The 56,223-nt window shown below is 61.9% G+C and carries 52 protein-coding genes and 4 pseudogenes (2 of these 56 running past the window's edge); 31 read left to right on the top strand and 25 right to left on the bottom strand.

The window, feature by feature from the left end; all coding sequences use genetic code 11:
* Positions 1–771, top strand: the 3' portion of a protein-coding gene (locus tag F7R06_RS09940; RefSeq protein ID WP_090323798.1) for an aldo/keto reductase. Its footprint begins 51 nt before the window's first position; the window shows 771 of its 822 coding nt (coding positions 52–822); its start codon lies off the left edge, out of view; its stop codon occupies positions 769–771.
* A 29-nt stretch (positions 772–800) separates the two neighbouring features.
* The gene (locus tag F7R06_RS09935; RefSeq protein WP_090323800.1) at positions 801–1,271 is read left to right on the top strand and encodes a DUF1810 domain-containing protein; all 471 of its coding nucleotides are present in this window, start codon (positions 801–803) and stop codon (positions 1,269–1,271) included.
* Here the strand turns inward: F7R06_RS09935 and F7R06_RS09930 are convergent.
* Complete coding sequence (locus tag F7R06_RS09930) at positions 1,236–3,596, bottom strand: DNA polymerase II (RefSeq protein ID WP_090327458.1); 2,361 nt, start codon at positions 3,594–3,596, stop codon at positions 1,236–1,238. The genes F7R06_RS09935 and F7R06_RS09930 overlap by 36 nt on opposite strands.
* Positions 3,597–3,885: 289 nt before the next feature.
* Between F7R06_RS09930 and F7R06_RS09925 the strand changes: the two genes are divergently transcribed.
* Positions 3,886–4,326 (top strand): CBS domain-containing protein, encoded by a 441-nt coding sequence (locus F7R06_RS09925; RefSeq protein ID WP_047527469.1) that lies wholly within the window; start codon positions 3,886–3,888, stop codon positions 4,324–4,326.
* Positions 4,327–4,503: 177 nt separating this feature from the next.
* Here F7R06_RS09925 and F7R06_RS09920 read toward each other — a convergent pair whose 3' ends face one another.
* Positions 4,504–5,127 carry a glutathione S-transferase N-terminal domain-containing protein gene (locus F7R06_RS09920; protein WP_090323801.1) on the bottom strand — a complete coding sequence of 208 codons (624 nt, stop codon included), beginning with the start codon at positions 5,125–5,127 and terminating at the stop codon, positions 4,504–4,506.
* A 210-nt stretch (positions 5,128–5,337) separates the two neighbouring features.
* Between F7R06_RS09920 and F7R06_RS09915 the strand changes: the two genes are divergently transcribed.
* The gene (locus F7R06_RS09915) at positions 5,338–5,739 is read left to right on the top strand and encodes a hypothetical protein (RefSeq protein ID WP_151149665.1); all 402 of its coding nucleotides are present in this window, start codon (positions 5,338–5,340) and stop codon (positions 5,737–5,739) included.
* A 100-nt stretch (positions 5,740–5,839) separates the two neighbouring features.
* Here the strand turns inward: F7R06_RS09915 and F7R06_RS09910 are convergent, their stop codons facing one another.
* A complete protein-coding gene (locus F7R06_RS09910) occupies positions 5,840–6,931 on the bottom strand; it encodes a DUF1615 domain-containing protein (protein WP_090323805.1) in 1,092 nt (363 codons plus the stop codon).
* Positions 6,932–7,087: 156 nt separating this feature from the next.
* On the opposite strand from F7R06_RS09910, the gene F7R06_RS09905 reads away from it, so the two are divergent.
* Positions 7,088–8,617, top strand: a complete 1,530-nt coding sequence (locus F7R06_RS09905) for an FAD-dependent monooxygenase (protein WP_090323806.1) — start codon at positions 7,088–7,090, stop codon at positions 8,615–8,617.
* A 52-nt stretch (positions 8,618–8,669) separates the two neighbouring features.
* Here the strand turns inward: F7R06_RS09905 and hemB are convergent, their stop codons facing one another.
* The 3 genes from hemB to F7R06_RS09890 all read right to left on the bottom strand — a co-directional run bounded on the left by hemB (position 8,670) and on the right by F7R06_RS09890 (position 11,462).
* Positions 8,670–9,644 (bottom strand): porphobilinogen synthase, encoded by a 975-nt coding sequence (hemB, locus tag F7R06_RS09900; RefSeq protein WP_090323808.1) that lies wholly within the window; start codon positions 9,642–9,644, stop codon positions 8,670–8,672.
* 243 nt (positions 9,645–9,887) lie between these two features.
* Complete coding sequence (locus F7R06_RS09895) at positions 9,888–10,730, bottom strand: PhzF family phenazine biosynthesis protein (RefSeq protein WP_090323809.1); 843 nt, start codon at positions 10,728–10,730, stop codon at positions 9,888–9,890.
* 18 nt (positions 10,731–10,748) lie between these two features.
* On the bottom strand, positions 10,749–11,462 hold the full coding sequence (locus tag F7R06_RS09890) for a glutathione binding-like protein (RefSeq protein WP_090323811.1): 714 nt from the start codon (positions 11,460–11,462) through the stop codon (positions 10,749–10,751).
* A gap of 352 nt (positions 11,463–11,814) precedes the next feature.
* On the opposite strand from F7R06_RS09890, the gene F7R06_RS09885 reads away from it, so the two are divergent.
* A complete protein-coding gene (locus F7R06_RS09885; RefSeq protein WP_090323812.1) occupies positions 11,815–12,489 on the top strand; it encodes a histidine phosphatase family protein in 675 nt (224 codons plus the stop codon).
* 87 nt (positions 12,490–12,576) lie between these two features.
* Here F7R06_RS09885 and mnmH read toward each other — a convergent pair whose 3' ends face one another.
* The 5 genes from mnmH to F7R06_RS09860 all read right to left on the bottom strand — a co-directional run bounded on the left by mnmH (position 12,577) and on the right by F7R06_RS09860 (position 16,874).
* Positions 12,577–13,680 (bottom strand): tRNA 2-selenouridine(34) synthase MnmH, encoded by a 1,104-nt coding sequence (gene mnmH, locus F7R06_RS09880; protein WP_090323814.1) that lies wholly within the window; start codon positions 13,678–13,680, stop codon positions 12,577–12,579.
* Positions 13,680–14,714 (bottom strand): selenide, water dikinase SelD, encoded by a 1,035-nt coding sequence (gene selD, locus F7R06_RS09875; protein WP_090323816.1) that lies wholly within the window; start codon positions 14,712–14,714, stop codon positions 13,680–13,682. The genes mnmH and selD overlap by 1 nt, the downstream gene beginning before the upstream one ends.
* Before the next feature lie 112 nt (positions 14,715–14,826).
* Positions 14,827–15,783, bottom strand: coding sequence for a quinone oxidoreductase family protein (locus F7R06_RS09870; RefSeq protein WP_090323818.1), 957 nt, complete (start codon positions 15,781–15,783; stop codon positions 14,827–14,829).
* 30 nt (positions 15,784–15,813) lie between these two features.
* A complete protein-coding gene (locus F7R06_RS09865; RefSeq protein WP_081997842.1) occupies positions 15,814–15,987 on the bottom strand; it encodes a DUF1427 family protein in 174 nt (57 codons plus the stop codon).
* A 107-nt stretch (positions 15,988–16,094) separates the two neighbouring features.
* Positions 16,095–16,874 carry an AraC family transcriptional regulator gene (locus tag F7R06_RS09860; protein ID WP_090323821.1) on the bottom strand — a complete coding sequence of 260 codons (780 nt, stop codon included), beginning with the start codon at positions 16,872–16,874 and terminating at the stop codon, positions 16,095–16,097.
* A 146-nt stretch (positions 16,875–17,020) separates the two neighbouring features.
* Here F7R06_RS09860 and F7R06_RS09855 point away from each other — a divergent pair, with 146 nt between their 5' ends.
* Positions 17,021–17,248, top strand: coding sequence for a DUF6555 family protein (locus tag F7R06_RS09855; RefSeq protein ID WP_020799440.1), 228 nt, complete (start codon positions 17,021–17,023; stop codon positions 17,246–17,248).
* Positions 17,249–17,286: 38 nt separating this feature from the next.
* Entirely contained in the window at positions 17,287–17,559 is a 273-nt protein-coding gene (locus tag F7R06_RS09850) for a hypothetical protein (protein WP_090323822.1), read from the top strand.
* Between the two features lie 24 nt (positions 17,560–17,583).
* On the opposite strand, the gene F7R06_RS09845 is transcribed toward F7R06_RS09850, so the two are convergent.
* Entirely contained in the window at positions 17,584–17,751 is a 168-nt protein-coding gene (locus F7R06_RS09845; RefSeq protein ID WP_047527454.1) for a metallothionein, read from the bottom strand.
* Positions 17,752–17,915: 164 nt separating this feature from the next.
* On the opposite strand from F7R06_RS09845, the pseudogene F7R06_RS09840 reads away from it, so the two are divergent.
* Positions 17,916–17,996: pseudogene (locus F7R06_RS09840) on the top strand (NUDIX hydrolase); the annotation flags it as partial.
* Between the two features lie 733 nt (positions 17,997–18,729).
* On the opposite strand, the pseudogene F7R06_RS31400 reads toward F7R06_RS09840, so the two are convergent.
* From F7R06_RS31400 to F7R06_RS09825, 3 genes and pseudogenes are all read right to left on the bottom strand, one after another.
* Positions 18,730–19,320, bottom strand: a pseudogene (locus F7R06_RS31400) (methyl-accepting chemotaxis protein); the annotation flags it as partial.
* Between the two features lie 315 nt (positions 19,321–19,635).
* Positions 19,636–20,406: pseudogene (locus F7R06_RS31395) on the bottom strand (cache domain-containing protein); the annotation flags it as partial.
* Positions 20,407–20,545: 139 nt separating this feature from the next.
* The gene (locus tag F7R06_RS09825; protein ID WP_090323825.1) at positions 20,546–21,862 is read right to left on the bottom strand and encodes a Na+/H+ antiporter family protein; all 1,317 of its coding nucleotides are present in this window, start codon (positions 21,860–21,862) and stop codon (positions 20,546–20,548) included.
* Positions 21,863–22,212: 350 nt separating this feature from the next.
* On the opposite strand from F7R06_RS09825, the pseudogene F7R06_RS31390 reads away from it, so the two are divergent.
* The 3 genes and pseudogenes from F7R06_RS31390 to F7R06_RS09815 all read left to right on the top strand — a co-directional run.
* Positions 22,213–23,502, top strand: a pseudogene (locus F7R06_RS31390) (methyl-accepting chemotaxis protein); the annotation flags it as partial.
* Positions 23,503–23,604: 102 nt separating this feature from the next.
* Positions 23,605–24,360, top strand: coding sequence for a methyl-accepting chemotaxis protein (locus F7R06_RS31385; protein ID WP_404943293.1), 756 nt, complete (start codon positions 23,605–23,607; stop codon positions 24,358–24,360).
* Positions 24,361–24,655: 295 nt separating this feature from the next.
* Positions 24,656–26,332 carry an MFS transporter gene (locus F7R06_RS09815; protein WP_090323829.1) on the top strand — a complete coding sequence of 559 codons (1,677 nt, stop codon included), beginning with the start codon at positions 24,656–24,658 and terminating at the stop codon, positions 26,330–26,332.
* Positions 26,333–26,393: 61 nt separating this feature from the next.
* Here the strand turns inward: F7R06_RS09815 and F7R06_RS09810 are convergent, their stop codons facing one another.
* From F7R06_RS09810 to F7R06_RS09800, 3 genes are read right to left on the bottom strand one after another with little or no spacing between them, the layout of a single operon-like run.
* Positions 26,394–27,710, bottom strand: a complete 1,317-nt coding sequence (locus F7R06_RS09810) for an ATP-binding protein (RefSeq protein ID WP_090323831.1) — start codon at positions 27,708–27,710, stop codon at positions 26,394–26,396.
* Positions 27,707–28,375: a response regulator transcription factor gene (locus tag F7R06_RS09805; RefSeq protein ID WP_090323832.1), complete on the bottom strand. Its 669-nt coding sequence runs from the start codon at positions 28,373–28,375 to the stop codon at positions 27,707–27,709. Before F7R06_RS09805 ends, F7R06_RS09810 begins: the two co-directional genes overlap by 4 nt.
* A gap of 3 nt (positions 28,376–28,378) precedes the next feature.
* Entirely contained in the window at positions 28,379–28,699 is a 321-nt protein-coding gene (locus tag F7R06_RS09800; RefSeq protein WP_090323834.1) for a PepSY domain-containing protein, read from the bottom strand.
* Positions 28,700–29,042: 343 nt separating this feature from the next.
* Here F7R06_RS09800 and F7R06_RS09795 point away from each other — a divergent pair, with 343 nt between their 5' ends.
* The 3 genes from F7R06_RS09795 to codA all read left to right on the top strand — a co-directional run bounded on the left by F7R06_RS09795 (position 29,043) and on the right by codA (position 32,095).
* Positions 29,043–30,122, top strand: coding sequence for a hypothetical protein (locus F7R06_RS09795; protein ID WP_090323836.1), 1,080 nt, complete (start codon positions 29,043–29,045; stop codon positions 30,120–30,122).
* Between the two features lie 75 nt (positions 30,123–30,197).
* Complete coding sequence (gene queD, locus F7R06_RS09790; RefSeq protein ID WP_047527439.1) at positions 30,198–30,554, top strand: 6-carboxytetrahydropterin synthase QueD; 357 nt, start codon at positions 30,198–30,200, stop codon at positions 30,552–30,554.
* Between the two features lie 293 nt (positions 30,555–30,847).
* Positions 30,848–32,095 (top strand): cytosine deaminase, encoded by a 1,248-nt coding sequence (codA, locus tag F7R06_RS09785; RefSeq protein WP_090323838.1) that lies wholly within the window; start codon positions 30,848–30,850, stop codon positions 32,093–32,095.
* Between the two features lie 92 nt (positions 32,096–32,187).
* Here codA and F7R06_RS09780 read toward each other — a convergent pair whose 3' ends face one another.
* Complete coding sequence (locus tag F7R06_RS09780; RefSeq protein WP_090323839.1) at positions 32,188–33,180, bottom strand: diaminopimelate epimerase; 993 nt, start codon at positions 33,178–33,180, stop codon at positions 32,188–32,190.
* 170 nt (positions 33,181–33,350) lie between these two features.
* On the opposite strand from F7R06_RS09780, the gene F7R06_RS09775 reads away from it, so the two are divergent.
* A complete protein-coding gene (locus tag F7R06_RS09775) occupies positions 33,351–34,502 on the top strand; it encodes an MFS transporter (protein WP_090323841.1) in 1,152 nt (383 codons plus the stop codon).
* 210 nt (positions 34,503–34,712) lie between these two features.
* Positions 34,713–37,001 (top strand): primary-amine oxidase, encoded by a 2,289-nt coding sequence (gene tynA / locus F7R06_RS09770; protein ID WP_090323842.1) that lies wholly within the window; start codon positions 34,713–34,715, stop codon positions 36,999–37,001.
* 180 nt (positions 37,002–37,181) lie between these two features.
* Here tynA and F7R06_RS09760 read toward each other — a convergent pair whose 3' ends face one another.
* The 3 genes from F7R06_RS09760 to F7R06_RS09745 form a co-directional block, all read right to left on the bottom strand.
* A complete protein-coding gene (locus tag F7R06_RS09760; protein ID WP_090323844.1) occupies positions 37,182–37,493 on the bottom strand; it encodes a DUF6124 family protein in 312 nt (103 codons plus the stop codon).
* A gap of 613 nt (positions 37,494–38,106) precedes the next feature.
* A complete protein-coding gene (locus F7R06_RS09750) occupies positions 38,107–38,415 on the bottom strand; it encodes a cupredoxin domain-containing protein (RefSeq protein ID WP_090323846.1) in 309 nt (102 codons plus the stop codon).
* A 14-nt stretch (positions 38,416–38,429) separates the two neighbouring features.
* Positions 38,430–39,398: a metallophosphoesterase family protein gene (locus F7R06_RS09745; RefSeq protein WP_090323848.1), complete on the bottom strand. Its 969-nt coding sequence runs from the start codon at positions 39,396–39,398 to the stop codon at positions 38,430–38,432.
* A gap of 153 nt (positions 39,399–39,551) precedes the next feature.
* Here F7R06_RS09745 and F7R06_RS09740 point away from each other — a divergent pair, with 153 nt between their 5' ends.
* Both F7R06_RS09740 and F7R06_RS09735 read left to right on the top strand, forming a co-directional pair.
* The gene (locus F7R06_RS09740) at positions 39,552–40,064 is read left to right on the top strand and encodes a sigma-70 family RNA polymerase sigma factor (RefSeq protein ID WP_090323849.1); all 513 of its coding nucleotides are present in this window, start codon (positions 39,552–39,554) and stop codon (positions 40,062–40,064) included.
* Positions 40,057–40,800: an anti-sigma factor family protein gene (locus F7R06_RS09735; protein WP_090323851.1), complete on the top strand. Its 744-nt coding sequence runs from the start codon at positions 40,057–40,059 to the stop codon at positions 40,798–40,800. The genes F7R06_RS09740 and F7R06_RS09735 overlap by 8 nt, the downstream gene beginning before the upstream one ends.
* Positions 40,801–40,843: 43 nt before the next feature.
* On the opposite strand, the gene feaR is transcribed toward F7R06_RS09735, so the two are convergent.
* The 3 genes from feaR to paaY all read right to left on the bottom strand — a co-directional run bounded on the left by feaR (position 40,844) and on the right by paaY (position 43,527).
* Positions 40,844–41,758 carry a transcriptional regulator FeaR gene (gene feaR / locus F7R06_RS09730; RefSeq protein ID WP_090323853.1) on the bottom strand — a complete coding sequence of 305 codons (915 nt, stop codon included), beginning with the start codon at positions 41,756–41,758 and terminating at the stop codon, positions 40,844–40,846.
* 102 nt (positions 41,759–41,860) lie between these two features.
* Entirely contained in the window at positions 41,861–42,784 is a 924-nt protein-coding gene (paaX, locus tag F7R06_RS09725; RefSeq protein ID WP_090323854.1) for a phenylacetic acid degradation operon negative regulatory protein PaaX, read from the bottom strand.
* A gap of 146 nt (positions 42,785–42,930) precedes the next feature.
* Complete coding sequence (gene paaY / locus F7R06_RS09720; RefSeq protein ID WP_090323856.1) at positions 42,931–43,527, bottom strand: phenylacetic acid degradation protein PaaY; 597 nt, start codon at positions 43,525–43,527, stop codon at positions 42,931–42,933.
* 349 nt (positions 43,528–43,876) lie between these two features.
* Here paaY and paaF point away from each other — a divergent pair, with 349 nt between their 5' ends.
* The 12 genes from paaF to paaZ form a co-directional block, all read left to right on the top strand.
* Positions 43,877–44,650 (top strand): 2,3-dehydroadipyl-CoA hydratase PaaF, encoded by a 774-nt coding sequence (paaF, locus tag F7R06_RS09715; RefSeq protein ID WP_090323858.1) that lies wholly within the window; start codon positions 43,877–43,879, stop codon positions 44,648–44,650.
* Between the two features lie 54 nt (positions 44,651–44,704).
* On the top strand, positions 44,705–45,496 hold the full coding sequence (gene paaG, locus F7R06_RS09710; protein WP_090327461.1) for a 2-(1,2-epoxy-1,2-dihydrophenyl)acetyl-CoA isomerase PaaG: 792 nt from the start codon (positions 44,705–44,707) through the stop codon (positions 45,494–45,496).
* 3 nt (positions 45,497–45,499) lie between these two features.
* Positions 45,500–47,017, top strand: coding sequence for a 3-hydroxyacyl-CoA dehydrogenase PaaH (paaH, locus tag F7R06_RS09705; protein WP_090323859.1), 1,518 nt, complete (start codon positions 45,500–45,502; stop codon positions 47,015–47,017).
* Entirely contained in the window at positions 47,010–47,459 is a 450-nt protein-coding gene (paaI, locus tag F7R06_RS09700; RefSeq protein WP_090323861.1) for a hydroxyphenylacetyl-CoA thioesterase PaaI, read from the top strand. Before paaH ends, paaI begins: the two co-directional genes overlap by 8 nt.
* Positions 47,452–48,663: a 3-oxoadipyl-CoA thiolase gene (gene pcaF / locus F7R06_RS09695; RefSeq protein ID WP_090323863.1), complete on the top strand. Its 1,212-nt coding sequence runs from the start codon at positions 47,452–47,454 to the stop codon at positions 48,661–48,663. The genes paaI and pcaF overlap by 8 nt, the downstream gene beginning before the upstream one ends.
* Positions 48,664–48,762: 99 nt before the next feature.
* A complete protein-coding gene (paaK, locus tag F7R06_RS09690) occupies positions 48,763–50,088 on the top strand; it encodes a phenylacetate--CoA ligase PaaK (RefSeq protein WP_090323865.1) in 1,326 nt (441 codons plus the stop codon).
* 401 nt (positions 50,089–50,489) lie between these two features.
* Positions 50,490–51,479, top strand: coding sequence for a 1,2-phenylacetyl-CoA epoxidase subunit PaaA (gene paaA / locus F7R06_RS09680; protein WP_090323867.1), 990 nt, complete (start codon positions 50,490–50,492; stop codon positions 51,477–51,479).
* Between the two features lie 28 nt (positions 51,480–51,507).
* Positions 51,508–51,789, top strand: coding sequence for a 1,2-phenylacetyl-CoA epoxidase subunit PaaB (gene paaB, locus F7R06_RS09675; RefSeq protein WP_007943393.1), 282 nt, complete (start codon positions 51,508–51,510; stop codon positions 51,787–51,789).
* Between the two features lie 8 nt (positions 51,790–51,797).
* Entirely contained in the window at positions 51,798–52,559 is a 762-nt protein-coding gene (gene paaC, locus F7R06_RS09670) for a 1,2-phenylacetyl-CoA epoxidase subunit PaaC (protein WP_090323868.1), read from the top strand.
* A complete protein-coding gene (paaD, locus tag F7R06_RS09665; protein WP_090323870.1) occupies positions 52,546–53,079 on the top strand; it encodes a 1,2-phenylacetyl-CoA epoxidase subunit PaaD in 534 nt (177 codons plus the stop codon). The genes paaC and paaD overlap by 14 nt, the downstream gene beginning before the upstream one ends.
* 33 nt (positions 53,080–53,112) lie before the next feature.
* Positions 53,113–54,189, top strand: a complete 1,077-nt coding sequence (gene paaE / locus F7R06_RS09660; RefSeq protein WP_090323872.1) for a 1,2-phenylacetyl-CoA epoxidase subunit PaaE — start codon at positions 53,113–53,115, stop codon at positions 54,187–54,189.
* 158 nt (positions 54,190–54,347) lie between these two features.
* Positions 54,348–56,223 carry the 5' portion of a phenylacetic acid degradation bifunctional protein PaaZ gene (paaZ, locus tag F7R06_RS09650; protein WP_090323874.1) on the top strand. Its footprint extends 179 nt past the window's final position, so the window shows 1,876 of its 2,055 coding nt (coding positions 1–1,876); it begins with the start codon at positions 54,348–54,350; the stop codon falls past the right edge of the window.

Below are 56,223 nucleotides of genomic sequence, written 5' to 3'. Positions count from 1 at the left end.
ACCTGGCAAATGGGCGAAGATCGCTCCCGGCACAACGAGGAGGTCGCGGCGTTGCGCCTGGGGATCGAGTTGGGCATGACCCTGATCGACACCGCCGAGATGTATGCCGAAGGTGGTGCCGAGGAAGTGGTGGGCGAAGCCATCGCCGGCCGGCGCGACGAGGTGTTTCTGGTCAGCAAGGTCTACCCGCACAACGCCAGCCGCAAGGGCATCCCCCAGGCCTGCGAACGCAGCCTGCGGCGCCTCGACACCGACCATATCGATTTGTACCTGCTGCATTGGCGCGGCCAGTATCCCCTGGAGGAAACGGTCGAAGCCTTCGAACAACTGCGCGCAGCGGGCAAGATCGGTCGGTGGGGCGTGTCCAATTTCGACGTCGATGATTTGCAGGAACTGGCCGCGCCGGCCTGCGCCACCAATCAAGTGCTCTACAACCTGGAAGAGCGCGGCATAGAATTTGATTTACTGCCCTGGTGTCAGCAGCGCAGGATGCCGGTCATGGCCTACTGCCCCATTGGCCAGGGCGGGAAGATGCTGGCCAATGCCACGCTCCGGCAAGTGGCCGCCCGTCACCGCGTGACGCCTGCCCAAGTGTCGCTGGCATGGCTTTTGCGCCAGGACGGGGTGATTGCCATCCCCAAGGCGGTACGCCCCGAGCATGTGCGACTCAACGCACAGGCAGCGCAGTTAGTGCTGGAACCCGGGGATCTGGAGGCGCTGGACCAAGCGTTTCACGCGCCGCAACGCAAACAGCGGTTGGCCATGGTCTGAGCCATCGCAGTCTGTCAGAGGACTTGCGCATGAGAAGCACCGATCGGCTGGACGCCTTTAACCTGCAGCGCTTCATTCAGGCGCAGGACCCGGTGTTCGACCGGGCTCAGGCCGAATTGAATGCCGGCCGCAAGCGCAGCCACTGGATGTGGTTCATCTTTCCGCAGTTTGCCGGGCTGGGTGGCAGCGACATGTCCAAACGCTTCGCGATCGGTTCCCGCGAAGAAGCCCGAGCCTATCTCGAGCACCCATTGCTGGGCGCGCGGCTGCGCACATGCACCCAAGAAGTGCTGAACATCCAGCAGCGCTCGGTGAAGGAGATCTTCGGCCATCCCGATGACCTGAAATTTCATTCGTCGATGACGCTGTTCGCCCAGGTCGCACCTGACGACAGCCTGTTCCATCAAGCCCTGAATCAATACTTCCACGGCATTCTGGATGACTGGACGTTGTCGCTGATGGACTCAAAACAGGCCCAGTTGCCCACCAATCAGGGTTGAGAAATCGTCATCGACGAACGGCAGGATCGCATCAGCCACCGGTTGCAACTGCTTGCTGATGTAATGCTCGTAATCGATGGGTGCGCTGCGGATCTCCAGCGGCTCAGGGCCGGCGATGGTGATCACATAACTGATCCAGCCGCCATTCTGGTATTGCCGCGGACGGCCCTGCCGGTCGTTGTAGTCATCGGCGATACGCGCTGCCCGCACATGGGGCGGCACGTTGCGTTGATAATCATCGAGGGTGCGGCGCAGGCGCTTGCGGTAAATCAGGCGATCATCGAACGCTCCGGCCAGGGTCTGGCGCACATAGTCGCGCACATAATCCTGATAGGGTTTGCGGTTGAAGATGCGCAGGTACAGCTCCTGCTGGAACTGGCGGGCCAGCGGTGACCAGTCGGTGCGCACGGTTTCCAGGCCTTTGTAGACCATCTCGTCGGTGCCATCGGCGCGCGTCACCAACCCCGCATAACGCTTCTTGCTGCCCTCCTCCGCACCGCGAATGGTCGGCATCAGGAAACGCTTGTAGTGGGTTTCGAACTGCAGTTCGAGCGCGCTCTCCAGGCCAAATTCCTGCCGCACATGCTCGCGCCACCATTGGTTGACGTGATCCACCAGCGCGTGGCCGATCTGCGCGGCTTCCTGTTGACCGTGGGCGCGGCGCAACCAGACGAAGGTGGAATCGGTATCACCGTAAATCACCGTATGGCCCTGGTCTTCGATCAACTGACGGGTACGCAGCATGATCTCGTGACCGCGCAGGGTGATGGACGATGCCAGGCGCGTATCGAAAAACCGGCACCCGCTGGAACCGAGCACCCCGTAGAAGGCGTTCATGATGATCTTCAGCGCCTGGGACAGGGGGGCGTTACGTTCGCGCTTGGCGATTTCCCGACCCTCGGCAACCCTGGCCACGATAGCGGGCAGGCAATGCCGGGTTCTGGAAAACCGGGCACCCCGGAAACCGGGCACCGACTCGCTGTCCTCGGGATGCTTGAGCCCTTCGATCAAACCCACCGGGTCGATGAGGAACGTGCGGATGATCGATGGATAAAGACTTTTGTAGTCGAACACCAGCACCGACTCGTACAGGCCCGGTTGCGAGTCCATGACAAACCCGCCGGGGCTGGCCTGTGGCGGGCGCCCGCCGAGGTTGGGCGCGACGAAGCCCTGGCGATGCATCAACGGCATGTAGAGGTGAGTGAATGCCGCCACTGAGCCGCCCATGCGGTCCACCGGCAACCCGGTGACACTGGCCCGCTCCAGCAAAAAGGTCAGCAATTGGGTGTGGGCGAAAATTCGGGTGACCAGCTCGCAGTCCTTGAGGTTGTACCTGGCCAGCGCTGGCTTGTCCTCGGCGAACATGCGGTTTATTTCGTCCATGCGCTGGTACGGATTGTCGATCGACTTGCCTTCGCCCAGCAGGGTTTGCGCGACGTTTTCCAGGCTGAACGATGGAAAACTCCAGGTCGCCGAACGCAGCGCCTCGATGCCGTCGATGATCAGCCGGCCGGCAGCGGAGGCAAAATAATGGTTGCCATTGCCGTGCTCGCGCCACTGCATTTCCTCGCCGCCACGCCCCAGTTTCAGCGGCACGCCCAGTTGCCGGGCGTGTTGATGCAGCACCCGCAGATCGAACTGCACGACGTTCCAGCCGATGATCGCGTCGGGATCGTGCCGGGCAAACCAGTCGTTGAGCTTTTTCAGCAGCAGGGTGCGCGAGTCGCAGTATTCGAGCTGGAAATCCACCTCGCTGTCATCGCCATTGGGTGGGCCGAGCATGTACACCTGCCGCTCGCCGCAACCCTCCAGGGCGATGGAATACAACTCGCCACGGGCGGTGGTTTCGATGTCCAGGGACGCCAGCCGCAGCTTCGGACGGTAGCCGGAATCGGGCTTCATCTGCGCGTCGAGCAACACGCCGTCGGCGCCTGGCATGCCACCAAAACGCACCGGGGCGGTGATGAAGCGCTCCATCAGATAGCGTTCCGGCGGACGCACGTCAGCCTCGTACACCTCAACCCCAGCCCTGCGCAGGGCGGTTTCCAGGCGCATCAATTGTCCATGCTGCCGGCAATACAGCCCTAGCACCGGACGATGCTCGAAATCCAGCAAGGCCAGTTCCCGCAGTTCGACATTTTTTTCGTCGTGCAGCAACGCCTCGACCTGCTCGCGCTGGCTGGCCGGAATAAAGGCCACCGACGGCTGATGAGGCAGGCGGATGCGCCGCGGACCGCTGTCGGTCGCCAGCCAGAACTCGACTTCCGTACCGGCCGGGGTATCGCGCCAATGCCGGGTCAGGACGAAGCCCTGCGGTAAATCCACCACTGAAAACCTCAACATTGATTCAGGGTGGTGATTCTACGCCACCACGGACCCTTGGGAGCGAGCTTGCTCGCGATGGCGGCCTGACATTCAACATGGATGTCGACTGATATGACCTCATCGCTGGCAAGTGCGCTCCCACAGGTATTTTGCCGGGCAGGAATCCGGGGTTTACCGAAGAAAAACCACCGAATGACGTTTTTTGCAGGTTATCTGCCGCTTTCTCTCTTGCCCTGCGCGCCGGCGTCTACGATTCTTCAATGACAACGACAACACCCGAGAAACCGCCATGAAAACCGTCGCGCAACTACTCAAGTTGAAAGATCAGAAGAATCAGGAAGTACACCAGATCAAACCTGGTCATATGGTGCTGGAAGCGCTGATGAAGATGGCAGAGAAAAACGTCGGCGCCTTGCTGGTGGTGGAAAATGACGAAGTGCTGGGCATCATCAGTGAGCGTGACTATGCGCGCAAACTGGTGCTGCACGGGCGTTCTTCGGTGGGTACGCCGGTACGCGACATCATGGTTTCACCGGTGATTACCGTGGACACCCATCAAACCGTCGATACCTGCCTGGGCATCATGTCCGACAAACGCCTGCGCCACTTGCCGGTGGTGGAGGACGGCAAGTTGATCGGCTTGCTGTCGATTGGTGACCTGGTCAAGGAAGCCATCGCGGAACAGGCGGAACTGATTCGTCAGCTGGAACAGTACATTCGCGGGGAATAACTCAAACATACCAACTATCCCCTGTGGGCGAGCCTGCTCGCGATAGCGGTCGTTCAGTCAACCAGGATGTTGAGGCTGATGCCCCCTTCGCGAGTAGGCTCGCTCCTGCAGTGACCGCGCTTGCCACAGGATCAGTTGACGCCAGGAAACACACTGCCCGCCTTTGTTTTGCAGTGCTCAGGCCGGCCAATGCCGGGCGAACACCGGCGCCAGCGTCGGATGTCGGTCAATGCGTTCCAGCCAGGCGTAAAACCCCGGCCGGGCCGTGCGCAAATGTTCGCGGCTGCCTGACCATCGACTGACCACCGCCGCCAGCACATCCAGCGCTCCCGGCGTCTCGTCCCCCAGATACAGCTCGGCGGAAAACTGATCGGCAAACACTTCCCAACTCCAATGCAGCCGTGCGCGGGTGCCTGCCATCAGGTTTTGCCGTGACGACTCATCCGCCACGGCCAGCCAGCGTTCGGGGTAATCGATGATGCCGATCGCTGCATAGCAATTGCTGACGATGTACACCAGGCCACGGATGGCCTGATCACGATCGGCCGGGTTGTCCGGCAGCAGGTTCGACTCGGGAAACGTCAGCCCGAGATGAATCAGAATCGCCGCGCTCTCGGTGAGGATGCTGCCGTCGGGCAATTGCAGGGTCGGAATCTGCTTGAGCGGGTTGAGCTTCTCCAGGGCCAGGGCGGCCTGCGAAGACGACTCGACATCGATGAAACGATAAGGGATCTCACACAGTTCCAGTGCCGCCTCGATTGCGGCCGCGCCCGAATTCTGATGACCGTAGAGCTGATACATACACACCTCCTTGGGATGCCAACCAGTGTAGAAGCCGCCCTTGGCCCTGCTGGAGCCATCCGACGACCGCATCATCAAGCCCACAAGGGGTATGCCGCTATCCCTATCAATCCCGTCGATGTTCACCATCATGCCAATGAAGTTCTCATAAAAATTGCGCGGCGTAACATCTGCTCCATACCCACCCAACAAGACCCGGAGCACACCACCATGAAACGCCAGACTCTTCTCAGCATCGCTTTCTCGGTTTTTGCAGTAAACGCTTTCGCCGCTACCTCTGCTCAACCTGTCGTCGCCGAAGGCGGCTCGGATCGTCTGATTGAAAGTCGCGTGGCAGAAGGTGGCTCTGATCGCCTGATCCAGAATCGAGTGGCCGCCGATGGCTCCGACCACCTGCAAGGCAACACCGTCGCCGCCGATGGTTCCGACCACCTGCAAGGCAACACCGTCGCCGCCGATGGTTCCGACCACCTGCAAGGCAACACCGTCGCCGCCGATGGTTCCGACCACCTGCAAGGCAACACCGTCGCCGCCGATGGTTCCGACCACCTGCAAGGCAACACCGTCGCCGCCGATGGTTCCGACCACTTGAACAGCAACCACATCGCTTGAATGAATGGCTTTACCGCTCTCCTCGACAAAAAACCGGCCTCATCAGCCGGTTTTTTTATGCCTGGGATAATCCGCAGAACCGCCTGCGATCGTGTGCTCTTCAGTCAGCCCGCGCCATACAGCGCTGATAACGCTCATCGACCCGCTTGGCAAACCAGGCCGTGGTCAGTTTGCGAGTGATTTTCGGGCTTTGCAGGACAATCCCCGGCAATACCTGCCGAGGCAATGGCCGGCCTTCAGCCTGTTCGGCCAGCGCAAAGACTCGCCTATACAACGTGCTGTCTTCGAACCCCAGGCTGTTGCCCTCCTGCAGCTGATCCCTGATCGTCGTATTGCGCATATCCAGTTGCTTGCCGAGGCTGCGCACGGCCACTTCCGTGGTGCCGGGCATGATCGAACCGTAATTGACCAGGTCGCCATCCAGCGCCAGCGGAATGCCCGAGGCCCGGCTCACGGCGTTCTGGAACGCCGCATTGCGGCTGGCGTACCAACCGGCGTTGAAATCGGCGAAGCGATACAGCGGTTGCGGGTAGTTCACCGGGTATCCGAGCAAATGGGCGATACCGAAATACATGCCGCCACGCCGAGTGAAGACTTCATGGCGGATCGAGCCTTCTACCGGGTAGGGATAACCCTTGGCGTGCTGCTCGGCAAAGTCGACGCTGACCTGCATCGGCCCGCCGGTGTGCACCGGGTTGAAGCCACCGAACAGCGTCTGGCCCATGGGCACCATGCCGATAAAATCATCGAAGATCGCACTCAGTTCCTTTTCGCTACGCGCCGCATTGAGGCGCTCGCTGTAAGTTTTGCCATTGGCCGAGCGCACCTGCAACGCCGCATTGACCAACAGGCCGGGGATGTGGGCTTTGGCGGCCCGACGATCAATTTCGTCGCGAGCGATTTTGCCCAGGCCAGGCACGCTCGGGTCGGCCTGAAAGGTCGACTCCTGCTCGGTGACAGCCAGCACCGAGCAGAGGTTTTGCGTGGTCGTCTCGATTTTCTGCGCGGCAAACGCCGCATAGATGTCTGTGGCCCAACCCTGGCGGTCAACGGCATTGGCCGGCAGCAGTCGCACAATTTCGGCCTTGACCTCGGCGGGCGTTCGCACCGGCGCCTGTTGCGTGCGTTGACTGCCGCAACCGGCCAGCACCAGCAACGCGACGATGCTCATGATCAATCGATGGGCTTGCATGCTGCTCCAGAAAATCCGTTATGCCGGGCTAACCATACGATCAATGGCCTCTCCGAGGCTATGCCCCTGAGCAAGGGTCTTCTCCGTTGGGCAGCCAGCCTGGCCGCCCGCCACGGCTGGACCATACTAGACCCACACCGCGAGGAGGACAGGCTCATGCACCGCAGCGACGTGTTGATCATTGGCGCCGGCCCGACCGGGCTGGTCCTGGCGCTGTGGCTGAGCAGACTGGGGATCCACGCAAGAATCATCGACAAAACATCCACGTCCGGTACCACATCGCGGGCACTGGCCGTTCAGGCCCGGACGCTGGAGCTGTACCGTCAACTCGACCTCAGTGACAGCGTCGTGCAGCAGGGTCATTGCGTGGAGGCCGCCAATTTCTGGGTCAAGGGTGAACCCGTGGCCCGCTTGCCGCTCAGCCGCATCGGCGAGGGCCTGACGCCTTACGCCTTCCTCGAAATATTCCCCCAGGACGAACACGAACGGCTGCTGATCAAACGCCTCGAAGCCTTTGGCGTCTCCGTGGAGCGCGACACCGAGCTCGAGGCTTTCGAGGAAACCGGTGACGGCATCAGTGCCACGTTGCGTCTGCCCGATGGTCAGCGGGAAACCTGCCAGGCCTGCTACCTGGCCGGTTGCGATGGTGCCCGCTCGGTCGTGCGCAAGGCCCTGGACACCGGGTTTCCCGGCGGGACCTACCAGCAGATTTTCTATGTGGCCGATGTGCAGGCCAGCGGCCCGACATTCAACGGCGAACTGCACGTGGACCTCGATGAGGCCGACTTTCTCGCGGTGTTCCCGCTGGCAGGAAGCGGTCGCGCACGCCTGATCGGCACCGTTCGAGATGAGCGCGCCGAGCACGCCGAAACCCTGCGATTCGAAGATGTCAGCAGCCGGGCCATCGAGCATCTGAAGGTGCAGATCGAACAGGTGAACTGGTTCTCGACCTACCGCGTGCATCATCGGGTGGCCGATCACTTCCGCACCGGCCGTGCGTTTTTACTCGGCGACGCGGCCCATGTGCACAGCCCCGCCGGCGGCCAGGGCATGAACACCGGCATAGGCGATGCCATCAACCTGGCGTGGAAACTCGCCGCAGTGTTAAGCGGCGGTGCCGAGGCCCGATTGCTCGACACCTACGAAACCGAACGCATCGCCTTTGCCCGCAAACTGGTGGCGACCACTGACCGGGTGTTCACGTTCGTCACCGCCGAAGGCCGCATGGCCGACCTGCTGCGCACACGCCTGGCGCCCTTCCTGATTCCGAAAATGGCCTCGTTCGAGAGGTCCCGCGAATTCCTGTTTCGCACGGTGTCGCAGATCACCTTGAACTACCGCCGCATGCCTTTGAGCATGGGCGTTGCCGGGCATGTTCATGGCGGCGACCGCTTGCCCTGGGCGCACGATGGCGAGGGGGACAACTTCGAACCGCTGAAATCCCCGAACTGGCAGGTGCATGTGTATGGCGACACCAGCGACGAAATGATCGCCTGGTGCATCGAGCATCATTTGCCGCTGCATGTGTTCGACTGGCGGCCAGCGTTTGAAACAGCCGGCCTGGGGCGTAACGGGTTTTACCTGTTGCGGCCCGACACCTACGTGGCGATAGCCGAAACCTGCTCGGACCCGAAGGTGATCGAGCGGTATTTCAAACATCACGGAATTCGGTCGTTTTTCGGCTGATCCCGCCCCCTGTGAGCTGGCAAGCCAGCTCCAACAAGGGACCGGGTGAGTCTTAGATCCCGGCCAGTGCCAGGTCCATCGCGAAATAGGTGAAGATCAGATCCGCCCCTGCCCGCTTGATTGCGCCAAGACTTTCGCGCACCACACGGTCTTCATCGATCGCCCCGGCTTGCGCGCCGAACTTGATCATCGCGTACTCGCCGCTCACCTGATACGCCGACAGCGGCAAACGCGACACCTCACGAATGTCGCGGATGATGTCCAGGTAGGCGCCGGCCGGCTTGACCATCAGCGCGTCGGCGCCTTCCTGCTCGTCGAGCAGTGATTCGCGCACCGCTTCACGGCGATTCATCGGGTTCATCTGATAGCTTTTACGATCCCCCTTGAGCGCGCTGCCACCGGCTTCGCGAAACGGGCCGTACAGCGCCGAGGCGAACTTGGTCGAATAGGCCATGATCGCCGTCTGCTGGAACCCGGCGGCGTCGAGTGCCCGGCGAATGGCCTGGACCTGCCCGTCCATCGCCGCCGACGGCGCAATCACATCGGCACCGGCACGGGCCGCCGCCACGGCTTGTTTGCCGAGGTTGATCAGGGTCTGGTCATTGTCGACTTCGTGGTTGTGCAGAACACCGCAATGACCGTGGTCGGTGTACTCGCAGAAGCAGGTGTCGGACATGACAATCATCTCCGGCACCGCGTCCTTGGCGATACGCGACATCCGCGACACCAGACCGTCGTCGCGCCAGGTGTCGCTGCCGCTGCTGTCCAGGTGGTGGGACACGCCAAAGGTCATCACCGACTTGATCCCGGCCCGGGCGTAACGCTCGATCTCGCCGGCCAGTTTCGATTCGGGAATGCGCATCACACCGGGCATGCTTTTGATCGGCACGAAGTCATCGATTTCTTCTTCGACGAAAATCGGCAGCACCAGGTCGTTGAGGCTGAACTCGGTTTCCTGGAAAAGACTGCGCAGGCTCGCATTGCGGCGCAGACGGCGTGGGCGTGCTTCGGGGAACTGACTGGACATGGGCATTCCTGGTAATCAGAGAACAAGACGAAAGTCGTAGGGGGGCAAAGCTTATGCCCTGCGAGGTACAGGGCACAAACGTCGAACGCTCAAGACTGCATTACAGCGATGGCAATAATCCTTGAGCAAACACCAACCTCCTGTGGGCGCGAGCTTGCTCGCGAAAGCGGTGAGTCCGTCAGGCCATGGCGCCTGACACTCCGCCTTCGCGGGCATCCCGCTCCCACAAGAGGTTCAGTGACACTACAGCGTTAGCGTGCCATCGACGCAGGTCACCACCGCACCACCGATCCAGATTTCATCACCTATCTGTTCCACCTGGATGCGCCCGGCACGGCCCATGGTCAGGCCCTGGCTGACGACGTAGCTGGCCGGTGCCAATCCTTCGCCGATCAGCCATTGGGCAATTCCGGCATTCAGGCTGCCGGTGGCCGGGTCTTCAGGCATTCCATCGCCGGAAATGAACGCTCGGACCTCGAACTGCGCATCATCGCCATCGCGCTCGGGTTGCCAAGGTGCAATGACACCGACGGCCAGGCCGAGCATTTGCGAATGGTCCGGTTGCAAGTCCAGGACCTGTTGTCGATCCTCGACCATCACCGCCAGCCAACCGGCGCCGTTATCGACCCAATGCGCCCGGACAATCGCATCCCGTTCAAGCCCCAGGCCCAATCGCACACGCTCCACCAACCCGGCCTCCACTGGCCCGGACTTGAGCAGCGGCGGAGCGAGAAATGCCAGTTCCGCGCCCTGTCGACGAACCCGCACCAGGCCGACACCACACTCCTGAATGATCTCGTCACCCTTGGGTATACCGCCCGCCTCAAGCCAGGCGTGGCAGGTGCCCAGGGTGGGATGGCCGGCAAATGGCAATTCGTTCAATGTCGTGAAAATCCGCACCCGATAATCGGCCCGAGGGTCCTGCGGCTCGAGCACGAAGGTGGTTTCGCTGAGGTTGGTCCAGGTCGCGAACGCCCCCATGCGCTCATCGCTGAGCCCATCGGCGCCGAACACCACCGCCAGCGGGTTGCCCTTGAGTGGCACGCGACTGAAAACATCGACTTGCTTGAAATTGTATGAACTCATGGCCGTCCCTGGTCGTGATCAGATCGAAACGTTTGGCTTTGGAATTTCCAGCCCGCGCTTGACCGCCGGCCGTGCCAGGAACTTCTCCAGCACCCGGGTGACGTTGGGGAAATTCTGGATACCGACCAGATCGCCTGCCTCATAGAAGCCGATCAGGTTGCGCACCCAGGGGAAGGTCGCGATATCGGCAATGGTGTAGCGCTCGCCCATGATCCAGTCACGCCCTTCAAGGCGCTTGTCGAGGACGCCGAGCAGGCGTTTGCTTTCTTCGACGTAGCGGTCACGGGGACGTTTGTCTTCGTAGTCCTTGCCGGCAAATTTATTGAAGAAGCCGAGCTGGCCGAACATTGGCCCGATGCCGCCCATCTGGAACATCAGCCACTGAATGGTTTCGTAGCGCGCTGCCGATTCCTGGGCCAGCAACTGCCCGCTTTTGTCGGCGAGGTAGATCAGAATCGCCCCGGACTCGAACAGTGGCAAGGGTTGGCCGTCCGGGCCATGGGGATCGAGGATGGCCGGGATCTTGTTGTTGGGGCTTAACGACAGGAATTCGGGGGACATTTGATCATGGGTGTCGAACCCGACGCGGTGCGGCTCGTAAGGCAAGCCGATCTCTTCGAGCATGATCGAGACCTTGACGCCGTTGGGGGTCGGCAAGGAGTACAGCTGAATCCACTCCGGGTACTGTGCGGGCCATTTTTGGGTGATGGGAAACGCAGACAAATCGGTCATGGGAAGGATCCACGAGAAAATTGAAAGTAGTGATACTAATGCAGGAGTTGCGCTGCCGTTATCAATATCACTGATGTTGAAGATCAACAGTTGACAGTCCGGATCAAGCCTCTAAGGTGTAGCCTGTCCATCATTTCGCAACATCCTGTCGCTAATCTTCGCTCCAGTCATTTCAGGGGTACCGGTAGATTGCAGCGCACGGTCGGAATCGAACCAAACAGGCACCTGCGGACTCTGAGCACTGGCCATCCAAAGACGACCCGACTCATAGACATGGAAAACACCCGATGCCGGCAACTCGTGGTGTAGAGGTTTGTCAGCCCTAACCCAATGTGCGAAGCCCCCCTATTCCATGAAGAACCCTCTGAAATTCGCCAATCGCTTCAAACGCCGTGCGTACATATTCCTGCCCGCATTGCTGGCGGCCAGTGCGTTATTCCTGTCGCTTGAGTCCCTTGAAAGTCGCGCCCAACCGGTAGACGGTGTGCAGACGCTGGTGTTCCTGCGCCATGCGGAAAAACCTGCCGGCGGCCTGGGCCAGCTCAATTGCCAGGGCCTGAACCGTGCGATCGACCTGGCCACCTTGCTCCCGGAAAAATTCGGCAAGGCCAACTACGTATTCGCCGCCAACCCGACGCGCAATGTCGAGGAAGGTGAGCTGAACAATTCCTACAGCTATATCCGTCCATTGATGACCATCAGCCCCAGTGCGATAAAGCTCGGCTTGCCGGTCAACATCAATTTCTCGGCCAACGACACCGGCGACCTGGCCGATGAACTGCTCCAGGACAAGTATCACAACTCGATCATTTACACCGCCTGGTCCCACGGTTACCTGCCGGAGCTGATCAACAAGGTCGCCGGGGAAGCGGTCGGCAAGAAACAGACGATCACCGAGGACTGGGAGTCGAGCGACTTTGATTCGCTGATCGTGTTGACCCTGACCTGGCGCAACGGCAAGGCCAGCCTGGAAAGCCATCGCTACAAGCAAGGGCTGGACAATGGGCCGCAGACTTGCCCGACCTGAGTTATACAGGGCCTGATCGGGCCCTTTGTGTACGCCACAGCCCCTGTGGGAGTGGGCTTGCCCGCGATGAGGCCGGCAAAACCGCCCTCACCCTCGCTGACTGACCCGCTCCCGCAAATACCCCAACACCGCTTCGCGATTCCCGGCAAACTCGATCCGCGCGCCCTTCTTTTCACGTTGAAAGGCATACATCGGATCGTAGTACTCAGTCAGTAACCCCTCGATCCAGCCCCGGTGCAAATCCACCGCGCCGCTGCGACCCTGCTCCGCCAAGGCATCCTCCATCAGAATCAGCATCCGTCGATGGCGCTCGCCACCCAGGCGCTTGTGCACGTTATTCAAACTCTCCAGCATCCGCTCGGAAAACAGCGCAAAGCCTTCCTCGCCGCGCACCCGGATGAACTCGGCGCACAGGTCCACCACATAATCACGCAGAATTCGCTCGACCCGCCCCTGCAGGCTGTCTTCGAGCCAGACCATCGGAAACTGCTGCATGCCCTGATACAGCGGCAACGGCAAGGCACAGCTGCCGATCGCCCGGCTCTCGTCTTCCAGCACGAATTGTTCAAGGCCGGCGGCGCGTTTTTTCAGCATATCCACCGCCAGGCGATTTTCAAAGTCGATATTGGTCGGTTGACCCGTGGCGCGCTTGCCGAAACTCGAGCCGCGATGATTGGCGTGACCTTCTAGGTCAAGGCCGTTGCGCAACTGCATCAGCACTTCGGTCTTGCCGGTGCCAGTCATGCCGCCCAACAACACGAAATCGCACTGCGCAACGGCCTGATCGAGGGTATCGAGCAGAAAGCTGCGCATGGCCTTGTAGCCGCCACCGACTCGCGGGTAGTCGATGCCCGCCTCGTCCTTGAGCCATTGCTGGACGATCTGCGAGCGCAACCCGCCGCGAAAACAATACAAAAGCCCATCGGGATGAGCCCGGGCGAAGTCTGCCCAGGCCTGGATGCGTTCGGCCTTGATCGCGCCGGACACCAGTTGATGGCCCAGTTCGATGGCGGCTTGTTGGCCCTGCTGCTTGTAACAAGTGCCGACCCGTTGCCGCTCGTGATCGTTCATCAGCGGCAAATTGACCGCCCCGGGAAACGAGCCCTTGAGAAACTCGACCGGCGCACGGGCATCCATCAGCGGCCGGTCGTTGAGGAAAATATCGCGGTAATCGGTGCAGTCGGCAGACATCAAGACACCTCGACCGCATTACTCTGTCGCTCGACCAGTTCACCGATGGGTGCCAGGTCCAGGCCCATTTGCGCAGCGGCCGCGAGAAAGCTGTCGTTACCCTCGGGCGTCACCGCGATCAACAGGCCGCCGCTGGTCTGCGGGTCGCACAACACGCGTTTGTGCAGTTCCTGCAATCGCCCCAGTTTGCTGGCATAGCTGTCGTAATTACGCAAGGTCCCGCCGGGAATGCAGCCCTGTTCCAGGTAATACTCGACACCTGGCAGACGCGGTACGCGGTCGTATTCGATCAGGGCGGTCAACTGGCTGCCATCGGCCATTTCCACCAGATGCCCCAACAAACCGAAACCGGTGACGTCGGTCATCGCGGTCACGCCATCCAGTTTGCCAAAGCGGCTGCCGGGTTTATTCAGGGTACACATCCAGTCCCGGGCCAGGCCGATGTCAGCGTTGCGCAACTTGCCTTTCTTTTCGGCGGTGGTGAGGATGCCGATGCCCAGGGGTTTGGTGAGGTAAAGCAGGCAACCGGCCGTCGCGGTGTCGTTGCGCTTCATATGGCGCTTTTCCACCAGCCCGGTAACGGCCAGGCCGAAGATCGGCTCCGGTGCGTCGATGGAATGCCCGCCAGCCAACGGAATACCTGCTTCATCGCACACCGAACGGCCGCCGCGAATCACTTCCCGGGCAATTTCCGGCGCCAGCACATTGACCGGCCAGCCAAGAATGGCGATGGCCATCAACGGGTCGCCACCCATGGCGTAGATGTCACTGATGGCATTGGTGGCGGCGATGCGGCCGAAATCGAAAGGATCATCGACGATTGGCATGAAGAAATCGGTGGTCGACACCACGCCGCGCTCTTCGTCGATGGCATACACCGCCGCGTCATCGCGCGAGGCGTTGCCGACCCAGAGCCTGGGGTCCAGATTCTGCGCGCCACTGCCGGCGAGAATCACTTCCAGTACCTGGGGAGAAATCTTGCAACCGCATCCAGCGCCGTGGCTGTACTGGGTCAGGCGAATCGGCTCGCTCATGGGGGCACCTCGCAGGAAAAGTGCCGTCGATTCTATCAGAGCACCATTGCGGCAGCGCATTGCATCGCCGCAGCCCCTGTGGGAGCGAGTCCGCCCCCACAGGTGGGCGGTGTTACGGCAACAGGATCACTTTGTCACCGCTGCCCTGATTGACCTCGGCATAACGCTCCAGGCCCTCGGCCAATGGTGACTCGAACAGCCCCTGGGGCAACGGCAGCAAGTCCTGATCGAAGAATTGACCGAACTGATCGAGCATCGCCGCGCACGCTTGCACGCCGTACAGCAACGAGTTGATGCCGACCACAGAGCCGCCCTTGCGGTACAGCGCCAGGGCCGGTAGCTGAACCATGCCATCCACCGGCGCGGCGATGATGGCGATGCGCCCGAAGGTGGCCAATGCCGCAACAGACGCCGGCAACCAGAATCCCGTGGTATCGAAAATCACATCAGCGCCGCCTTTGAATACGGCATTGACCTGAGCACCCAGGTCCTCGGGTTTATCCAGTTGCAGCGTCTGATAGCCCTGATCCTGCAAGTCCTTGACCTGCTCTGGTCGCCGCGCGGCTGCCAGTACTCGGGCACCGCGCACCTTGGCCAATGCCAACGCGGCACTGCCCACCGCCCCGCCGCCGATCACCAGCAAGCGGGTTTCGGCGGTCACCAGGCTGCGCTCCAGTGCATCCCACGCCGTGGTGTAGGGCACCCCCAGGCTGGCGGCCTGAGCAAAGCTCAAATGCGTGGGCTTGAGGGCGACGCCATTGGCCGGCAACTTGACGAATTGCGCATGGGAGCCATCGGCGAAAAAACCCAGCTCGCGGCCGGTGCCCCAGACGTGTTGACCGACCAGCGCCTGCGGGCCTTCAACGACGATGCCGGCAAAATCGCGACCGGGAATCCGCGGCATCGTGGTATAGGGAAAACGACCCAGCACGTTCTTCACATCACTGGGGTTGAGCCCCGCCGCCTTGATTTCCACCAACACTTCATCGGCGCCGGGAACGGGCGTCGGAACCTCGACGTAGCGCAGGGCCGAGAGGTCGCCGGTTTTGTCGAACTGCAATGCTTTCATGAGGGTTTCCATCGAATGATCAGAAGAGGTTCAGGAGATCCAGCCGGCCACCAGTTCGCGGCCCATCGGCCAGAGCTTTTCGCCGGCCAGCATGCCGAGCAGGCCTACCAGTGCGATCGCCGGTGGTGCGGGGGAACGAAAATCCAGGGCGCCGTAGAGCAGGCCGACACCCAGGCCGATCGCCAGTGAAATGAGGTAATTCATGACAGACTCCTTGGGCAATTGAGACATGCCCGAAAGTCTAGTGCGCAGTGTTGACGAGTACCGGCCAAGTGCTTCTGAATATCGGCCAAACCCCGGCCCTGAACGCTTCAGCCCTGAGGCTGGCCTGCCGAAAACTGCGACGGCGCGACACCCAGTTCCCGACGGAACATATCGCTGAAGCTGCTGGGCGAATACCCCAGCTCACGGGCGATGGCACTGACGGGCACCCCCTGAATCAACTCGGCCACTGCCGTCGCCAGTTGCACCTGGCGCCGCCATTCAGCGAAGCCCATGCCCAGACCGTCCTTGAACAACCGCGCCAGGGTCCGCACGCTGGCACCGGCGTTTTCCGCGTGTTGCTCGAAAGGAATGTCCAGCGACGGCGCGGCCATGACCGCCTGGCAGAGGTTCGTCAGCCGCCGGTCAGACTCATCCGGCAGCGGGATTTTCAGCAGCGAGCGCCTGGCCCGCTTGAGCTCCAGCAGCGCCAGTCCCACCAGTGCTTCGTAATACTCGGGCGCACCGTCGTCGCCCTGCTCCACCAGGCCAACGATCAACTCGCGCAACAAACCGCCGACTTCGATGACCTGGACACTGGCATCGAGCGTTGCCGCCAACGACGGTCGCAGGTAGATGTTGCGCATTTGCAGGTCCGAGACCACGCGAATCCCATGAGGCACGCCGGGCGGCAACCAAACCGCCCGTTGCGGAGGCACCACCAGCGCCTCGTGAGGCGTCTCGACCCACATCACGCCACTCATCGCATACAGCAACTGCCCCCAGACATGCTCATGCGGTTCGATGAACAACCCACGCGGATAAGTGCGCGCCAGCGGTTGCACGGGCACATCGGTATCACTCAGGTCAGGCGGGGCGGCAAGGGCCATGGGCAGCAATCATTGGGGTCGGGAAAGGCCCAATGGTAACGAGGCCTTGTATTTGCCGCCAGCGGCTGCCACCGTCCGCCAATCCGAATGAATTTTCCGTGTGGCCCGTGATCCGTTTATGTACCACAGGGAGGAATACGGGCTATATGAACAATGCAAAACTCTTCGTCATTGAATACACCCTTCATGGCGTGCCCAAGTCGTTCATTATCCGTCTGGACAAAATGGACAACGCAGAAGCCTGGCATTGGGCAAGCTGCGACGCGGGAGTGGGCCGCATACCGCGCTTCGGCAGGGAGAAGGTGCAAAAGACCAGCAAGCCGATGGCAGAGAAATTCGGCGTGGAAAACGTCAAGTGGCGGCCGGCTGGCTGACGCCTGGCAAGCAACAGGATTAGAGGGGGGGCAAGAATATGACACCCATCAGCAGCCCTGCGCATCTGGACTATGGTCTGGATACGCTGTTCGGCCGCATCACCAGGAGCGTCGAGTGCCGGGTTGGCCTGGAACAGGTCATGAACGACCCGACCTGCTTCGCGATTCGCGTTCCGCCGCCGTTGCCGGAAGACCTTGAGCAGGCCAAGACCGTCGTGCTCAGAGTCGAAGGACGCCGCCTGACGGGCACCGTCCGGCATATCGAACGCCTGGACGACGACAGCCTGAAACTGGAAGTGGAGCCCGACTAGGCTCCACTTTTCAACGTGAACGAACTATTTGGCGTGGGCGCACTTGCAGCCCTTGCTGGAGCACTCTTCGCCGTGTTCGTGGTGCTTGGCGCAGGCCTCGCAGCAATAGTGCTTGCCGTGGCGCGCAATCGGGTGCGCGCCCAGCTTGCACGAACATTTCGGGCAGTCGCAGATACTGTCACTGTTGATCATGAGCCTGACTCCTTTGGTAGTGGTCGTCGGGGCGAGAAGAACAACCCGTGTTACCAGTGTAGGCTGGTGGGCCGCTATCGTCGGAACGCCGCCGGGAGCAGGCTCGCTTCCACAATGGATTGGGTACATCGGCGGGTGATTGGTCGGCTGGCTGGCCGCCATCGCGCTATATCGAAGTACGGCAGGCCGGGGTCTACGGCATCTACATCGGCAATGACGATACCGGCAAGATCCACTTCATTCGCCAGGCCCCCTGTAGGAGCGAGCCAGCTCCGGGCGGCGTTCCGACGATGGTCGTCAACGATGACGCGGGCTGTCTGAATGCCCGCGTTGCCCGGTCATTCATCGCGAGCAGGCTCGCTCCTACAGAAAAGCAACGCGCGCCACCCCGCTCCTCACCACTCATCAGGCCGAGCGTTAGCTCGCCTGCAGCTCTTGATCTTGATCCACCCGGCCCTTCGGGAGGCTGAGTGGAGGTGTGCATCCGGGGAGTGGCGCGCAGCGCCGTTCGACGCAGTCGAACACGCTGCATGCAGGTCGTCGCGAAGCAGACCGGAGGGCAGTGTCCCCGGATGAATACCGCAGCGAAGGAACGCCGAGCCCCAGCGAGGGGCCGGACGCTCGGGGCGAGCCTTTTTTTGCTTATCTTTTTTTTGGCGTTTTTGAAAAAAAAGTAAGTCGCCGTAAGGGCGAAACCCTAAGCCGCCGTTACCGAAGAAACGGATATGTACCCAACCAACCCAAAACCTGGTCGGCCCGAAGGCCGCCAAGGTCACCCAGCAGATAGCCGTGCTCTGGCCCGGTAACCGAAACCTGTCGGGTCGGTAAACTGCCCTATTGGGAAAGGCCGTAATCCGCAAACGGCGCTTGTGTGGCGAGGGAGCTTGCTCCCGCTGGGCTGCATAGCGGCCCCAAAAAAGCGCTGAGCGCTGCGCACTCAAGCGCGAGCAAGCTCGCTCGCCACAAAAGTGTTGCCAATCAGATACGGAATTGCCCGACCAGCTTGCCCAGGCGCTGCCCCAGATCCGCCAGGCTGCGCGAGGTTTGCGCCCCGAGTTGGGTTTCATCGGCTACGTTGTCCACTGCCACTGCTATCTGATGCACGCTACGGTTGATCTCCTCGGCCACGGCGGTCTGCTCTTCGGCGGCGCTGGCGATCTGTGCGTTCATCGAATTGATGGTGGCAATCAACTGGGCCATGGTATCGAGCGACGCACCAGCCTCATTGGCCTGGGCCGAGGTACCGTCGCCGGCCTCGCTGGAGCGGCGCATCGCTTCCACCGCTGACTGGGTGCCGGCCTGCAAGCGGTCGATCATGCCCTGGATTTCCTGGGTACTGATTTGTGTGCGGCTGGCCAGCGCCCTGACTTCATCGGCCACCACCGCGAAACCACGTCCAGCCTCACCGGCACGGGCCGCTTCAATGGCCGCGTTGAGCGCCAGCAGATTGGTTTGTTCGGCAATCGAACGGATCACCCCGAGCACGCTGACAATCGACGACACGTCTTTCTGCAGGCTGTCGAGAGACACGCCGCTGTTGCGAATGTCATCCACCAACGCATGAATCTTCTCGATACTGCCAGCCACCACACGCTTGGCCGCCTGGCCTTCTTCATCGGTCTGCCGGGCGGCCACCGCCGCGTTTTGCGCGCTCTTGGCCACTTCCTGGGCGGCCGCCGACATTTCATTGATCGCCGTGGCGACTTGATCCGTCTCGTGACGCTGGCGCTCCATGGCCTGGTCCGAACGATTGGCCTGATCGGACACCTGATCCACCAAACCGGTCAGCTGCGTGGTCATTTCGGTGATCTGGCGCACCAGGCCATGGATCTTGTCGACAAAACGGTTGAACGAGCCGGCCAGTTGACCCAGTTCATCCTGGCTGGTGATGTTCAAGCGACGGGTCAGGTCGCCCTCGCCCGCCGCGATATCGTCGAGGTTGGCTTTCATCAGGTTCAGCGGACGCAGAATGGTATTGGCCAGCAGCATCCCGGCCGCGGCGATCACCAGCAACACCACCAACGCCACGCCGACGATACTCAGCACCACACCTTCCATGCGCTCCTGAACCTTGGCCTCGACCACGGCGACTTGGGCCTCGATGCCGTCCAGGTTCACCGAAGTACCCACCGCCATGTCCCACTTCGACAGGTATTCGGTGTAACCGAGCTTGGGCACCAGCACCTGGCTGTTACCCGGCAGCGGCGAGCTGTATTGCAGGTAGTGGGTTCCGTCCTTGGCGACTTTCACCAGGTCGCGGTTGACATAGACACCGTTCGGATCGCGGTTGTCCTTGAAGCTCTGGCCCACGCCTTCGGGGCTGTTGGCCTTGAACAGGCGCACGGTGTTGGAGTCGTAGCCGAAGAAGTAGCCTTCCTTGCCGTAGGCGATGCTCGACAGCAACTTGATCGCCTGGGCGCGCGCCGCGTCATCCCCCGGGGCTGCCGCGTCGTACAGCGGTTTGATCGTGGTCATGGCCACGGCAACGTAGCTTTGCAGGGTGGCCTTTGCATCGCTGAGCAGGCGTTCGCGGGTTTCCTCGACTTCGTGGCGTGCCTGCGCTTGCAGGATGAACAACGTGGTCAGGCTGATGACCAGCGCAAAGAGCAACACCGGGAGGACGGCAAGGGACAGGACTTTGGCCTTCAGGCTCATGCGCATGACGTTCACTCTTTTTTGATTTTATTGGCGTGGTTAAAGGCTTTAACGGCAGGCCAATTCAAAAGTTGAACGCGGTCGACGGGCGCACTGAGCCTCCTGTGGGAGCGAGCGGGCTCCCACAAGGCTTGCGGGGTTACAGCACCATCGCCGCCACCCAGCCAAACGCCAGCAACGGCAGGTTGTAGTGCAGGAAGGTCGGGACCACGGTGTCCCAGATATGGTGATGCTGGCCGTCGATGTTCAGACCGGAGGTCGGGCCGAGGGTCGAGTCCGAGGCGGGCGAACCGGCGTCGCCGAGGGCGCCAGCGGTACCGACGATGCAGACGATCGCCAGCGGGCTGAAGCCCAATTGCACGCACAGCGGCACGAAAATCGCCGCCAGAATGGGCACGGTGGAAAACGACGAACCGATGCCCATGGTCACCAACAGCCCCACCAGCAACATCAACAAGGCACCGATGCCCTTGCTGTGGTCGATCCAGGACGCCGACGATTCGACCAGGGTCTGCACTTCACCGGTGGCCTTCATCACTTCGGCGAACCCCGAGGCGGCGATCATGATGAAACCGATCATCGCCATCATCTTCATGCCTTCGGTGAACAGGTCATCGGTGTCGCGCCATTTGACGATGCCCGACACCGAAAAGATCAGGAAACCCACCAGTGCACCGATGATCATCGAGTCCAGCAGCAGCTGCACGATGAACGCGGCGGCAATCGCCACCCCGGCCACCATCAGGCTCAGCGGGTTGTATTGCACCGCGACCTGCTCGACTTGTTCGATCTTTTCCAGGTCGTAGACGCGCTTCTTGCGGTAGCTGATAAACGCGATCAGCAAGCCCGCCACCATGCCCAGCGCCGGAATGCCCATGGCGTGGGTGACATTGATGCCCGTGATGTCCACGCCGCTGCGGGCAACGTTGGCCAGCAGGATTTCATTGAGGAAGATGTTGCCGAAGCCCACCGGCAGGAACATGTACGGCGTAATCAAACCGAACGTCATGACACAGGCGATCAGCCGGCGATCCAGTTGCAGCTTGGTCAGTACATAAAGCAGCGGCGGCACCAGCAACGGGATAAAGGCGATATGTATCGGCAGAATGTTCTGCGAGGCAATGGCCACCACCCACAGCAGGCCGATCAGCAACCACTTGACCTGGCCTCCGCCGTTGGCGTGCTGGCGATCGACCATCGCCAACGCCTTGTCGGCCAGGGCATGAGCCAGGCCGGACTTGGCGATGGCCACGGCAAAAGCGCCGAGTAACGCGTAGGACAGGGCCACCGTCGCCCCGCCGCCGAGGCCACTGTTGAAGGCCTTGAGCGTCGCTTCGATGCCCAGCCCCCCGGTCAGGCCGCCCACCAGGGCACCGACGATCAGCGCGATGACCACATGCACGCGGGACAGGCTGAGTACCAGCATGATGCCGACCGCGGCAATCACTGCATTCATTTCATTACCTCGAGACAAACGGAAAGAGTCCGTCCGGCAGTTTGCGTGAGCCGCCAGCGGATAAAGGAATGGGTCTTATTAGAGGGCGCGCACTGTGCCGCAGACTTGCCTTCGTGTCAAAGCGCCCGGGCCCTGCGCAGATGTAACGGCATATGAATACCAGTAGGAGGGAGCCAGCTCGCGAAGCACATGAGAGCACCTGAGGCTATCAGGTCTCCATCGTCATCGTTGGCGACCATCGCGAGCACACTAGCTCCTGCAGAGAGATCGACGATAGACGGGATAAAGAAACCAGAAACCCGGCCGTTACAGTGCAAAGTCGCAGATATTTATCGAATAAGGACGTCTCCATGTCACTCAAGCAATTGTCCATTCAATGGAAAATCACCCTGCTGGCCGGGCTTTGCCTGGCGGGCATCGTGACCCTGCTGGTGGGTCTCTCGCTGTATCGCATGGAGAACAGCTCGGCGCTGGTGAAAGCCTCGAGCATGGAAATGCTGACCGAAGCCGCCCAGGCGCGGATCGAGTCCCAGGGTGAAAACCAGGCGTTGGGCATCCGCCAGCAGTTCATGGACGCCTATCAATATGGCCACGGCTTTTCCCGTCAGGTGCTGTTTCTGCGCGACCAGGCCGAAAAGCGCTTTCTCGATGCCTTCGACTTGCGCGAAGACCTGACCCGTCAGGTCAAGTCGGCGCTGCAAGCCAACCCTGAGCTGCTCGGCCTGTCCCTGGTGTTCGAGCCCAACGGGCTGGATGGCAAGGACGAATTGTTTGCCGGCCAGAGCGAAGTCGGCAGCAATGAGAAAGGGCGTTTTGCCCTGTACTGGTCGCAACCGACCCCAGGCAAGCTGACTTCCATGCCACTGCCGGAAAAGGACATCGCCGACACCAGTACCGGTCCCAGCGGCGAAGCGGCCAACGCCTGGTTCACCTGCCCGCGCACCACCCTCAAACCGTGCGTGATCGAGCCCTACTTCTATATGATCGACGGCCAGAACGTGCTGATGACCAGCATCGTTTTTCCGCTGATGGTCAACGGCAAGGTGATCGCCTCGCTGTCGGTGGACATCAATCTCAACAGCCTGCAGACGATCAGCCAGAGCGCCAGCAAAAAGCTCTATGACGGCCAGACCAGCGTCAGCATTCTCAGCCCGGCCGGTTTGCTTGCCGGCTACAGCCCCGACGCCAGCAAACTCGCCCAGCGCCTGGAGGCCGTGGACAAGACCAACGGTGCCGAGCTGATGCGCATGCTCGCCGCCAGCAGCAAGACCGCCAGCCTGCACAGCCAGCAACAGCTCAAGGTGCTGTCGCCGTTCCAGCCGATTCCCGGTGGCAAAACCTGGGGCGTGTTGCTCGACGTGCCGGAAAAAGTCCTGGTCGGCCCCGCCGAAGCCCTGAAAAAGCAACTGGATGACAGCAACACCGCCGGTACCCTGACAGAACTCGGACTGGGCATACTGGCGGCATTGATCGGCCTGCTCCTGGTCTGGCTGATGGCCCGCAGCGTGACCCGACCGATCCTCGGCGTGGCACACATGCTCGAAGACATCGCCAGCGGCGAAGGCGACCTGACCCGACGCCTGGCCTACGACAAGAAAGATGAACTGGGCCAGTTGGCTGGCTGGTTCAACCGCTTCCTCGACAAGCTGCAGCCGATCATTGCCGAGGTCAAACGCTCGGTGCAGGACGCTCGCAATACCGCGGACCAGTCCTCCGCCATCGCCACCCAGACCAGCGCCGGCATGGAGCAGCAATACCGGCAGGTGGATCAGGTCGCGACCGCTTCCCACGAAATGAGCGCCACGGCGCAGGACGTTGCCCGCAGCGCCGCGCAAGCGGCACAGGCTGCGCGGGATGCCGATCAGGCGACCCGCCAGGGCCTGACCGTGATCGACCGCACCACCGCCAGCATCGACAACCTCGCTGCCGACATGAGCGCGGCAATGGTGCAAGTCGAAGGCCTGGCGGCCAACAGCGAGAAGATCGGTTCGGTGCTGGAAGTGATCCGCGCCATCGCCGAACAGACCAACCTGCTGGCGCTCAACGCGGCCATCGAAGCGGCCCGTGCCGGTGAGGCCGGACGCGGTTTTGCCGTGGTCGCCGATGAAGTGCGCAACCTGGCGCGACGCACCCAGGAGTCGGTGGAAGAAACCCGCCTGGTGATCGAACAACTGCAAAGCGGTACCCAGGATGTGGTCGGTTCGATGGGCAACAGCCATCGCCTGGCCCAGGGCAGTGTCGATCAGGTCGGCCAGGCCGTGACCGCGCTGCGCCAGATCGGCGATGCCGTGACCGTGATCAGTGACATGAACCTGCAGATTGCCAGCGCCGCCGAAGAACAGAGCGCGGTGGCCGAGGAGATCAACAACAACGTGGCGACCATCCGTGATGTGACCGAATCGCTGTCGGGCCAGGCCAATGAGTCGGCACGGGTCAGCCAGTCGCTCAACAGCCTGGCCAATCAACAGCAGAGTCTGATGGATCAGTTCCGCGTCTGAACCCGCCGCCCCCCTGTAGGAGCGAGCTTGCTCGCGATGGTGTGTCAGTCACCGAGGTGTCAACTGATACTCCATCGCGAGCAAGCTCGCTCCTACAAGGTCCGCCACCATGATGGCGAGTGGACATCCCCCAGACGTTGATTATGCTTTAAGGAACCTTGCAGCGATTCGAGGCGTCCACCCTGCATGCACGCTTCGCGCAATCGCTCATTCGACGACATCAGCCCCAGGGCCAGGGTGCGGCAGCAATAAGGAAAAACTCCGGCCTATGACAAGAGCAAGACGGAGAACACTCATGGCAGCCATCGACACTGCAACTTCGGGCAGCGCCCCCGGACACGGCATCACCAGGGAGGAGCGCAAGGTCATTTTCGCCTCGTCCCTGGGCACCGTGTTCGAGTGGTACGACTTCTACCTTTACGGCTCCCTCGCTGCGATCATCGCCAAGCACTTCTTTGCCGGCGTCAACGAGACCACCTCATTCATCTTTGCCTTGCTCGCGTTCGCCGCGGGCTTCGCCGTGCGGCCGTTCGGGGCGATTGTGTTTGGCCGTTTGGGCGACATGATCGGGCGCAAACACACCTTTCTCATCACCATCGTGATCATGGGTCTATCAACCGCCGTGGTGGGTTTTCTGCCCGGTTACGCAACCATTGGCGTAGCGGCGCCGATCATCCTGATCACCCTGCGCCTGTTGCAAGGCCTGGCCCTGGGCGGCGAATACGGCGGCGCGGCAACTTACGTGGCCGAGCACGCGCCGAAAGGCAAGCGCGGCTACTTCACCTCGTGGATCCAGACCACTGCGACCCTCGGCCTGTTTCTGTCGCTGCTGGTGATCCTGGGCTGCCGCACGGTGCTGGGCGCTGAAGCCTTCGAAACCTGGGGCTGGCGGATTCCCTTTCTGCTGTCGATCCTGCTGCTGATCGTCTCGGTGTACATCCGCTTGCAGCTCAGCGAGTCGCCGGTGTTCATGAGAATGAAGGCTGAGGGCAAGTCGTCCAAGGCGCCGCTGACCGAATCCTTTGCCCGCTGGGAGAACCTCAAGATTGTGATCATGGCCCTGCTCGGCGGCACCGCCGGCCAGGCCGTGGTCTGGTACACCGGGCAGTTCTATGCGCTGTTCTTTCTGCTGCAGACGCTGAAGATCGACCCGCAGACTGCCAACTTGCTGATTGCCGGCTCGCTGCTGATCGGCACGCCGTTCTTCGTCATCTTCGGCAGCCTGTCCGACCGCATCGGCCGCAAGGGCATCATCATGGCCGGCTGCATCCTCGCGGCAGTGAGCTATTTCCCGATCTTCCATGCGCTGACCCAATACGGTAACCCCGATGTCTTTATTGCGCAGGAGAAGAATCCGGTCACGGTGATCGCCGATCCCGCTCAGTGCTCGTTCCAGTTCGACCCGGTGGGCAAGGCCAAATTCACCAGTTCCTGTGACCTGGCGAAAACCGTCTTGGCAAAACGGGCCATCCCCTACAAGAACGTGACGGCCGAACCGGGCACTGTCGCGCAGGTCCGCATCGGCGAGAAAGTGATCCCCAGCTTCGAAGGCACCGGCATGCCGGCCGCCGACTTCAAGACCCGCAATGACGCCTTCACCGCCACGCTCGCCACATCGCTCAAAGACGCCGGCTACCCCGAGAAGGCTGACCCGGCCAAGACCAACTACCCGATGGTGCTGCTGTTGCTGACGATCCTGGTGATCTACGTGACCATGGTCTACGGCCCGATTGCCGCCTGGCTGGTAGAACTGTTCCCGGCGCGCATCCGCTACACCTCGATGTCGCTGCCCTACCACATCGGCAATGGCTGGTTCGGCGGCTTCCTGCCGACGGTGGCGTTCGCCATGGTCGCGGCCACCGGCGATATCTACTACGGGCTGTGGTACCCGATTGTCATTGCGGTGATGACGGCCATCCTGGGGATTTTCTTCATGCCGGAAACCAAGGATCGGGAGATTCATCACGCTTGAACCTGACACCATACAAACCAATGTGGGAGCAAGCTCGCTCCCACAGGTTGCCGGTCCGGCTTCAGACGCGTTCAGGCAATTCGATCAGCACTTTCAATCCGCCCCACTCGCTCTCCTGCAGCTGCAATACCCCGCCCCACGCCTCGACGATGTCGCGCACAATCGCCAAACCCAGGCCGTGTCCGTCAGTCTGTTCATCCAGCCGGGTGCCGCGGCTGAACACCTGCTCGCGGCGATCTTCGGGGATGCCCGGCCCGTCGTCTTCCACACTCAGTTCAAAGCCTTCGACGGTCTTGAGCACGCTCAGCCGCACTTCGGCATCCGCCCATTTGCAGGCGTTGTCCAGCAGATTGCCGAGCAATTCCAGCACGTCCTCGCGATCCCACGGCAATTGCAGGCCCGCCGCGGCGCGATAGCTCAGCTTCAGGTGGTCACCGTGAATCATGTTCAAGGTCGCCAACAATCCCGGCAGTTCGCCGGCGCAATCAAACAGTGCCCCTGGCAGCGCATCGCCGGCCAGGCGGGCACGATTGAGCTCGCGATTGAGTCGCTGCTGAACCTGCTCCAGTTGTTCCTTGAGGGTCTTGCGCAATGCCGGATGCGCGTCCAGTTGCGCGCTTGAGGCCAGGCTCAACAACACCGCCAGCGGGGTTTTCAAGGCGTGGCCGAGGTTGCCCAGGGCATTGCGTGAACGCTTGAGGCTGTCTTCGGTGTGGGCCAGCAGGTGATTGATCTGCGCCACCAGCGGCTCCAGTTCCACCGGCACCTGGTCATCGAGTTGCGAACGCTGGCCCTGCTGCAATTGCGCAATCTGCTCACGGGCCGTTTCCAGCGGGCGCAAGGCACGCCGCACGGTGATTCGTTGCAGCAGCAAAATCAGCAGCAGCCCCGCCAGCCCCAACCCCAGGCCAACCTGCTGCATGCGCAGGAAGCTCTCGCGCACCGGGGTGTAGTCCTGCGCCACGCTGATGGAGATCGACTGGCCCAGGCGGCGATAGTCCGAGCGCAGCACCAGCAACTGCTGCCCTTCGGGTCCCAATTGCAGGTTGCTGTCCAGGCCGGGCTGTTCGAGGCGTGGCAGTTCCTGGTCCCACAACGAACGGGAACGCCATTGGCTGTCGGCAAAGTCGATGCGGAAATAGTGCCCGGAAAAGGGTCGCTGATAGGCCGGTGCCAGGTGCCGCTCATCCAGCTGCAAACCTTGCGGGCCACGCACCAGGGCCACCAGCAGGTTTTCGCTGTCGTTGCGCAGGCCGGCTTCGAGGTAGCGCTGCAAGCCCATTTCGAACAGCCACAGGCTGGTCTGCGCCAGCACCAGGCCGACAACCACCATCACGCTGATCAGGCCCAGACTCAAGCGGCGCTGGATCGACCTCACCGGGCTTGCCCACCGAACAGGTAACCCTGGCCGCGACGGGTCTCGATCACGCTGCGCCCGAGTTTGCGCCGCAGGTGATTGACGTGGACTTCCAGCACATTGGAATCGCGTTCGGTCTCGCCGTCGTAGAGGTGTTCGGCGAGGTGGCCTTTGGAAAGGATCTGATCCGGGTGCAGCATGAAATAGCGCAGCAAGCGGAATTCGGCGGCGGTCAGCTGGATCTGCGTGCCGTCACGGTTCACGCACTGCCGACCTTCATCCAGATGCAAACCGGCGGCCTTGAGCGTCGGCTGATTGACCTGGCCATGGGAGCGACGCAGCAGCGCCTGGATGCGCAGGTGCAACTCTTCAGGGTGAAAGGGTTTGCTCAGGTAATCGTCGGCACCGGCCTTGAGACCTTCGATGCGCTCGGCCCAGGAGTCGCGGGCGGTGAGGATCAGCACCGGCGTGGGCAAACCTTCGGCACGCCAGTGGGCCAACACTTCAAGCCCCGGCAAACCCGGCAGGCCGAGGTCGAGGACGATCAGGTCGTAAGGCTCGGTGCTGCCCTGACAGACCGCATCGCGACCGTCGGCCAGCCAGTCCACGGCGTAGCCCTGGCGATTGAGGCCGGCCATCAATTCGTCGGCCAGGGGTACGTGGTCTTCCACCAGGAGCAAACGCATCGGTCAATCTTCCTTGTCTTTCAGTAAACGGCCCGTGGCGGCATCGATTTCAAGCTCACGAACCACGCCTGCCGCCGTCAGCATTTCGACGTCATAAATGTAGACGTCATGCTTCTCTTCCAGCTCGGCTTCCAGCAGTCTGGCCCCCGGATAACGGTCCAGCGCCTGCTGCAACACTTGCTCGAGCGGCAGGATGATCCCTTGCTGGCGCAAGCGCAGGGCTTCGTCCTGGTCCAGGTCGCGGGCCATGACCACCGAGCAGAAAGCCAGCAACACCAGCGCCAGGCTGCCCGCGCGCCGTGTGAAAAAGGAAAGCAGCGTCATTACGAATCCTGATGATCCTTGAGTCACTGGCCGCCGACCGCGTCTAATTGCAGATCCGGTCGATGCCGCGGCGATGAGCTTCTCGAAAGGCACAATGGTACCAGCGTCGCGCAACCTCAAGACTTCGTCCGGCCCCTGGGTGTTGCATACGGGGTCCACTTTAGCGGGCTGAACTTAATTGAAACTGAATGGCCATCATTGGGCTGCAGTGGCGAGCAGACACAGATGCAAACCCTGCTCGCGATGACGCTGGCCCAACCAAAATCAATGCAGCTGCACCAGCGCTATCGCGAGCAGGCTCACTCCCACATAATCCACCCGCTTGCCAGACATCGAGACCGGTATGACCGCCATCCACATCAAGTTCCCTTCCCTGACGCTCAAGGCCGGGCCTCGTGCCTTTGCGCGCATCCGTGAGAACGGCCTGAGCGCCATCGATGTCGGCACGCTACCGGGTGCCGCCGGGGGCCCGAAGGCGCTGGGGATCCAGGGGCTGGACCTGGCGTTGTTCGGCCAATGGCTGCCGGCGGCGCCCCGGGAGCGCTCGCTGATCGGTGCATCGGTCGGTTCCTGGCGCTTTGCCAGTGCCTGCCTGCCGGACGCCGCCGAGGGCATCCGCCGCCTCGGCCAGCTCTACACCGAACAGAACTTCGCCAAAGGCGTGACCATGGCGCAAATCAGCCAGAGCTCGCGGCGCATGCTCGATGAACTGCTCGACGGCCGCGACGCCGCCCTGCTCGACAACGCCCATTACCGCCTGAACATCATGGTGGTCAAAAGCCACGGCCTGCTCGCGGACGACCATCGCGGCCGCCTGGGCCTGGGCCTGTCATCGGTGATCGCCGACAACCTGCGCGGCCGCGCGCGGTTGTCGCGGCACTTCGAACGACTGATCATCCACGACCCGCGCCTGGCTCCACCGGTCAACCCGCTGAACGATTTTCCGTCGCGTTTCGTGGCACTGGACGCCGGCAATTTGCGCCAGGCCTTGCTCGCCTCGGGCTCGATTCCCATGGTCATGGAGGGCGTGCGCGACCTGCCGGGTGCAGGCGCCGGGACCTTCCGCGACGGCGGTCTGCTGGACTACCACCTCGACCTGCCCTACAGCGGCGACGACATCGTGCTCTACCCGCATTTCACCGATCGGGTGATTCCAGGCTGGTTCGACAAGACCCTGCCCTGGCGCCGCGCCTGCCCTGTGCGCCTGCAGAATGTGTTGTTGCTGGCGCCGTCCCGGGAATACCTGGCGCGCCTGCCCTACGGCAAACTGCCGGATCGTAATGACTTCAAACGCTTCATGGGCGACGCCCCGAGCCGGCAGAAATACTGGCGTGCGGCGATGGACGAAAGCCGTCGCCTGGGCGACGAATTCCTCGAACTGGCCGCCAACGGTCGCCTCGGCGAGCGCTTGCTGACCCTTTAGTCAGGACAAGCTGTTAAACTCGCCGCCTGCCCCTATCGCCACGGCGATCGCCACCTGAACAGAGCTGAAAACACTGTGGAAATCTTCAAGGAATTTACTTTCGAATCCGCCCACCGCCTGCCCCACGTCCCGGACGGCCACAAGTGCGGTCGCCTGCACGGCCATTCGTTCAAAGTGGCGATTCACCTGAGTGGCGATATTGATCCGCACACCGGCTGGATCCGCGACTTTTCGGAAATCAAGGCGATCTTCAAGCCGCTGTATGAGCGTCTGGACCACAACTACCTGAACGATATTCCTGGCCTGGAAAACCCGACCAGCGAAGTACTGGCCAAATTCATCTGGGCCGAACTCAAGCCATTGCTGCCGGAACTCAGTGCGATTCGTATCCACGAGACCTGCACCAGCGGTTGCATCTATCGCGGCGAGTAAAGCAGAACCCTTGTAGGAGCGAGCCCGTTCGCGATGGACGTCAAGACAACACGGTTCTCCAGATACACCGCGTTATCGTTTACGTCCATCGCGAGCAGGCTCGCTCCTACAGGGGAAATGCGTTTCGTCAGTGACGCAAAAAAACAGCCTTCAACGGCTGTTTTTTTATGCCTGCTTTTTGGCTTTCACATGCCAGGAACTCACGCCCGTGACAGGCGAGATCAATGACGCTGGCAGGAATCGCCCCCGTCGCGCTAACGTAGTGTCATTGTCTATCGAAAAGGACGCTCCTGATGCACATCATCAACGCCCGGCTGCGTCACCAGGAAGGCCTGCATGAATTGCACCTGGAAAACGGCCTGATCAGCCACATCGCCCGGCAAACCGAGGCTCCGACCCTGGGCCCCGACGATCTGGATGCCGGCGGCAACCTGGTGGTACCGCCCTTCGTCGAGCCGCACATCCACCTCGATGCCACCCTGACCGCTGGCGAGCCGCGCTGGAACATGAGCGGTACCTTGTTCGAAGGCATCGAGTGCTGGGGTGAGCGCAAGGCGACCATCACCCAGGAAGACACCAAGACCCGCGCCAAAAAAACCATCCAGGCCCTCGCCGCCCACGGCATTCAGCATGTGCGCACCCATGTCGATGTCACCGATCCGCAACTGACCGCGCTGAAGGCCATGCTCGAAGTGCGCGAGGAAAGCCGTGATCTGATCGACCTGCAAATCGTCGCATTCCCCCAGGAGGGCATCGAGTCGTACCGCAACGGTCGGGACCTGATGGAGGAAGCGATCCACATGGGCGCCGACGTGGTCGGCGGCATTCCGCATTTCGAATACACCCGCGATCAAGGCGTGAGTTCGGTGAAGTTCCTCATGGACCTGGCCGAACGCACCGGTTGCCTGGTGGACGTGCATTGCGACGAAACCGACGACCCGCACTCGCGCTTTCTCGAAGTACTGGCCGAAGAAGCCCGCAGCCGCGACATGGGTTCACGGGTCACCGCCAGTCACACCACGGCCATGGGCTCCTACGACAACGCCTACTGCGCCAAACTGTTCCGCCTGCTCGGGCATTCCGGGATCAGTTTTGTCTCCTGCCCCACCGAAAGCATTCATCTGCAAGGACGCTTCGATAACTTCCCGAAACGCCGGGGCGTGACCCGGGTCAACGAACTGCTCGAAGCCGGCATGAACGTGTGTTTCGGCCAGGATTCGATCGTCGATCCCTGGTATCCGCTGGGCAACGGCAACATCCTGCGGGTCCTCGAAGCAGGCCTGCACATCTGCCACATGCTCGGTTACCGCAACCTGCAAAGCGCGCTGGACCTGGTCACCGACAACAGCGCCAGGGCCATGGCTTTGGGTGATCGCTACGGACTGGAACCGGGGCGGCCGGCGAACTTGTTGATATTATCGGCCGAGAGCGACTACGAGGTGATCCGCAGCCAGGGCCTGCCGCTGTATTCGATTCGCGGCGGCAAGGTGCTGATGAAACGGACGATGCCGGTGGTGGAGTTCGGTGATGGCTTGAGCTGAATTCGGGTCGACGCCATCGCCGGCAAGCCGGCTCTACAGGGCCTTGCATTAAACCTGTGGGAGCCGGCTTGCCGGCGATGGCTGTCTCGGGATCAGTCCATCAACCGAGCCGTACCAAACAGGCTCACCCGACTCAACTCCCCCTGCTCTTGCTCCAGCAGAATCGGCGCCGTCCCACCCGGCATCGTCACCTTCACCTCCCCCGCATCGACCCAACCCACCCGCCAGGCCGCACACGCCACCGCACTGGCACTGGTGCCCGAGGAAGCGGTCGGCCCTTCCCCGCGCTCGAACACCCGCGCGGCGATGTGCCCGGGTGACAACCGCATCGCCCATTGCAGATTGATTCCCGCCGGGCAGGGTTTTCCTGCGCCGGTCGGCATGGCGTAGGCGATCTGCTTCAGCCCCTCGCCCAGCGCTGGCTCGCGCATCTGCTCATTGCCCGGCAAGGCATCGGCGCTGTCGACCAGGGTCACGCAGTGCGGATTGCCGACTCGCACGAACTGACTGCGCGACCATGCCCCGTTGAGGGCTGCCAATGGCTGCACATGGCTGAGCTCACGACCGTTGCAGGCCACGCTTTCAACCCCCTGCGCGCTGACCGCATCAGGGCCAAACCCCGGCTTGCCCAAGTCCAGCCAGAACCCTTGCACGCCATCGACCTGCGCCGCTTTCACCGAAATCTCCCCCGGTGAACGCACATCCGCCTTGTCGTGATGAACCCTGAGCACACACGCTTGATCCTTCGGCCAAAGTCCCTGATCGCTGAGGGCCTGGGAAAAAATCGTCAGGCCATTGCCACTGCGCTCGGCCAGGGTGCCGTCGGTGTTGACGATCAACAGATCAAAAGGCTGCGACGACTGGAACGGGCCGACCAGCAAGCCATCGCTGCAATGTTCCTTGCTGCCGGGCGGCCGGGTGCCGGCGGCCCAACGGCAGCAAGCCTCTATGGCCGACAAGGTCCATGTCTGAATGTTTTGTGCGGCCTGACTGGCCTGATCCGGCACGGCGATTCCCCTGCGGCGCAGTTCCTCAGGCGCCACCACCTTGTAGATATTGCCTCGTGCATCGTAGATCCGCGCCATGGCGCCCTCCCTGCTGGAAATGATGGGTCTGCCCCAACATATCGCGAAACAGGCTCTGGCTGTGCAAGGATGTCAGCCTGTTTCAGCGCAAACCTTGCGGCCCCCTGATCGAACCCTCGCAGGTGGATCACTGTCCCTTGGGAACGCGACGTTTTTGTTCAAGGATCGATATGACCAACCTCAAGACCCAATCCCCCTTCGTTCCAGGGCGCCTGGAGCAAATGTCCACGCGCATTGCCTTCTTCATCGCCGGGCTCGGCATCGCCGCGTGGGCGCCACTGGTGCCCTACGCCAAGGTCCGCGCCGGGCTGGATGATGGCACCCTCGGTTTATTGCTGCTGTGCCTGGGGGTGGGCTCGATTCTGGCGATGCCTTTGGCCGGGATGCTCGCCTCGCGTTTTGGCTGTCGCAAAGTCGCGACCGGCGGCACCTTGCTGATCTGCCTGGCTCTACCCCTGCTGGCAACGGTGTCATCGATTCCGGCGCTGATCGCGGCGTTGTTTATCTTCGGTGCAGGCCTCGGCACGGTGGATTCCACGGTGAACCTGCAAGCGGTGATCGTCGAACGGGCCAGCGGCAAGAACATGATGTCGGGGTTTCATGGCCTGTTCAGCCTCGGCGGGATCGTCGGCGCGGCGGGTGTCAGCGGGCTGCTCGGTCTGGGTATTTCACCGCTGGGCGCGACCCTGGTGGTGGTCGTGATCCTGCTGATCGCCCTGGCCAAAGCCGCGCCGCACCTGCTGCCCTATGGCAGTGACAGCTCGGGACCGGCGTTTGCCATTCCCCACGGCATCGTGCTGTTCATCGGCGTGATGTGTTTCATCGTGTTCCTCGCCGAAGGCGCGGCCCTGGACTGGAGCGCGGTGTTCCTGGCCCAGGAACGCGGGATCGATACCGCCTATGCCGGCTTGGGGTATGCGGCGTTTGCCCTGACCATGACCACTGGACGCCTGACCGGGGACTCAATCGTGCGGCGCCTTGGCGCTACGCGGGTGATGGTGTTCGGCGGGCTGACGGCAGCGGCCGGTCTGTTCATGGCGACATTGGCCCCCGGCTGGGAAGCGGCGCTGGTGGGTTATGCGTTACTTGGGGCCGGCTGCTCGAACATTGTGCCAGTGCTGTACACCGCGGTCGGCAAGCAGACCGTCATGCCGGAAAGCATCGCCGTACCAGCCATCACCACCCTGGGTTATGCGGGGATTCTCGCCGGGCCTGCGGTCATCGGCTTCATCGCCCATGGCAGCAGTTTGAGCTTTGCCTTCGGCTTGATGGCCGTGCTGCTGGTGGCGGTGGCCATTGGCGGGAAGGTGTTGAAGGTCTGAAAAGCATTGCTGGCAAGCCAGCTACAGATGATCCCTGTCGTTCACAAACGCGATGGCAAAGCGCTATATCCGCTTGCCAAGCCCCCGCCAGTCGGGAAAGCTGATTGCGGCACAGAGCCAAAGGATTCTGGCAGGAATCCAAAAGCAGCCAACGCCGGGCTGTTGCAAAGTACAGGTGTGCTGTCACCGGCTTTTTCGAAGGAACCCAGAATGTTCACCTCCCTTGCGTTGCGAAACAGAAAACCGCTTGCCCGGCTCGCGCTGGCCATCACGCTGGGCACCCTCGGCCTGCCCTATTGGGCCGGAAATGCCCAGGCCCATGGCGGTCACGCCGAAATGGTGCCGCTGCAGGCGGGCCTTGAGGAATTCGGCGCCACGGTCAAATGGGACGACTATTCCAACCTGTTCACCATTGCCAAGGACGGGGTCTACCTCAAGGTCAAGCCGAACAGCAAAGTGGCCATGCTCAATGGCAAGCCCATGGCGCTGACGGTGCCGGTGGTGTTCAAGGGCAAGACCGCATTCATGTCCAAGGACTTCATCAACCAGGTGTTCCAGTCCGGCCTGGACAAGACCTTTGTCGTCGAAACCCTCCCTAACCCGCTCAACCCGCTGAGCGCGGACGAAATCACCGCGGCGGTGGACATCGTCAAGAAGTCCGACCATTACCAACCCGGTTTCCGCTTCACCGAAGTCTCGGTCAAGGAGCCGCCGAAGGATCAGGTGTGGAACTTCGTCTACACCGGGCAGAAGGTCGACCAGCCGCGCCAGGCCAATATCGTGGTGCTGGACGGCAAGCACGTGATCGAAGCGCTGGTGGATCTGGACAGCAAGTCACTCAAATCCTGGACACCGATTGAAGGCGCCCATGGCATGGTGCTGCTGGACGATTTCGCCACGGTGCAATCGGCCGTGGAGAACAGCCCGGAATACGCAGAGGCACTGGCCAAGCGCGGCATCAACGACGTGAAAAAGGTCGTGGCCACACCGCTGACCGTCGGCTACTTCGACGGCAAGGACGGCCTGGCACAGGACAAGCGCCTGCTGAAAATCGTCAGCTACCTCAATACCGATGACGGCAACTATTGGGCGCATCCGATCGAAGGCCTGGTGGCGATTGTCGATCTGGAGCAGAAGAAACTCATCAAGATCGAAGACGAAGCGCTCATCCCGGTGCCGATGAAGCCGACCCCCTATGACGGGCGCGGACGCAAGGGTACACCGGTCAAGCCGCTGGAGATCATCGAGCCCGAGGGCAAGAACTACACCATCACCGGCAACAGCATTCACTGGCAGAACTGGGACTTCCATGTGCGCCTCGACTCGCGGGTCGGGCCGATCCTGTCCACCGTCACCTATGACGACAAGGGCAAGAAACGCAAAATCATGTACGAGGGCTCGCTGGGCGGCATGATCGTGCCGTATGGCGATCCGGATATCGGCTGGTACTTCAAGGCCTACCTGGATTCGGGCGACTACGGCATGGGCACCCTGACCTCGCCGATCGCCCGCGGCAAAGACGCCCCGGAAAACGCCGTGCTGCTGGACGCCACCATCGCCGACTACACCGGCGCCCCGACGGCGATCCCGCGTGCCATGGCAGTGTTCGAACGCTACGCCGGCCCCGAGTACAAACACCAGGAAATGGGCCAGCCCAACCTCAGTACCGAACGCCGGGAACTGGTGGTGCGCTGGATCAGCACCGTCGGCAACTATGACTACATCTTCGACTGGGTCTTCCAGCAGAACGGCACCATCGGCATCGACGCCGGCGCCACCGGCATCGAAGCGGTCAAGGGCGTGAAGTCCAGGACCATGCACGAAGACACCGCCAAGGAAGACACCCGTTACGGCACGCTGCTCGATCACAACATCGTCGGCACCACCCACCAGCACATCTACAACTTCCGCCTCGACATGGACGTGGACGGTGAAAGCAACTCGCTGGTGGAGGTGAACCCGGTGATTGCCCCGAACGACCGTGGCGGACCGCGCACCAGCACCATGCAGACCGAAACCAAAGTGGTCAGCACCGAACAACAGGCGGCGCAGAAATTCGACCCGTCGACCGTTCGCCTGCTGACCAACTTCGGCAAGGAAAACAAGGTCGGCAACCCGGTGTCCTATCAGTTGATTCCCTATGCCGGCGGCACGCACCCGGTGGCCAAGGGCGCCAACTTCGGCAAGGACGAATGGCTGTATCACCGCCTGAGCTTCATGGACAAGCAACTGTGGGTGACGCGTTACAACCCTGAGGAGAAGTACCCGGAAGGCAAGTACCCGAACCGCTCGGACAAAGACTCGGGCCTGGGGCAGTTCACCCAGGACAACCAATCCATCGAAAACACCGACGACGTCGTGTGGCTGACCACCGGCACCACCCACATCGCCCGCGCCGAAGAGTGGCCGATCATGCCAACCGAATGGGTGCACGTGCTGCTCAAGCCGTGGAACTTCTTCGATGAAACGCCGACGTTGGACCTCAACGCACCGAAGTAACGCCCCCCCTGTGGGAGCGAGCCTGCTCGCGATGGCGTGTCAGTCGACACCAGTGTTGCTGATACTCCATCGCGAACGGGCTCGCTCCTACAGGGATCTTTGCCGGGCAGCCGATTTATGCCCGTCAGTCAATCCTGAGCTGGCCCAGGCTCGGGTCGCGTTCGGATGATCTTTTGACGTCTACTCGGGCGGATCGATTCGATCCAGCGCCCGGTTTACCGCCAGCTCGCCCAGCATGATCACTTGCGCGATACCCAGCAGCGTATTGCGACTGGTCCCCTCCGTACGATCCGCCAGATCCAGAGTCATGACATTGGCCGACGCCAACGATTCGCAGGCGTGGGCCAGCAGGGATTCGACATCGAGTTCCGGGTTGACGATGAACATGGTGCAGAGTTTGCGCGGGGTGGCGCGGATGTCGGCGGCGGAGGGGATGCGGTCGGAAGGGGCTGTGGGATCGCTGTCCGGCGGATTCGGTGATGGTTTGATCATGAGTGCTTCCCTTAATTAGTTGGGCCGCACCCTTTCGCTACTACACGAAGGGGTGGCAGCTGTGCGCAAGTTAGTAGACCGGCAAGGGAAAGCAAAAACCGGCGCGCCCGAGGACGCCATGCGCACAGCTACCATTAAGTGCAGGCGGATACCTGCCGATGCTCATGCGACCGCTTTAACCTTGGCCGGGCTACTAAACCCGATCACTGACCATCAGTGACGCGAATCAAGTTACCGAGCGGCCCCAGGGCGCACAAGCCGGCGGATTCTGGCGTAACCGTAGGCAACGACGCAAGGCGTCGTGGCTTTCGGGAAGTAACCTTGAAAGCCGCTGAGCGACGAGCATCTGTGGCGAGGGAGCTCGCTCCCGCTGGGCTGCGAAGCGGCCCCCTCGCCACTGGCAATCATCCCACCCAAAAAAATCCTACAGCTCCGGCGCACCAAGATACGGATACGTCCTACGCCACCCTCGCGGCGAACGGGAAGCACCCGGCGAAGGTGGCGCGCCAATCCCCTGTAGGAGCGAGCTTGCTCGCGATGGAGTATCAGCAACATGGGTGTCGACTGACACGCCATCGCGAACAAGCTCGCACACAGGGTTACATCGGTCCGCTCATTGGCTCACCACAATCTTCCCCAGCATCTGCGGATGCAGCGCACAAAAATACTCATATTCCCCCGGTGTATTGAACACCCAGGAATAGCTGTCACCGGTATCCAGCGCCCCGGAGCGAAACAGCTTGTGGGTTTCCGCCACCGTGTGCGGAATTTCGTCGTCGTTCACCCATGTCACTTTGGTGCCCACGGCCACGTTCAAATCCTTGGGCCCGAACATGAATTCCTTGATATCGACTTTCACCTCCTGAGCCCACACCGGCATCGACAGCAGCAGGCAGACAACAGCCAACAATCGCGCTTTCATTCCCATTTCCTCCGCTAAACCAGTGTCGAATCGATCAGGGCCAAGGGGTGCTCACCCTGCGTCGCACGCACATCGGTGATCCCCAGGTAATTACGCAATTGATCCGCCGCCACCGTCATCGGTCCCGGAGCCGGCGCCGTGCCCGGTGCCGGTTGTGGATAAGCCGTACCGCGCGCGGTGTGGAAGGTGATATTGCCCTCGACCTTCTGGATGACCTGGTGGATGTGCCCGTTCAGCACCGTCACCGAACCGTACTTGCGCAGCATGGCAATCGCCTGGTCGCCATCCTCGGTGCCCCAGCCCCACGGCTGATAGATGGTCCACAACGGAATATGGGTGAACACGACAATCGGGGTGCTGCTGCTCACCGCGCGCAAGTCATCGGCCAGCCAGGCCAGTTGATCGGCGCCAAGGGTCGCTTCATGGCCAGCCTGGAAGTTGAAGACGTTCACCAGCGCAATGAAATGCACGCCGTGGTCGTCGAAGCTGTACCAGCCATTGCCTTTGGTGCCCTTGCCGTAACGCTCCAGATAGAGCTTGCCGCCGCCCTCGTCGAGGGTGTCGTGCTCGCCCGGCACATAGTGCACGGTGGACGGCAGGCCCTTGAGCAATTGTGCGGCGGTGTCGAACTCGGCGGGTTTGGACAGGTGGGTGATATCGCCGGTATGCAGGATCAGCGATGGACGCTTGGGCAGCGCGACGACCTTGTCGATCGCCACTTGCAAAGTCTTCACCGGATCCGGATTGGCCTCCTTGTTGAAACCGATGTGCGAGTCGCTGATCTGCACGAAGTGAAAGGTGCTGGCCAGCGCCTTGGGATCGGAGACGTTCCCCGTGTCGTCCAGAGCGAAGGCCCGGGGGATGCCGCCGCTCAAGGCCCAGAGGACCCCGGCCCCGGCCCACGCCGAGCATTTGAGCAGTGTTCGGCGGTCGGGATTCAACGGGGCGTCGGTGCGCAGTGGATGTTTTGCTTGAATGTCCATCGGTATTCCCTCGCTGGAGAACTACAGTGATGTAGCTGACACGAGGTAAAACCTTGCAGGACGGGTCTTTATTCCCTGTCGAAAAAATAAATTTTCCCGGGAATAAAAGACCATGCACCGCAGTTATAGGGGTGGGACAGTGCGGGAACCACTATGAAGCGATTTGAGGAACTGTTTGCGCCGCACCTGGATGCCGCTTACAACCTCGCGCGCTGGCTCACGGGCAATGACAGCGCCGCGCACGATGTCGTGCAGGAAAGCGCCCTGCGCGCCTTGCGGTTTGCGCACCGCTTCGTCGACGGCAACGCCAAGGCCTGGTTTCTGACCATCGTGCGCAACGAAAGCTACACCTGGCTCAAGGCCTCGGCCGGACGGCACTGGGTCGCTTTCGACGACGAGCCAGGTGAAAACGAGGCTGCGATGAGCCACAGCCAGACCCCGGAACTGCTGGCCATCCATACCGAAAATGCGGCGCTGATCCAGCAAGCCCTGTGCGCCCTGCCACCGGCGTTTCGTGAGGTGATCATTCTCAAAGAACTCGAAGACCTGGCTTACAAGGACATCGCCCTGGTGGTCGACATTCCCATCGGTACCGTCATGTCGAGGCTGGCCAGGGCTCGCGCCATGCTCAAGCTCGAACTATTGAAGTTGCACGCTCATGAATGAACTCGACTGCACGGTTTGCCAGACGCTGATGCACGGCTATCTGGACAAGGAACTCGATCCCGCGACAGCGGCCAATGTGGCCGGGCATCTGGCCGAGTGCGCCGACTGCGCGCGGTTACTGGATCAGGCGCAGCGGTTGAAGGTCAGCGTCAGGCACAAGGCGCCGTATTACGCCGCGCCGGCCTCCTTGGTTGCCCGCTTGAAAACCCCTGAGGTGCCAGCGCCCGGGACCCTGGAGCGCTGGCGCAAATGGTTTGCACCGGCTTTTTCAGCGGCGGCGCTGGCCTTGGCGATGGTGCTGTATGTGGCGACGCCGGGCAGCGAGCAGCCGTTGATGGACGAGGCGGTTTCCAGTCATGTCCGCTCGTTGATGGGCGAGCATCTGAACGATGTGATTTCGTCCGACCGCCACACCGTCAAGCCCTGGTTCACCGGCAAACTCGACTTCTCGCCACCGGTGTTCGACTACGCGGCGCAAGGCTTTCCCCTGTTGGGCGGGCGCCTGGATTATCTGCAACACCAGACCACGGCGGCGCTGAGTTATGGCCGGGCCAAGCACATCATCAATGTGTTTATCCTGCCCGCGCCGGAAGCCGACAAGCCGCGCCAGACTCAGACCATCCGTGGCTTTAACGTTGTGTCCTGGCAAGCGAACCACATGCGCTTTGTGCTGGTTTCCGATCTGGAGAAAAGCGAGCTGGAGGCCTTCAGCGAATTGCTCAAGAACGGTGCCTGAAAACACGGATGGATGGCACAAAACCCTGCGAAAAGCGCTTCACTCAAGCATGCAGCTTGCGGTATTCCCCCGGCGCGATGCCGAAGCGTGACTTGAACGCTGTGGAGAAGTAGCTCGAATCGGAAAAACCCCACGAGTAGCCCAGCACCGACAACTTTTGCTCCTTGCCCGATTGGCGCAGGGATTCGGCGCACAGGTCCAGGCGACGATTCTTGATGTAGCGCGCCACCACCAGGCCCTTCTTGGCAAACATCCGGTACAGCCCGCGAGTGGACATGCCCACTTCCCGCGCCAGCCATTCCGGGCACAGCTCTTCCGAGCGGATGTGCTGGTCGATAAAACTCAGGGTCTTGCGGAAGGTGCGTTCATGCAGATCCGTGCAGTCGTCGGTCTGGCTGATGGCCGGACGCAGCAGGCTGACAATCGCTTCCAGGGTCGCTTCGCTTTCCTGACGGCCGAGGTTTGGCTGGCGGGTGGCATCAAGCACCAACCGGTGCGACAGCATGGCGATGGGCGACGTCGCGGCGATGCGGTGACCGCACTTGACCTGGTTGAAGCGCAGGGTCTGCTCGACCAATTGATACGGCAGGATCAGCGACAACTGCTGGGAGTTTTCGCTGTAGGTGAAGTCGCTCGGGCGCGCGGCATCGATCAGTGTGATGTCGCCGGCGGACAGCAGCACCTTGTCGTCGCCCTGGGCCATGGCCGCCGTACCATCGAGCTGGAATACCGCGAAGTACTTGCCGCCCTCGCCCGCCGCGACTTCCTGAGGCGTGCGATACAGGCGCGCCTGACAGGCATCGACAAAGCTGAGCTTGAGGGCATCGCTGCGGTATTCGCGGATCTGCCCGGCAAACCCGGTGCCCAGGGGTTGTGCGTTGAAGGCGCCACAGATCTGGTTGATCTGATGGATCCACTGATCGAACCCATCCTGGCGCTGTGCAATTGTAGAAATCATGTCAGGCCTCACGCAGGCTTATTTTTATTGTCTACGTCAATCCACACGACATCGGGGTGCTTCGCATCTCCTGAACAACCCTGCTCCCTGCACCATGACGTGTTACTTGAGTCCGCCAAAACGCCGGTAAAAACTTTCCCCCACATCCGGCAACGGGCCGTCGGCCGTTTCCAGTGCAGCGTTCAGCCATTCCTCGGCCTTGGCGTAAATCAAACGGTAAATGTTGCGGCACAACTGCCGCGCCGCACGCCCTTCCCAATCGCCGGGCAACAACTCGTCCGGCAGTTGCGGATCGCGCAACAGCAGTTTTCGGTATTCATGGATCAGCAGAATCCGTGCCAGGAAACAGTCCGCCGGCTGCAGGTTCTCCTGCTCGCGAAGCGCTTGCCAGAGCGGCCGGAACAATTGAATGAACTCGCTGTAATGGGTCGCCAGCTCCTCGATGTTCCAGCTCTCGCGCACCTGCAGGCGCAGGGCCTTCGAGGCCAGCACGTCCTGGGCGGTGGTTTCGAAGACGATGGTGTCTTCCTGGGCGCCGAGGTCGATCAGGGTCGCGTTGACATCGGTGCGGTCACTGCGCGGGCACGCCAGCACCACCGGTGAAATCGCACCAAAACCTTGCCACTCCAGTTCTTCACGCACTTGTTTGCGCTTGTCCTGAGTCAACTGCGACAGCATCACCAGGCACCAGGAACCGTCCCAGGCCGGCATGCTGGTGCTGTAGACCCGCTTGAACGCCTTGTCGAAACGACGGCGACCGGTGCCGGTCAGGCTGTAGTAACTGCGACGCCCGACTTTTTCGGCGGTCAGCCAGCCTTCCTTGGTCAGGCGGAAAATCGAGGTGCGGATCAGCCGTTCGTTGATGCCGATCGGTTCGAGCAACTGAATCAGGCTGCCCAGCCACACCGTCCCGCCATGGGGCTCGATGGCATCGCCGTACAAGGTGATGATCAAGGAGCTGGCGCGGATCGGGGTCTGCTCCTGGAAGCGGGTAATCAAGTGGTTCAAAGGTGTCAGGGACGACATGGGCGTACCGAGCGAAAAAAGAAAAGGAATATACAGAAAACCCTGTGGGAGCGGGCTTGCCCGCGATAACGGCGGTTCAAACAAATTTACGCCATCTGACACTACGCCATCGCGGGCAAGCCCGCTCCCACAGGGGAAGATGGTGTTCACGAAATCGTGCCCTTGGGCCGCAAGCCACTGTCGCTGATGCGCGGGCGATCCGGCTCCGGCTCGGTCAGCGGTTCGCAGACCTGCATCTGTTCCAGGCAACGCTGGGCCAATTGCTGATACTCGCGGGTGCCTGCCTGTTTCCACGCCACTTCCTGATCGCTGAGTGTGCGCTTGACGCTGGCCGGGGCGCCCATCACCAGCGACTGCTCGGGGCATTCGAAACCGGCCTTGACGAACGCTGCCGCCGAGACGAATGAACGCGAGCCGATGCGCGCGTTGTCCATGACCACGGCATTCATGCCCACCAATGCGTCGGCGCCGATCCGGCAGCCATGCAGTACCGCGCCATGACCGATGTGGCCGTTGCGCTCGACCACCGTGTCGCTGTCGGGAAAGCCGTGCATCACGCAGGTGTCCTGCAGATTGGCGCCTTCCTCCAGGACGATCCGGCCAAAGTCGCCGCGCAGACTCGCCAGCGGCCCGACATAACAATGAGGACCGACGATCACATCACCGATCAGCACGGCGGACGGATGCACATAGGCAGTGGGGTCAACCACTGGAGTCAGGCCATCAAGGCTGTAGCAGGTCATGGCAGGTTCCTTCACAAAGCGATGCAAATAATGGCTCATTTTGTATCACATCGCTTTTACCAGCACAAAGACAAAAAACCGTATCACTTGAACAGGGCAGTGAAAGCGGCCATGCGCCAGCCGCTAATACCCGCTTAATAGCCAATAAAACCGGGGCATTCAGGCATATGAACGCCCATACCCGACGGACAACCAGTGACTACCACAACGACAAAAGGACACATTAAATCTATTTTTGTATTGCGTTTGCGTATCACGTTGCAGGTATACTCGGGCAAAACCGGTTCCTGTGACCGATCCAATAACAAGCCGGCATCACCGCCGAGCGTGCACCCTGAGGGCATCCGCCATGCCTCTAACCCTTGCCGTCGAACTGATCGAGCCCGGCGTGCGCCTGATTACCCTGCAGCGCCCGCAAGCCCTGAACGCCCTGACCACCCAATTGCTGGGCGAACTGGCCGACGAACTGAGCGCCGCACAAGCCGACCCCGAGACCCGCGCCGTGGTCCTCACCGGTAGCCGCAAGGCCTTTGCCGCCGGCGCCGACATCAAGGAAATGGCCGAACGCAACCTGGTCGGCATCCTCGACGATCCGCGCCAGGCTTCATGGCAGGCCATCACCCGCTTCAGCAAACCCCTGATCGCCGCCGTCAATGGCTTCGCCCTCGGCGGTGGCTGCGAACTGGCGATGCACGCCGACATCATCATTGCCGGTGAAGACGCCCGCTTCGGTCAGCCGGAAATCAACCTCGGGATCATGCCCGGCGCCGGTGGCACCCAGCGTCTGCTGCGCGCCGTCGGCAAATCCATGGCCATGCAAATGGTCCTGACCGGCGAGCCGATCGATGCCCGTCAGGCCCAGCGCGCCGGGCTGGTCAGCGAAGTGACGCAACCGGAATTCACGGTCGAGCGCGCCGTGCAAATCGCCCGCAGCATTGCCGGCAAAGCCCCGCTGGCGGTGCGCCTGGCCAAGGAAGCGCTGCTCAAGGCCATGGACACCGACCTGGCCAGCGGCCTGCGTTTCGAGCGCCATGCCTTCACCGTGCTGGCCGGCACCCGCGACCGCGACGAAGGCATCGCCGCCTTCCAGGAAAAACGCACGCCGACCTTCACCGGCCAGTAATCACCACGCCTTTTTTATAAAAAGCGAACGATCTCCCAAGTGAGCGCCAAGACCATGAACTTCGAACACATTCTGTTTTCCATCGAGGCCGGCGTTGCCCTGCTCAGCCTTAATCGCCCAGATCAGCTCAACAGCTTCAACACCCGGATGCACGGCGAAGTGAAGGAAGCGCTCAAGCAAGTCCGGCAGAACCCGGACGTGCGCGTGCTGCTGTTGACCGGCGAAGGTCGTGGCTTCTGCGCCGGACAAGACCTCAGCGATCGCAACGTCGCACCGGGCAGCGCCGTGCCGGACCTGGGCGAATCCATCGAGAAGTTCTACAACCCGCTGATCCGCCAGTTGCGCGACCTGCCGATGCCGGTGATCTGCGCGGTCAACGGCGTGGCAGCCGGTGCCGGCGCCAACATTCCGCTGGCTTGCGACCTGGTGCTGGCGGCACGTTCAGCCAGTTTCATTCAGGCGTTCTGCAAGATCGGCCTGATCCCTGACTCCGGCGGCACCTGGACCCTGCCGCGCCTGATCGGCATGGCGCGCGCCAAGGCCCTGGCCTTGCTCGGCAATCGCCTGACCGCCGAACAGGCCGAGCAATGGGGCCTGATCTACCGCTGCGTGGAAGACGCCGAACTGCGCGACGAAGCGCTGAAGCTCGCGCAACACCTGGCCATCCAACCGACCTACGGCCTGGCCCTGATCAAACGCAGCCTCAACGCCAGCCTGAGCAACAGCTTCGACGAACAGCTGGAACTGGAGCGCGATCTGCAACGCCTGGCCGGGCGCAGCGAGGACTACCGCGAAGGCGTCAGCGCCTTCATGGAAAAACGCACCCCAAGTTTCAAGGGGCGCTGAGCCATGACCGCATTGAATACAACTGCACGCATCGCGGTGATCGGTGCCGGCGCCATGGGTGCCGGGATTGCCCAGGTCGCCGCGCAGGCCGGTCACCCGGTGTTGCTGCTGGACAACCGCCCCGGCGCCGCCGCCCAGGCCATCGAAGGCATCGACCGGCAACTGGGCAAACGGGTCGAGAACGGCAAACTCTCGGCCGAATCCCGCGGCGCCACGATCGCCCGCCTGCAGGCAGTGGAAGCCATTGAAGCGCTGGCCGATTGCGAGCTGATCATCGAGGCCATCGTCGAGAATCTTGAGGTCAAACGCGCCCTGTTCCGCCAGCTCGAAGGCATTTGCGGCGAACACTGCATCCTGGCCAGCAACACTTCGTCGCTGTCGATCACCAGCATCGCCGCGCAACTTGAACACCCACATCGCCTGCTCGGCCTGCACTTCTTCAACCCGGCGCCGGTCATGGCGCTGGTGGAAATCGTTTCCGGCCTGGCCAGCGATCCGACCCTGGCCGAGTGCCTGTACGACACCGCCAAAGCCTGGGGCAAAAAACCGGTGCACACCCGTTCCACGCCGGGCTTCATCGTCAACCGCGTGGCCCGGCCGTTCTACGCCGAGAGCCTGCGCCTGTTGCAGGAAGGTGCCGCCGATTGCCCGACCCTGGATGCGTTGATGCGCGAGGCCGGTGGTTTTGCCATGGGTGCGTTCGAACTGACTGACCTGATCGGCCACGACGTCAACTATGCCGTGACCTGTTCGGTGTTCGATGCCTATTACCAGGACACCCGTTTCCTGCCATCGCTGATCCAGAAAGAACTGGTGGACGGTGGACGACTGGGACGAAAAAGCGGTCAGGGTTTCTACAGCTACGCCCAAGGCGCCGAACGTCCGCAACCTGCCGAAATCAGCAGCGCGGCGACCGTCGAGACGTGCGTGGCCGAAGGTGATCTGGGCATCGCCCAAGGTTTGCTTGCACGCCTTGGTACGCAATGCGTCGACGTGATCCAGCGTGATGGTCAGGGCTTGCTGCGGGTCGGTGACGCCGTGCTGGCCTTGAGCGACGGGCGCATGGCCTGTCAGCGCGCCAGGGAAGACGGGCTGCGCAACCTGATCCTGCTGGATCTGACCCTCGATTACAGCAAGGCCCAGCGCATCGCCATCAGCTACGCGGCGGGCATCGATCCACTGGCCCTTGAACAAGGCGTGGCCCTGCTGCAACGGGCCGGCTTCAAGGTCAGCCTGCTCAGCGACAGTCCGGCGCTGGCGGTCCTGCGCACCGTGGCGATGCTCGCCAACGAAGCCGCCGATGCCCTGCTGCAAGGCGTGGCGTCAGCTGCCGACATCGATCTGGCCATGCGTGCCGGGGTCAACTACCCGCAAGGCCCGCTGGCCTGGGCCGATGCCATTGGCCTGTCGCACATTCTTGAAACGCTGGAAAACCTTCACGCCGGTTATGGCGAAGAACGCTATCGCCCTTCGCTGTTGCTGCGCCGCCGGGTCGCCGAAGGGAGAAATTTCCATGACTAACCATGAAGCCATGACCCTGGCCAGCGATTGCGCCCAGGCGCTGTTCCAGCGTGACAGCGCCAGCCAGGCCATGGGCATGCGCCTGCTTTCGGCCGGCCCCGGTTGCGCCCGGGTGGGCATGACCGTGCGCACCGACATGCTCCAGGGCCACGGCACCTGCCACGGCGGCTACCTGTTCGCCCTCGCCGACTCGGCATTCGCCTTCGCCTGCAACAGCTACAACGAAGCCACCGTGGCCATCGGTTGCAGCATCGACTACATCGCCCCGGCGCGTCTGGGCGACACGTTGAACGCCGATTGCACCGAGCAGAGCCGCTCGGGTCGCACCGGCAACTACGACGTACGCATTGAAAACCAGCAGGGCCAGTTGATCGCCCTGTTCCATGGCAAATCCTACAAAGTGCGCGGCCCGGTGCTGACGCAGGAGAACCCGAATGAATGACGCCCTGATCATCGATGCGGTACGGACCCCGATCGGTCGCTATGCCGGAGTCTTGAGCAGCGTGCGCGCCGACGACCTCGGCGCGGTGCCGCTGCGCGAACTGCTGCGCCGTCACCCGCAGGTGGACTGGAGCCGCGTCGATGACGTGATCTACGGCTGCGCCAACCAGGCCGGCGAAGACAACCGCAACGTCGCGCGCATGTCGGCGCTGTTGGCCGGGTTGCCGGTCAGCGTGCCCGGCACCACCCTCAATCGCCTGTGTGGTTCGGGGCTGGACGCGGTCGGCACGGCGGCCCGCGCTATTCGCAGTGGCGAGGCCGGGTTGATGCTGGTGGGCGGTGTCGAATCGATGTCCCGCGCACCTATGGTGATGGGCAAGGCCGAGCAGGCGTTTTCCCGCCAGGCGGAAATTTTCGACACTACCATCGGCTGGCGCTTCGTCAATCCACTGATGAAAAAGGCCTTCGGCATCGACTCCATGCCGGAAACCGCAGAGAACGTCGCCGAACAGTTCAACATCTCCCGAGCCGACCAGGACGCCTTCGCCCTGCGCAGCCAGCAACGCGCCGCTGCCGCCCAGGCTAACGGGCGCCTGGCCAGGGAAATCGTCGCGGTGGAAATCCCCCAGCGCAAAGGCCCGGCCAAAGTGGTCGAGCAGGATGAACACCCACGCGGCGATACCACCCTCGAACAGCTGGCCAGACTCGGCACGCCGTTCCGCGAAGGCGGCAGCATCACTGCCGGCAACGCTTCCGGGGTCAACGACGGTGCCTGCGCGCTGTTACTGGCCAGCCCGGAAGTCGCCAAGCGTCACGGTTTGACTGCACGGGGCCGGGTGGTGGCGATGGCCACGGCCGGGGTCGAGCCACGCATCATGGGCATCGGCCCGGTGCCGGCCACTCGCAAGGTGCTGGAGCTGGCCAACCTGAGCCTGGCGGACATGGACGTGATCGAACTCAACGAAGCCTTCGCCGCACAAGGCCTGGCGGTAATGCGCGAACTGGGCTTGAGCGACACCGACCCACGGGTCAACCCCAATGGCGGCGCGATTGCCCTCGGCCATCCGCTGGGCATGAGCGGTGCTCGCCTGGTGACCACGGCCCTGCATGAGCTGGAAGAACGTCAAGGTCGCTACGCCCTGTGCACCATGTGCATCGGCGTCGGCCAAGGGATCGCGCTGATCATCGAGCGTCTATCCCGTTAAAGAACCGCGATTCCCGGGGAGCCGAGAGGTATCCTTGGGTCATGCACTCAAAGCCCCTGTGCGCAGGGGCTGGAACACAAAAACAATTCGAGTGAAGTCATGAACATGCCAATTGCCCAATCCGTGCTTGATCCTGTGCTGGACCCGCTGGAAACCGCCAGCATCGACGAGTTGCGTCAACATCAGCTGGATCGCCTGCGCTGGAGCCTCAAGCACGCCTACGAGAACGTGCCGCTGTACCGTCAGCGTTTCGATGCCCTGGGCGTGCACCCGGACGACATCAAGTCCCTCGCGGACCTGGCGAAATTCCCGTTCACCACCAAGTCCGACCTGCGTGACAACTACCCGTACGGCATGTTCGCCGTACCGATGCATGACATCGTTCGCCTGCACGCCTCCAGCGGCACCACCGGCAAACCGACCGTCGTCGGCTACACCCAGAACGACATCGATACCTGGGCCAACGTCGTTGCGCGGTCGATTCGCGCGGCAGGCGGACGTCGCGGCGACAAGGTGCATATTTCCTATGGCTACGGCCTGTTCACCGGCGGCCTAGGCGCGCACTACGGTGCCGAACGCCTGGGTTGCACGGTGATCCCGATGTCCGGCGGCCAGACCGAGAAACAAGTGCAGCTGATCAAGGATTTCCAGCCGGACATCATCATGGTCACGCCGTCCTACATGCTCAACATCGCCGATGAAATCGAGCGCCAGGGCATCGACCCGCACAAACTGGCATTGCGCCTGGGCATCTTCGGCGCCGAGCCCTGGACCGCCGAACTGCGCAGCGCCATCGAAACCCGCCTGGGCATCACCGCCCTGGACATCTACGGCCTCTCGGAAATCATGGGCCCGGGCGTCGCCATGGAATGCGCCGAGAGCAAGGACGGCCCGACCATTTGGGAAGACCACTTCTACCCGGAAATCATCGACCCGGTGACCGGCGAAGTACTGCCGGACGGGCAGATGGGCGAACTGGTGTTCACCTCCCTGAGCAAAGAAGCCCTGCCGATGATCCGCTACCGCACCCGCGACCTGACGCGCCTGCTGCCGGGCACCGCACGGCCGATGCGACGCATCGACAAAATCACCGGACGCAGCGATGACATGCTGATCATCCGTGGGGTCAACGTGTTCCCGACGCAGATCGAAGAACAGGTGCTGAAAGTCAAACAGCTGGCCGAGTGCTATGAGATCCATCTGTATCGCCATGGCAACCTGGACAGCGTTGATGTGCACGTCGAGTTGAAGGCCGACCATCAGCACTTGAGCGACGAACAGCAGAAGGCTGTTTGCGGGGAGCTGAGCAAGCACATCAAGACCTATATCGGGATCAGTTCGCGGATTGTTTTGCAGCCTTTGCACTCGATCAAGCGATCTGAAGGCAAGGCATGCCACGTATTGGATAAACGTCCGAAAGCATGACCTACTGAAGCATGACTGCTGCACCCCTTATGGCCCCGCTTTTGCGGGGCTTTTTTTTGTTTTGGGTGTACGCCTATCAGCTTTTCGGTGGGAGCGAGCCTGCTCGCGAAAAACACCGGGACAACGCGGGCGTTCAGGCAGCCCGTGTCATCGTTATCCACCATCGCGAGCAGGCTCGCTCCTACAGGGGGCGGCGTTGCGTTCTTCCAAATGGTTCACCACAAGGCGAAACCGCCGGCCGCCATTACCGAAGAAATGGATATCCCCCCAAAACCAAGCCTTCCCCCTCCAAAGCGATACAAAAAACAAATGCGACACATCATTTTATGTTTGATATTAATTTCCGTATCGCTTATAAAGTTCTCCATGCCCTCGAACAGATTCACGGCGGGAGACCCCCAATGTACGCACAGCTCGTAGAAACAGGCGTAAAGCGCATCAAAGACCTGTCGGAAATGTCCGATCAGGAACGCGCCTTCCAGGAAAAAATCGATTCAGAAATCAAGATCGAAGCCAAGAATTGGATGCCAGATGCCTACCGGCAAACCCTGATCCGGCAGATTTCCCAGCACGCTCACTCCGAGATCGTCGGCATGCTGCCCGAAGGCAACTGGGTCACCCGCGCGCCGACGCTCAAACGCAAACTGCAATTGATGGCCAAGATTCAGGACGAGGCCGGTCACGGTCTGTATCTGTACAGCGCGATGGAAACCCTGGGCGCCGACCGCGATGAAGAGATCGCCAAGCTGCACAGCGGCAAGGCCAAGTATTCGAGCATCTTCAATTACCCGACGCTGAACTGGGCCGACATGGGCGCGGTGGGCTGGCTGGTGGATGGCGCGGCAATCGTTAACCAGGTGGTTTTGCAGCGCACCTCGTACGGCCCCTACTCCCGCGCCATGGTGCGTATCTGCAAGGAAGAAAGCTTCCACCAGCGCCAGGGCTACGAAATCCTCCTGACCATGATGCGCCACGGTACTCAGGCGCAGAAAGACATGGTTCAGGACGCGATCAACCGCCTGTGGTGGCCCTCGCTGATGATGTTCGGTCCAAGCGACGAACACTCGCCCAACAGCGCCCAGTCCATGGCCTGGAAAATCAAGCGCCAGAGCAACGACGAACTGCGCCAGCGCTTCATCGACCAGACCATCCCGCAACTGGAACTGCTGGGCTGTACCTGCCCCGATCCGGACCTGAAGTGGAACGCCGAGCGCGGTCACTACGATTTCGGCGAGATCCAGTGGAGCGAATTCTACGAAGTGCTCAAAGGCAACGGTCCGTGCAACACCGAACGCGTCGCCACCCGCCGCAAGGCGATTGAAGACGGTGCCTGGGTTCGCGAAGCCGCCGTCGCCCACGCCCGCAAAAAACAAAACAAGAACGCCGCCTGATCCGGCCACCTGATGTGGAGTAATTGAAATGTCCGAGTGGACCCTTTTCGAAGTTTTCGTGCGCAGCAAGCACGGTCTCAACCACAAGCACGTCGGCAGCGTGCATGCCGCCGACACCACCATGGCCATCGAGAACGCCCGCGAGCTTTACACCCGCCGCAGCGAAGGCGTCAGCCTGTGGGTCGTGCCTTCGGCGCTGATCACCGCCTCCTCCCCTGACGAAAAAGACCCGCTGTTCGATCCGTCGGACGACAAGGTTTACCGCCACGCCAGCTTCTACGAGCTGCCGGCCGAAGTCGGGCACATGTGAGGTCGACCATGAATAACAAGACCGATCTGATCGAATACCTGCTGCGCCTCGGCGACAGCGCCCTGATCCAGGGCCAGCGCCTGTGCCAATGGTGTGGCAAGGCCCCGGCACTGGAAGAAGAGCTGGCGCTGATGAACGTCGGCCTCGACCTGGTAGGTCAGGCGCGCAACTGGCTGGACTACGCCGCCGAACTGCTGGACGACGGCCGCGACGCCGACGACCTGGCGTTCCGTCGCGACGAGCGCGCCTATCGCAACCTGCTGCTGGTGGAGCAACCCAACGGCGACTACGCGGTGACCATCCTCAAGCAGTTCCTGTATGACGCCTGGCACCTGCAAGTGCTGAGCGGCCTGAGCCAGTCCAGCGATGAGCGTATTGCCGGGATTGCCGCCAAGGCCGTGAAGGAAGTCACCTATCACCTGCGCCGCTCCGGCGAGTGGGTCGAACGTCTGGGTGACGGCACCGAGGAAAGCCACAAACGCATGCTCGCGGCGATCCCTGAGGTCTGGCGTTTCACCGTCGAACTGACCAGCGCCGATGACAGCGAACAGCGTCTGCACGCGGCCGGTATCACCCCGGACACCGCGCAAGTCGCCGCCGCCTGGCAAGCCAGGGTCAACGAAATCTTCGCCAGCGCGACCCTGCCCGTGCCTGCCGCGCCCAGCTATTTCTACCTCAATGCACGCAAGGGCCTGCACACCGAACACCTGGGCATCCTGCTGGCCGAGATGCAATTCCTGCCACGAGCGTACCCCGATGCAACCTGGTGAGCTGATCGCCAGCGACCTCGGCGCCCGGCCGGCACAACCGACCGACCTGGCCGCTGCGTGGGCGATCCTGGCCGAGGTCATGGACCCGGAAGTGCCGGTGGTCAGCGTGGTCGACCTGGGCATCGTCCGCGATCTCGATTGGCAGGCCGGCCATCTGCACGTGGTGGTCACGCCGACCTACTCCGGGTGCCCGGCCACCGAAGTGATCGAAGGCGATATTCGCCAGGCGCTGGAGCAGGCCGGTTTTCAGGCGCCGCAACTGGAACGCCGGTTGACCCCGGCCTGGACCACCGACTGGATCAGCGACAACGGCCGGGAACGCCTGCGCGCCTATGGCATCGCGCCGCCCGAGGGCAGCACCAGCAAGCGCAGCCTGCTCGGTGAAAGCCCGGTGGTCGTCTGCCCGCAATGCGGCAGCGCGCACACCGAAGTGCTCAGCGAGTTCGGTTCCACCGCGTGCAAGGCGTTGTATCGCTGCGTCGATTGCCGGGAACCGTTCGACTATTTCAAGTGCATCTGAGCGGCGATCGGCCGTCCCAGCTGGAGAACAACAATGAGTAAATTTCACAGCCTGACCATCAAGGACGTGCGCACCGAGACCCGTGACGCGGTGTCCATCGCCTTCGAGATTCCGCAACACCTGCAGGACAGTTTTCACTTCACCCAGGGCCAGCACCTGGTGATGCGTACCCAACTGGACGGCGAAGAAGTGCGTCGCTCGTACTCGATCTGCACCGGGGTCAACGACGGCGAACTGCGTGTCGCCATCAAGCGCGTGGCCGGTGGGCGTTTTTCTGCCTTTGCCAACGAACACTTGAAAGCCGGGCACAGCCTTGAAGTGATGCCGCCCGCCGGGCATTTCTGCGTCGAACTCGATCCGGCGCGCCACGGCAATTACCTGGCGGTCGCGGCGGGCAGCGGCATCACGCCGATCCTGTCGATCATCAAGACTACCCTGGAAACCGAGCCCCACAGCCGCGTCACCCTGCTGTACGGCAACCGTTCGAGCTCCGGCGCGTTGTTCCGCGAACAGCTTGAAGATTTGAAGAACCGCTACCTGCAACGCCTGAACCTGATCTTCGTGTTCAGCCGTGAACAGCAGGATGTCGACCTGTACAACGGCCGGATCAACGCCGAGAAGTGCGAGCAGTTGTTCAGCCGCTGGATCGATGTCAAAGCCCTCGACGCCGCCTTCATCTGCGGCCCGCAGGAAATGACCGAGACCGTGCGCGACAGCCTCAAGACCAAGGGCATGGCGCCTGAACGCATCCACTTCGAACTGTTCGCCGCCGCTGGCAGCCAGCAAAAACGCGCAGCCCGCGAAGCCGCCCGCCAAGTGGACGCCGCCGTCAGCCAGATCACCGTGATCAGCGACGGCCGCGCCCTGGCCTTCGACCTGCCACGCAACAGCCAGAGCATCCTCGACGCCGGCAACGCCCAGGGCGCCGAACTGCCTTACTCGTGCAAGGCCGGTGTGTGCTCGACCTGCAAATGCAAGGTCATCGAGGGTGAAGTTGAAATGGACAGCAACCACGCCCTGGAAGACTACGAAGTGGCCGCCGGCTATGTGCTGTCGTGCCAGGCGTTTCCGGTCAGCGACAAGGTTGTGCTGGATTTCGATCAGCTCTGAACCCGTTCCCACAGATTTGCATTGAACCCTGTGGGAGCGGGCTTGCCCGCGATGAGGCCATCAAATTCAACATTGATGTCGTCTGAAATCAAGCCATCGCGGGCAAGCCCGCTCCCACAGGGGCCTGCGGCAAGCCCGACTATTTTCAAGGAGACAACATGTCCCACGCCCCTACCCTGCAAAGTTTCATCGCCGGTCGCTGGATCGGCCAACACGGCGCACAAATCCTGCGCAGCGCCATCGATGGCCATGAAATCGCCCGTACCCACGAAGAGCGCCCGGACTTCGCCGAAGCCATCGAACACGGCCGCCGCCAAGGCGTCAGCGGCCTGATGGCGCTGGATTTCCAGCAGCGTGCCCAGCGCCTCAAGGCACTGGCCCTGTACCTGAGCGAACGCAAGGAACAGCTCTACGCAATCTCCCACCACAGCGGCGCCACCCGCGCTGACAGCTGGATCGACATCGAAGGCGGCAACAGCACGCTGTTCACCTATGCCAGTCTCGGTTCGCGGGAACTGCCGTCGGGCAACGTCGTCCACGAAGGCCCAGCCCTGCAGTTGAGCAAAATGGGCACCTTCGCCGGCACCCACATCCTCGTGCCTCGGGGCGGCGTGGCGGTGCACATCAACGCCTTCAACTTCCCGATCTGGGGCATGCTGGAAAAATTCGCCCCGAGTTTCCTCGCCGGTATGCCGTGCATCGTCAAACCGGCCAGCGCCACCAGCTACCTGACTGAAGCCGTGGTGCGCCTGATGGACGAGTCCGGCTTGCTGCCAGCGGGCAGCCTGCAACTGATCATCGGCGGCACCGGCGATTTGCTCGACCGCCTGCAAGGCCAGGACGTGGTGACCTTCACCGGTTCCGCCGACACCGCGGCCAAGCTGCGGGTCAACCCGAACCTGATTCGCAACTCGGTGCCGTTCACCGCCGAAGCCGATTCGCTGAACTGCGCGATCCTCGCCCCGGATGTCACCCCGGATAACGAAGAGTTCGAGCTGTTCATCAAGGAAGTCGCCCGGGAAATGACCACCAAGGCCGGGCAGAAATGCACCGCCATTCGCCGCGCCATCGTTCCGGCCAGACACATCGACGCCGTGGCCACGCGCCTGCGCGATCGCCTGGCCAAAGTGGTGGTCGGCGACCCGTCGGTGGAAGGCGTGCGCATGGGGGCACTGGCGTCCCACGATCAGCAGAAAGACGTGGCCGAACGTCTGGAAGCGCTGTTGCAAAGCAGCGACATGCTGTTCGGCGCCCGCGATGGCTTCGAACCGCGCGGCGAGAACGTCAGCCAGGGTGCGTTTTTCGCCCCGACCCTGCTGCAGGCTCGCGACCCGCATGCCGAAGGCGGCGCTCACGATATCGAAGCGTTCGGCCCGGTCAGCACCCTGATGGCCTATGACGATCTCGACGAAGCCCTGGCCCTGGCCGCACGCGGCAAAGGCAGCCTGGTGGCCAGCCTGGTGACCAAGGATCCGCAGATTGCCGCCAAGGCCATTCCGGTGGCCGCTGCATTGCACGGGCGCTTGCTGGTGCTGGACCGCAACTGCGCGGGTGAGTCCACCGGCCACGGCTCGCCGCTGCCGCAACTCAAGCATGGCGGTCCCGGTCGTGCCGGTGGTGGTGAGGAACTGGGCGGCCTGCGCGCGGTGAAGCACTACCTGCAACGCGCGGCGGTACAGGGTTCGCCCACCATGCTCGCGGCGGTGACCGGTGAATACGTGCGTGGCGCCAAAGTCATCGAAACCGAGGTGCACCCGTTCCGCCGTTACTTCCAGGACCTGCAGATCGGCGAGTCGCTGCTGACTCACCGCCGCACGGTCACCGAAGCGGACCTGGTGAACTTCGGCTGCCTGTCGGGGGATCACTTCTACATGCACTTCGACGACATCGCCGCCAAGGAATCGCAGTTCGGCAAGCGCATCGCCCACGGTTATTTCGTGCTGTCGGCCGCCGCCGGTCTGTTCGTATCCCCGGGTGTCGGCCCGGTGCTGGCCAACTACGGCCTGGACACCCTGCGCTTCATCAACCCGGTGG

The organism is Pseudomonas moorei (genome assembly GCF_008801475.1).
GTDB classification, from domain to species: Bacteria; Pseudomonadota; Gammaproteobacteria; order Pseudomonadales; family Pseudomonadaceae; genus Aquipseudomonas; species Aquipseudomonas moorei.
This window is presented reverse-complemented; position numbering and strand designations above follow the sequence as displayed.

What these genes read in the sequence shown, in the direction of transcription:
- F7R06_RS09895 (WP_090323809.1), bottom strand. Translation starts at nt 10,730, where the DNA reads ATGAGTTCATACAATTTCAAGCAAGTCGATGTTTTCAGTCGCGTGCCA.
- F7R06_RS09800 (WP_090323834.1), bottom strand. Translation starts at nt 28,699, where the DNA reads ATGACGCTGCTTTCCTTTTTCACACGGCGCGCGGGCAGCCTGGCGCTG.
- F7R06_RS09885 (WP_090323812.1), top strand. Translation starts at nt 11,815, where the DNA reads ATGAAGAACCCTCTGAAATTCGCCAATCGCTTCAAACGCCGTGCGTAC.
- F7R06_RS09925 (WP_047527469.1), top strand. Translation starts at nt 3,886, where the DNA reads ATGAAAACCGTCGCGCAACTACTCAAGTTGAAAGATCAGAAGAATCAG.
- F7R06_RS09795 (WP_090323836.1), top strand. Translation starts at nt 29,043, where the DNA reads ATGACCGCCATCCACATCAAGTTCCCTTCCCTGACGCTCAAGGCCGGG.
- mnmH (WP_090323814.1), bottom strand. Translation starts at nt 13,680, where the DNA reads ATGTCTGCCGACTGCACCGATTACCGCGATATTTTCCTCAACGACCGG.
- F7R06_RS09740 (WP_090323849.1), top strand. Translation starts at nt 39,552, where the DNA reads ATGAAGCGATTTGAGGAACTGTTTGCGCCGCACCTGGATGCCGCTTAC.
- F7R06_RS09845 (WP_047527454.1), bottom strand. Translation starts at nt 17,751, where the DNA reads ATGATCAACAGTGACAGTATCTGCGACTGCCCGAAATGTTCGTGCAAG.
- paaB (WP_007943393.1), top strand. Translation starts at nt 51,508, where the DNA reads ATGTCCGAGTGGACCCTTTTCGAAGTTTTCGTGCGCAGCAAGCACGGT.
- F7R06_RS09855 (WP_020799440.1), top strand. Translation starts at nt 17,021, where the DNA reads ATGAACAATGCAAAACTCTTCGTCATTGAATACACCCTTCATGGCGTG.
- tynA (WP_090323842.1), top strand. Translation starts at nt 34,713, where the DNA reads ATGTTCACCTCCCTTGCGTTGCGAAACAGAAAACCGCTTGCCCGGCTC.
- F7R06_RS09905 (WP_090323806.1), top strand. Translation starts at nt 7,088, where the DNA reads ATGCACCGCAGCGACGTGTTGATCATTGGCGCCGGCCCGACCGGGCTG.
- F7R06_RS09780 (WP_090323839.1), bottom strand. Translation starts at nt 33,180, where the DNA reads ATGGCGCGGATCTACGATGCACGAGGCAATATCTACAAGGTGGTGGCG.
- F7R06_RS09815 (WP_090323829.1), top strand. Translation starts at nt 24,656, where the DNA reads ATGGCAGCCATCGACACTGCAACTTCGGGCAGCGCCCCCGGACACGGC.
- paaK (WP_090323865.1), top strand. Translation starts at nt 48,763, where the DNA reads ATGAACATGCCAATTGCCCAATCCGTGCTTGATCCTGTGCTGGACCCG.
- hemB (WP_090323808.1), bottom strand. Translation starts at nt 9,644, where the DNA reads ATGTCCAGTCAGTTCCCCGAAGCACGCCCACGCCGTCTGCGCCGCAAT.
- F7R06_RS09910 (WP_090323805.1), bottom strand. Translation starts at nt 6,931, where the DNA reads ATGCAAGCCCATCGATTGATCATGAGCATCGTCGCGTTGCTGGTGCTG.
- paaG (WP_090327461.1), top strand. Translation starts at nt 44,705, where the DNA reads ATGAACTTCGAACACATTCTGTTTTCCATCGAGGCCGGCGTTGCCCTG.
- paaA (WP_090323867.1), top strand. Translation starts at nt 50,490, where the DNA reads ATGTACGCACAGCTCGTAGAAACAGGCGTAAAGCGCATCAAAGACCTG.
- F7R06_RS09860 (WP_090323821.1), bottom strand. Translation starts at nt 16,874, where the DNA reads ATGGCCCTTGCCGCCCCGCCTGACCTGAGTGATACCGATGTGCCCGTG.
- paaX (WP_090323854.1), bottom strand. Translation starts at nt 42,784, where the DNA reads ATGTCGTCCCTGACACCTTTGAACCACTTGATTACCCGCTTCCAGGAG.
- F7R06_RS09920 (WP_090323801.1), bottom strand. Translation starts at nt 5,127, where the DNA reads ATGTATCAGCTCTACGGTCATCAGAATTCGGGCGCGGCCGCAATCGAG.
- selD (WP_090323816.1), bottom strand. Translation starts at nt 14,714, where the DNA reads ATGAGCGAGCCGATTCGCCTGACCCAGTACAGCCACGGCGCTGGATGC.
- pcaF (WP_090323863.1), top strand. Translation starts at nt 47,452, where the DNA reads ATGAATGACGCCCTGATCATCGATGCGGTACGGACCCCGATCGGTCGC.
- paaI (WP_090323861.1), top strand. Translation starts at nt 47,010, where the DNA reads ATGACTAACCATGAAGCCATGACCCTGGCCAGCGATTGCGCCCAGGCG.
- paaE (WP_090323872.1), top strand. Translation starts at nt 53,113, where the DNA reads ATGAGTAAATTTCACAGCCTGACCATCAAGGACGTGCGCACCGAGACC.
- F7R06_RS09935 (WP_090323800.1), top strand. Translation starts at nt 801, where the DNA reads ATGAGAAGCACCGATCGGCTGGACGCCTTTAACCTGCAGCGCTTCATT.
- codA (WP_090323838.1), top strand. Translation starts at nt 30,848, where the DNA reads ATGCACATCATCAACGCCCGGCTGCGTCACCAGGAAGGCCTGCATGAA.
- F7R06_RS09805 (WP_090323832.1), bottom strand. Translation starts at nt 28,375, where the DNA reads ATGCGTTTGCTCCTGGTGGAAGACCACGTACCCCTGGCCGACGAATTG.
- F7R06_RS09750 (WP_090323846.1), bottom strand. Translation starts at nt 38,415, where the DNA reads ATGAAAGCGCGATTGTTGGCTGTTGTCTGCCTGCTGCTGTCGATGCCG.
- paaF (WP_090323858.1), top strand. Translation starts at nt 43,877, where the DNA reads ATGCCTCTAACCCTTGCCGTCGAACTGATCGAGCCCGGCGTGCGCCTG.
- paaD (WP_090323870.1), top strand. Translation starts at nt 52,546, where the DNA reads ATGCAACCTGGTGAGCTGATCGCCAGCGACCTCGGCGCCCGGCCGGCA.
- F7R06_RS09760 (WP_090323844.1), bottom strand. Translation starts at nt 37,493, where the DNA reads ATGATCAAACCATCACCGAATCCGCCGGACAGCGATCCCACAGCCCCT.
- F7R06_RS31385 (WP_404943293.1), top strand. Translation starts at nt 23,605, where the DNA reads ATGGAGCAGCAATACCGGCAGGTGGATCAGGTCGCGACCGCTTCCCAC.
- F7R06_RS09735 (WP_090323851.1), top strand. Translation starts at nt 40,057, where the DNA reads ATGAATGAACTCGACTGCACGGTTTGCCAGACGCTGATGCACGGCTAT.
- F7R06_RS09775 (WP_090323841.1), top strand. Translation starts at nt 33,351, where the DNA reads ATGACCAACCTCAAGACCCAATCCCCCTTCGTTCCAGGGCGCCTGGAG.
- paaH (WP_090323859.1), top strand. Translation starts at nt 45,500, where the DNA reads ATGACCGCATTGAATACAACTGCACGCATCGCGGTGATCGGTGCCGGC.
- F7R06_RS09745 (WP_090323848.1), bottom strand. Translation starts at nt 39,398, where the DNA reads ATGGACATTCAAGCAAAACATCCACTGCGCACCGACGCCCCGTTGAAT.
- paaC (WP_090323868.1), top strand. Translation starts at nt 51,798, where the DNA reads ATGAATAACAAGACCGATCTGATCGAATACCTGCTGCGCCTCGGCGAC.
- feaR (WP_090323853.1), bottom strand. Translation starts at nt 41,758, where the DNA reads ATGATTTCTACAATTGCACAGCGCCAGGATGGGTTCGATCAGTGGATC.
- F7R06_RS09890 (WP_090323811.1), bottom strand. Translation starts at nt 11,462, where the DNA reads ATGACCGATTTGTCTGCGTTTCCCATCACCCAAAAATGGCCCGCACAG.
- F7R06_RS09870 (WP_090323818.1), bottom strand. Translation starts at nt 15,783, where the DNA reads ATGAAAGCATTGCAGTTCGACAAAACCGGCGACCTCTCGGCCCTGCGC.
- F7R06_RS09825 (WP_090323825.1), bottom strand. Translation starts at nt 21,862, where the DNA reads ATGAATGCAGTGATTGCCGCGGTCGGCATCATGCTGGTACTCAGCCTG.
- F7R06_RS09865 (WP_081997842.1), bottom strand. Translation starts at nt 15,987, where the DNA reads ATGAATTACCTCATTTCACTGGCGATCGGCCTGGGTGTCGGCCTGCTC.
- F7R06_RS09850 (WP_090323822.1), top strand. Translation starts at nt 17,287, where the DNA reads ATGACACCCATCAGCAGCCCTGCGCATCTGGACTATGGTCTGGATACG.
- F7R06_RS09915 (WP_151149665.1), top strand. Translation starts at nt 5,338, where the DNA reads ATGAAACGCCAGACTCTTCTCAGCATCGCTTTCTCGGTTTTTGCAGTA.
- paaY (WP_090323856.1), bottom strand. Translation starts at nt 43,527, where the DNA reads ATGACCTGCTACAGCCTTGATGGCCTGACTCCAGTGGTTGACCCCACT.